The following is a 57,671-nucleotide window of genomic DNA, read 5'->3' on the forward strand; positions in this document are numbered from 1 at the left end:
CTGAGCCTGTTACTGCGGTTACTGGTGCTGATGGTAAGTACCGTTTTGAGCGTGTTGTGCCTGGTGATTACAAGGTGCGTGTTGCTCAGCCTGATGGTTTTGTGCAGTCGTTTGGTCCTGGTGAGGGTGAGCTGTCTTTGACTTCGGGGACTGTGAGCCTTACGCCTGCGGCGATGACTAATTTGGATCAGGATTTTGGTTTCTATCGTCCTGCTTCTATTGGTGATACTGTCTGGCTCGACGGTAACGATAATGGTGTTCGTGATGCTGGGGAGTCTGGTATTGCCGGTGTTGAGGTGCATCTACTTAATGCAGCTGGTGAGCCTGTGACCGATGCTGATGGTGAGCCTGTTGTTGTGACCACTGATGCTGAAGGGAAGTACAGTTTCCCTGGCTTGCGTCCTGGCGACTATCAGGTGAAGCTAGTGCTGCCTTCTAAGAATGCGTATGCCGCGACTGTGACCGGCGCTGATAATAAGCTTGCTGAGCTGAATGCTGGTGAGGGTGTTATTACTCCTGTGACTGTTGTTTCTGGTCAGGAGCGTCTGGACGTTGATGCTGCTGTGAAGAATGCTGGTGTGATTACCGGCAAGCTCTTCAACGATGACAACGGTGACGGTGTGCAGGATGCTGGTGAGGGTCCGTTCAATGGTGTGACTGTTGAGCTGGTTGATCCTGCTACCGGTAATGTCATTGCTACCGCTGTGACGAATGATGCTGGTGGGTATCGTTTTGCTAATCTTGCTCCTGGTGATTACCAGGTGCGGGTTAAGACGGATACTCTGCCTGCCGGTTACTCACAGTCTTCTGGCCCAGCAGCCGGTGGTGTTTACGATGTTGCTTTGAGCGATGAGACTGCTGAAAGCATGGTTGTGAACGATCGTGACTTTGGTTACGCGAAACCGGTTAGGGTTGGTGACCGCGTCTGGCTCGATAAGGACGGTGACGGAATTCAGGATCCGGCTGAGCCTGGTCTTTCGGGTGTAGTTGTGAACCTGCTTGATCGTAATGGTGAGCCTGTGCTGAATGGTGATGGTGAGCCGTTGACTGCGACTACTAATGAGCAGGGTCTGTACAGCTTTGATGAGCTGCCTGCCGGCACCTACACTGTGAAGTTTGATTTGCCTGCTGGGTTTACGGCTTCGCCAGCTGATGCTGGTAACGGCCGTGACGACTCACGCGGCGAGAGCTACACCTTCACTATCAGTGGTAAGGATGTTGCGCGTAGCGATATTGACTTCGGTGTTGTTGGCACCGGCGTTATTACGGGCAGCATTTTCAACGACGGTGATCGCGACGGTGTTTTTGATGGGTCTGAGAAGACTTTCGAGAATGTTGTTGTAGGTCTTTATGATGCTGACGGTAATCCGGTGCTCGACTCTGAGGGTAAGCCGATTACTGCGGTTACTGATAAAGACGGCGGTTATGTAGTTGAGAAGCTGTGGCCGGGAGAGTACACCTTGCGCATTGTTGATGTGCCTGCTGGTTACAAGTTGACCACTGATGAGGTGCTTTCGGTAGAGCTTACGCCTGAGCAGATGACTGCTGAGCAGCAGGACTTTGGTCTTGTTGGCGCTGGCAAGGTGACCGGCACTGTCTGGAATGATGCGGATCGCAGTAATCTGCCTGACCCAAGTAAGGGTTTCTCGAATGTGAAGGTTAACCTTTTCGATGCTCAGGGTGAGCTGATCGGGACTGCTGAGACTGATGAGAATGGTTTCTTTGAGTTCGGTGATCTTGAGCCTGGTAGCTACACGGTGAAGATTGATGCTGATACTGTGCCTGCTGGTTTTGAGTTCAGCTTTGGTGCTGACGGCTGGTCGGTTACCTTGGATGCAGGCAATGAGTGGACTGCTGAGGCTAATTTTGGTCTTGTGAAGTCGCCTGAGCCGATTAAGGCTGCGCCTCGGAAGCCAGGTTTGGCTATCACCGGTTCTAGTGGTGAGTTTGCTGTGATCGGTGTGATCTTGGTTGCGCTTGCTGCTGGTGTGCTGCTGGTGGCCGGTCGCCGCAAGGAGGAGCAGGAAAGCTAGCTAGCTGACTAGGTTAGTTGTTGGGGGTTCGGGTGTTACTCGGACCCCCAAACTATTACCCCCAAGCCACCGCTATTTGTGAACGATTATCATTAAGGGGTATGCTGGAGGGTATGCTAAAAAACGGTTTACGAAAGAGAATCGCCACCCTAATCGGTGCTTTCGCAGTCTGCGGTCTCGCGCTTGCTGGATGCGCCACAGGCGGCACTTCTGACACCGGAGCACCACAGAGTAATGGCAGCGCAGAAGGCAAACTTAAAGTAGTTGCGAGCACCACCCAGGTGCAAGACTTTGTTGCGCAAATTGCCGGTGATCGTGTGCAACTCACCGGGCTTTTAAAACCGGGTGCCAGTGCGCACAATTTTGATCCAACCCCAGCTGATCTAGTTGCACTCGGCGAGGCAGACATTCTCTTTCTAAACGGAGTCGGGCTTGAAGAATTTCTCGACTCGGCAATTAAATCGAGTGGCTTTCACGGCAAAATTGTGGAGGCGGCAGACGCTGTAGATCTAGAGGCCGCTGCAGAGATAACCGCAAAATCAGCCGCGCAGGGTGAGGCTGATCACGACGGTCACGCTACCGAAGCTGAGGATCACGATCACGATCATGATCACGATCACGGTGGTGTCAATCCGCACATTTGGACAGCACCGAAAATGGCCCGGCAGATGCTTGACCCAATTGCAGAGGCGCTGAGTAAAGCAGACCCAGAAAACCGGGAGTACTATCACGAAAACGCGACAGCCTATGGTGAAAAACTAGCTGCGCTTGACAGCTGGATTGCGTCAGAATTCGCGAAGGTGGATCCTGCTAAAAAACGGTTTGTGAGCAGCCATAATGCGCTCCTGTACTACCTTGACAGTTATGGCATAGAGTTTGTTGGCAGCGTGATCCCGAGCTTTGAAGATAACTCCGAGCCGAGTGCTGCGGAAATTAACGAGCTTGTTGCCAACATTAAAAAATCGGGTGTGCAGGCTATCTTCTTTGAGTCAAGCGTTAGTGATCGGCTCAGCAAAACCGTTGCAAACGAGGCAAACGTGGTGCTTGTCACAGATCCGATTTATGCTGATGCTGTCGGTGTAGAACCGCCGGCAAACACCTACATCGGGGCAACGATCGCCAACACAGAAAATATCCTGCAGGCGTGGGGATACGATCCTTCTCCTGTGCCACAAGAAGTCACAAACTAGTGCGGGAGTAAAAGGCGGCATTCGATCTGGCACAACCTGGTTCGATAACTGTCTAACCTCACACCCCAGGCAAGCGATACAGCGAGATGAGTAAAACTTTAACAAGACCGATCCCGCCACGAAAGCCTGCGCAGGCAGCAGCCGTGGTTGATCTGCGAGACGCCAGTTTTGGCTATGCTGGCAGAGCAGCGGCAACAAACATCACCGCCACCCTGCACGCGGGCGAGTCGGTTGCTTTAATCGGGCCAAACGGCAGCGGAAAATCGACGCTGCTGAACGGTCTTGCCGGGCTTACTGAGCATCTTGGCGGCAGCGCGCAGGTGCTCGGGGTGCGGCCCGGATCCGCAAACAAACAACTGGGGCTGCTGCCTCAAGCAGACAGTCGCAACCTGCAGATTCCTGTGTCTGTGCAACAGGTCGTCGCAATGGGCCTCTACAGTCACCGCCGTGCGCTGCAACCGATCGGAAAAAACGGCAAAGCCGCCATCAGTGAAGCCTTGTCGACTGTAGGCCTGACAGAGCACGCGAAAAAACTTTTCTCAGACCTCTCCGGCGGGCAGCAGCAGCGTGCAATTCTTGCTCGCGCTCTCGTCGCAAAACCACGCCTACTGCTGCTAGATGAGCCGTTTAACGGTCTCGACCGGCCCAATCGCGACGCCTTACTGCGCACTATTACAGCTCTTAGAGAGAGCGGATGTGCCGTTGTTGTGAGCACGCACGACCTTGAGATAGCGCGAGATGCCTGCACTCACGTGATGCTCCTCGACCAGCGTATGATCGCGTTCGGCACTATTGCCCAAGCGCTCACCCTTGAAAACGTCGCGGCCACATTCCACGACACAACTGTTGAGATAGACGCGCACAAACTCACTACTCGCCACGAAGACACCGGGCATCAGCACCACGTGCACCACGGCGACCACATTCACGAGATGCACACGCACGCCGCCGCAGATCCTGAAGAGTGCCCGTGACCTTCACAGACTTACTTGCCGCCTTTCAACTGCCGTTCATAATGCGCGGTTTATTAACCATGCTCATGCTCGCAGCTGCAGCCAGTATTATCGGGCTTTTCGTGAGTTTTCGAGACCTCGAGTTTGTCACTGACGGGCTCGTGCACGCGGTGTTTCCCGGTCTAGTAATCGGTTATATTATCGGCGGATCAGCGCTCCTCCTACCTGGCGCCCTTGTTGCCGCAACGATCGCGGTCGTGCTTATCACCCTCCTCACGCAGCGCGGCAAGCTCGGTAATGATGCGGCTGTTGCTGTGATCCTCACCAGCGCGTTCAGCCTCGGCATCGTGCTCGTTTCACGGCAGCAGGACTATGTGAGCGCCTTGAATGCGCTGCTGTTTGGGCATCTGCTGACCGTCACCGCGACGCAGCTGATCGCCCTTAGCTGTGTAGCGCTGCTCTCAGTGCTCATGATTCTCATGACTTGGCGACGACAGATCTTCCGTGCGCACGATGTGAGCGGTTTCCGTGCCGCCGGTTACAGTGTGCTGGCTACCGACCTCATCCTCGGGGTTGCGATTGCGTTTCTGATAGTGGCTGGTGTGCAAGCGCTCGGTAATCTGCTGGTTACAGCGCTGCTTATCGTGCCAACAGCAGCCGCTCGGCAGCTCACTAACAGACTCTGGGGAACGGTGCTCCTGGCGTTTCTGATCACCGCATTCGCTAGTTTCGTAGGCATTGCTTTTGCAATTTGGTCGTCATTCGCGCTGGGCGTAAACACCCCCGCGGGTGCAGCGGTAGTGCTTGCCCTCATCGCAATATACGGGCTGACCCTGCTGCCTTCTCTAGCTCGCAAACTACAGAGCAGAAAGGTTGCGCAGTGATACTAAGCTACCTCGAACGCGCAGCCGTTGAACTTCTGCTGCTCTCCATGCTTGCTGCAATAGTCGGGCCGCTGATTGTGATGCGTGGGCGGGCTTTCTACTCGGTAGCGCTCAGTCACGCAACCTTCCCTGGTGGCGTAATAGCCGCAATGCTGGGGATTAATGTGCTTTTCGGGCAGGCGGTTGCTGCCCTCCTCTTGACAGTGTTGCTTGCTCTGCTCAGTCGTGTTAAGCGGCAGGGGGCGGGCACGGCAACGGGTATCGTGCTGGTTTTCGGTTTTGCGCTCGGATCCCTGCTCGCTTCCCTGCAGGGTGGCAGCTCAATTCCGGTTGAATCGCTGCTTATCGGTTCTCTATTCGGTGTGCAAACAACAGATATTGTGGTTGCCGCAGTAGTGCTCGGCTGCGTTGTCGCAGTGCTCGGTTTCACACATAGAGCACTGTTTTATGACACATTCGATCGCATCGGGTTTCGAGCGGCGGGCGGCAATCCACTGCTGCCTGAGTTGGTTGCAACAGCCATCACCGCCGCAACAATCGTTGTGGCAATGCCGGCTGTGGGTGCAATTCTTGCGGTCTCGCTTGTTGTTGGGCCGGCCGCAACCGCACAGCTTTTAGTGCGAAACATCGCCTGGGTGCCGCCGGTCGCATTCATTTTGGCGGTTACCGCCAGCGCAGTCGGCCTGTGGCTGTCATGGCATTTTGCTGTTGCCGCCGGAGGCGCAATCGGACTTGTTGTCGCGCTGCTGTTTTTGCTGTCACTCGGTGTGCGCGCGATCCGCACCTGACATATTTAAACTAAACACATTACAATCTTGTGCAGAGCCCTAGGAGTGAAAATGGTTGTAAAGCGGAACACCTGGCAGCGTGAGGCTGTGCGGGCGGCCATGGCGGCCGAGACCGGGTTTGTGAGTGCCCAACAGCTGCACGACCGTTTGCGCGCTGAGGGCAGCACCATCGGGCTTGCAACCGTCTACCGTTCGCTCGCCACCCTGGTGGAACTGGGTGAGGCAGACATGCTGAACTCACCCGAGGGTGAAAACCTCTTTCGATTTTGCAGCACAGACCACCATCACCACCACCTCATTTGCCGCAAATGCGGGGCAGCGGTTGAGATTGCGGCCGCCCCAGTTGAACGCTGGGCGCAAGAAGAGGCAAAACGACACGGCTACAGTGACGTAAAGCACGTGATCGACATCTTCGGTATCTGCGCTAAATGTCGTTAATCTAGCGCGGTAATCAAACTTGCGCAGGCTGTGCTAACTAGCGTAAGCTTGATTCTTGGCTGTGTTCTCTCCTAGGAGCGCAGACCGTGACCCGTGCCAACCGGCCGGGACGCAGACAAGAGATCTTGGGAAGAATCACTGCGATTCTTCGGTACTGAGAGGAAACATTTATGGCAGCAGTGTGCCAGGTGACCGGAGCCGTTCCAGGCTTTGGCCACAACGTATCACACTCACACCGCCGCACCAAGCGTCGGTTTGATCCAAACATTCAGAAAAAGACCTACTTCGTGCCTTCACTCGGCCGCAAGGTTACCCTGACCCTGTCAGCAAAGGGAATCAAGGTTATCGATGCGCGCGGTATCGAAGCCGTAGTTGCAGATCTGCAGAAGCGTGGGGTGAAGCTCTAAAATGGCAAAAGCTCAAGACGTTCGCCCAATCATTAAACTGCGCTCTACCGCAGGCACCGGTTACACCTACGTAACCAAGAAGAACCGCCGCAACACTCCAGATCGACTCGTGCTCAAGAAGTACGATCCGGTAGTTCGTAAGCACGTTGAATTCCGAGAGGAGCGCTAATCATGGCGAAGAAAAGCATGATCGCTAAGAACAAACAGCGCCAGGAAGTTGTTGCGCGCTACGCAGAGCGTCGCGCAGAGCTGAAGAAAGCTCTCGTAGACCCAAACGGCACCCCTGAGAGCCGTGAAGCTGCTCGTCGTGGCCTGCAGAAGCTGCCACGCAACGCTTCTCCAGTGCGTGTGCGCAGCCGCGACGTAATCGACGGTCGTCCACGTGGCGTACTTTCAAAATACGGCGTCAGCCGTGTGCGTTTCCGCGATATGGCACACCGCGGTGAGCTGCCAGGCATCACCAAGTCAAGCTGGTAAACGCTTATACATATACTGACGTAAGGGCGGGCACTGTTAAGTGTCCGCCCTTATGCTTTTGCATTCTAGGTGTGCGCATGAAGCGGTATCGTTATGGATGGATTCAAAATCGAGAGCTGGGAGAAGTAAATGCTGCGACACGTTGTGATGTGGAAAATGAACGGCGCCACCGTCGAGGCGCGAGCTGAGCAAGCCGCCGAGTGCGCTGCGGCGCTTAAGGCTATGGACGGTAAAATTCCGACTCTAGAGCATATAGAGGTGCATGCGGAGAGTCTTGGAGCTGAGGGCAACTGGGATTTAGTTTTAATCACTGACTTTGCAGACGCGGCAGCCCTTGCAGAATACAGCGTGCACCCGGAGCATCTGCAGGTTGTCGAGATAGTGAAACCGCGCTCTGCTGCGCGCGCCGCAGTTGACGCTGAATATTAAAGACGATGTAACCCTTGCGCCTATCTCAGCTATGGAAATCGAAGATATTTGCAAGCCTCGAAAACCGCAAAATCGGGTTAAAAACCATAAAAAACTCTGAGAAACCGGAAAATTGCGGGGCAAACACTAAAAAAGTCGCCGCAAAACACCGCTAATAGGCGATTACTGGGGTAAATTAGCGTCAGATCAACTGATCGACTCCGTGGCACCGTCACGGTGGAAACTCCCCTTGTGGGGCTTCCCTTGAGTCTTAAACAATTAGGGTGGATACCCCACTTTGAAAGGATGACAAATGTCACTCAACAAGACTGAACTCGTTGCAAAGGTAGCTGCAGAGACCGGTCAGAGCCAGGCAGCAGTAAACAGCGTAATCGACGGTCTCTTCAGCGCAGTTGCTGAGACCCTCGCTAACGGCGGTAAAGTTTCAATCCCAGGTTGGGTAACCTTCGACACCATCGAGACCGCTGCTCGCACCGGCCGCAACCCACAGACCGGCGAGACCATCAACATTCCAGCTGGTAAGCGTGCAAAGGCTACCATCGGTTCAAAGCTGAAGGCAGCTGTTAAGAAGTAAATCTTTTAAAAGAATTTAGATCCCGGGGTCGCAGCTATCGCGGCCCCGGGATTTTTGTCTCCGGTAGGCTAGACGGGTGAGTAAATCTGTCCGTATCTTTATACCAGCGCTAATACTGCTGCTGGTGACGACAGCGCTCACACTCGCCGCCGGTCTCGATATGGGTGGTGCTAGCGCTGCACGAGCGCTGCTGGATCCCGGTGTTTTTGTGCGTTATGCGGTGCCGGCCTCGCGCACGGTTGTAAACGTGGCTCTGGCGATAACGGTCGGCTCTCTCGTTCTTGCACTCTGGGCGCTCGACCCCAAGAGTAAACTGTGGGGAAAAACGATCGACCTTGCCGCCGGTGCGGCAGCAGTGCTGACAGTTGCCGGGATGCTCGCAACAGTGACAACCTTTATTGATGTCAGCAATCAGAGCTTCAGCGCAGACGCACAGTTTGGCGCGGCGCTGCTTCAGTTCATTACCGAGTTCGAGCTTGGACAGTACTGGTTCTTACTGGTTTTAAGCGCGGCTCTCACAACTGTGCTCTGCTTTGGAATCCGCTCTCGGAAGCTCCTGCTGCTGCCGCTTCTCACAGCTGGGCTGACACTGCTGCCGCTTGCGGCGCAGGGCCATGCCGCTGGCGCAAGCGGGCATAGTCTCGCCGTCAACGCAATTTTTATGCACATAACAGGCGCTGCAGTCTGGCTCGGTGGGCTGGTAGCGGTGTCTTTAATAGCAAGCAGTGCAAAACCACAGCAGCTCGTGAATATCGTGCAGCGCTACTCATTTTTAGCGCTGTGGGCGTCGTTTATCGTCGCTGCATCCGGCGTCGTTAGCGGCGTTATTCGCCTGTCAACTGTAGACGATATTTGGGGCACTGGTTACGGCAGGCTGCTGATCGCCAAAGCTGTCACCTTGGTGTTAGCTATTGCCTTCGGGGCGTGGCAACGGCTGCGCATTATTAACTCACTGGAACGTGCAGCAACCGGGGCGGTTGCCGGAAAGCAGGGGTTTGCCGCGATCCGCAAGACTTTTGTAGCTCTGGTGCTTTTGGAGCTTGCCGTGATGGGAGCAGCCTCTGGTTTTGCTGGTGCCCTCGGCCGCGCTGCAACCCCGCAACCTATCGAAGTAGCGCGTGAATCACAGCGCGAAATCACCCCTGCAGAGTATCTAACGGGGGATCCGCTCCCGCCTGAGTTGACACCTGCAAGCATATTCAACGCGTGGAAATTCGATTTGCTGTGGGCTTCTTTCGCGCTAGGCGGTATTGCGCTCTATCTCTTCGGGGTGTGGCGCTTGCGAAAACGCGGCGATAGATGGCCGATTCTGCGCACTGCATCTTTCATAACCGGAATGCTGCTTTTGGCATACGTCACGAACGGCTTCTTAAATGTTTATGAGGCATATCTGTTTAGCATGCACATGCTCGGGCACATGTTCCTGACTATGTTGATTCCGACCCTCCTGGTGCTTGGCGCGCCGGTAACTCTGCTGCTGCGGGCGGCCGCAAAACGCCGCGACGGTTCTTGGGGTGCGCGTGAGTGGGTGCTGTGGCTGACTGAGACCCCGTGGGCAAAGTTTGTAACGCACCCGATTGTGGCGTGTTTTATTTTCGCAGCCTCACTCTGGGTGTTCTATTTCACGCCGGTGCTGCGCTGGGCGATGGAGTCCCACCTCGGGCACCAGTGGATGATTGTGCACTTTTTGCTCTCCGGCTATTTTTTCACCCTGACGCTGATCGGCATAGATCCGGTGCCGAAACGCTATCCGCACACACTGCGCATGGTTTTATTACTCGTCACTATGGGGGCGCACGCCTTCTTTGGAGTTACGATCATGAGCGGCACCGGCCTGCTTGCGGCTGATTGGTTTGGTGCGATGGGGCGCACATGGGGGGCGGATCCTTTACGCGATCAGCAAAACGGCGGCGGTATCGCTTGGGGCATTGGAGAGCTGCCAACTCTTTTGATTATGCTGGTCTTGGCGTGGCAGTGGGCGCGTTCGGATGAAAAAGAGCAGCGCCGCCGTGACCGCGCCGCTGAGCGCTCCGATGAGGCAGAGTTGCGCGCTTATAACGAGATGCTGCAGCAGCGTGCGGCACGCGACGCTGCAAAGCAAGCGCGCCGCTAACTGGAGCGTAAATAAAAACCGCCACAAGGGGGAGCTGGGAGGCTGCTTGTGGCGGTTTTATAACCTGGGGGGATATTCGCGAATTCACCTATAGAGTGTTGCGTCAAGGCAGAAAGTGACAGCGTTTAAAAAAGTAATCTTCGGCGTGTCGCCTGGTATCGGCCGGATTTTACGCGTTTGCAGATGCGCCGGCTGATCGTGCAATAATGGAAGAGAGCCCATCTCTAGGGCGAAGGGCATTTATGCGAAAGCTTAATTATTTTAATCCGAAGCGGGCAGAGCAAGAGCTGTTAACAGCGGCCCGACAGGGACAGGCTGATGCCTATTCTGCGCTGTGGAAAAAACACAATCGTGCGGTCACCGCCGCGATGCGCACACTGGCCTATGACAACGCTGAAGATGTCACCGCTGAGGCATTTGCTCAGGTTTGGGAGCGGCTCCAGAAAGACGCAGAACCAATAAAGAACTTCCGCGCCTACCTCATGACGGTTGCGCGCAATATCGCTGCGACTTGGTATCGTGACGCAACTAGGGAGCGGGCACGACTATTGCACGAGATCGCGTTGGATGCCGCCGATGTGTCGGTTGAGGAGCGTGAAAACCGCCGTGATATCGCTCTCGCCTTCAAACAGATTCCACCGCACTGGCAGGAGCTGCTGTGGCTGCTCGATGTTGAAAAGTTGCCTCGCACCCTCGTTGCAAATCGGCTTGGGCTCAGCCCGAACACCGTGACCGTAAATGCGCGTCGCGCACGCGAGCGCCTGCGTGAAGAGTGGCTGAGCGTGCAGCTGCCAGTGCAACTGATCGGATCCCACTCTGACACGCTCAAAAATCTACCCAGATATGTGCGCGGATCACTCAGCGCAAAGATGCGTCAGCCTCTCGATGAGCATCTCGAACACTGTGAAAGCTGTGGGCGCATCTACGCCGCGCTCAGCGACTCTGACAACCGCCTGGGTCGGGCGGCTGTATTCGCGCTGTGGACGGGCGGCGTTGGCGTTGCTGTTGCGGCGGCGCAGGGCACTGCTGCGACAACCCCAGCTGCAGCAGCGGTCTTACACATAAAGAATTTTGTCCCCCAACAGTTGTTGAGCTCAACTGCGGTTGCGGCCGGTGTTGCCTTGGTAACAGTCGCCGGTGCGGCTGCGGCAGTCACGCTGCCCACCTCCCCAGCCACGCAGGAAGCTACCAGCTCTGACACCTCTAATTCTGCTGCTAGGGATAGCTCTAGCGACACACGCGCAAGCGGAGAGGAGGGCACACCGCTTGCAGACTTCGACGGTGTTGAGCTCGCAGTTGGCGATCTTGACGGTGACGGCGTTGAAAACACCCCTGCGGATCACGCTATCGCCCACGCTCCAGATAACAGCGAAACTCCGCTTGAGCAATCCGGCGCAGTCGCTGGACCATTTTCATTCACACAGACTGGTGCTGCTAACCCTCGTAACGAACGCGCAGCTGAGGCACCGACTGGTGCGCCCGTAGATGTTTCACAGGTAATGCCGGTTGGCGGGCCCGATCCGAAACCTATTACACAGGTGATCGTGCCAGAGCCTGCCGAAGAGCCCGTTGATGAAGATCCAATAACCGACGATTCTAGCGCCGTGCTTACGGAGCCAGAGTCGACGGAAGCTGAGCCGCCCACCCTAGACGTGGGTGAACCTGATTACTCAGAGACTTCTGACGGCTCGAGCTCACGCGACAGGTCGGCAATCCTTGAGTGCGGTGACAGAGAGTTTCTTGGCGAACTTTCCTGTATTTTCAGTTTTCGCTAGTCGGGTAGGCTAACCAGTTATTTGCGCATCCCCCGAGAGAGGGCGCACGAAATCTAACGCTGGAAAAGGGTGATAGTCTCGAAGTGATGCGTGTGTGGGAACATATCCAGCCCGTGTATTTCTAAGAGATCGTATCCGTCAGCCAGCAGTGTCTGCGTATCACGCGCTAACGCTACCGGATCGCAAGCAACATAAACTATATTTTTCGGCTGCAGCGCTATTAGGCTTCCGGTTACGGCATTACCCGCCCCCGCACGTGGCGGATCAATTATCACGGTGCCCTTTTTTAGACGGTCGCGCACTATCGCCGATCCCTTATATAGGTCACGTAAATAGTGCTCAACCTTGGCGGTTAGCGCCTGCGCGCCCGCAAAATCTGCGAGGTTTTCGGCAGCAAGATCGGTGGCAGACTCAACCGACTCGATAGAAGTAATTTTGGCTCGCTCACCGGCCGCGTCAATAAACGCTGCCGCCAGAAGACCAACCCCGCCATACAGATCAAGATTGTAACCAGTCGGGTCAACGGCATCACCGAGTGCGGTAACGGCCGCAGAGACCTCGCCGTATAACCGTTCTGCTGCGCCGCGGTGCACCTGCCAGAAGCCGCCAGCACGCACCTGAAAGTCACGGTTGTTAACGGCCTCATAAACCACGTCTGCCGCGCCAACGGGCGCCTTTTCACATCGGTAGGTCAGCAGCATACGCGGATCGTCGGCGCTTGGTGCCACCAAATCGACTCGTGTAACGTCAGGCATCCGTTCATCAAGCGGAGCAATTAAGCTGAGCTGATCAGAGGCGAGAGGCAGCGACTTGACAGGAATTACCCTGTGGCTGCGCGCGGCGTATGGGCCGACGATCCCGGTTTCAGGGTCGGTGTGCAAACTCACTCGGGTGCGCCACCCCAAACCGTTCTCGTAGTCGTCACCCAGCAGCGGGTCGATGCTGACATTGGGGACGGCGTCGGCCGCGATCCGCCCCTGCCTGATCAGCGCGTCTCGCAACACCTGCGCTTTCAAATCACGCTGGTGACCGAGTGCGATATGGCCGAATTCTGCGCCGCCCACACGGTCTTGCGGATCGCGGCTAATGTCGGCTTCAGCCCACACATGCGCTGTGCGGAAGGGCGACGGCTGCAAAACCTGCACAGTGACTGCGCGAGCAAAATTCTTTTTAAGTTCAATAATGCGTGCGCGCACCTGCTCGCCCGGCAGAGTGTCTGAGACGAAAACAACGCGCCCGCTGCTGTGGCGCGCGACGCTGACGCCACCGTGGGCGATGCCTGTGATATCAAGGACGACATCATCTCCGACGTGCAGTTCTGCTGAAGTAGTCATTTAATTAGTGTATCTAGGGTGTTAGCGCAGCGGCTTAGGATTGAAATATGCGTTTAGTTCTTGCCTCGACTTCTCCGGCGCGGCGCGCGGTGCTCACCGCCGCCGGCATTACCCCAGTTTGTTTTGCGCCCACTGTTGATGAGGCCGCCGCAGTTGCAGCTGCTGAGAATGAACAGGGCACGCCACTCACCGCAGCGGAAACAGTTGACCTTCTGGCAAAGCTGAAGGCGCGCGATGTTGCTGCCCGCTACGGCAGCACAGCTGACGGTCTGGTGCTCGGGGGAGACAGCGTTTTTCTGCTCGACGGCGAGGTGCTCGGGAAGCCGCATTATCCTGATGTTGCCCTGGAACGTGCGAAAAAACATCGCGGGCGCACCGGCACTCTGCACTCCGGTCACTGCCTGCTTGAGGTTAAAAACGGTGAGATTGTTGGGGAGGCCACGCTCACCGACACGGCTCTTGTAACGCTTGCTCCCGATGTTACTGATGCGGAGCTTGCTGCCTATGTTGCAAGCGGTGAACCCCTAAAGCTCGCTGGTGGATTCGCGATTGACGGTCGTGCTGGCGCGTTTATTAGCGGTATTCAGGGCAGCCCGAGCTGTGTTATGGGGTTATCGCTGCCCGCCCTGCGTCAGCTGGTGCGTCGCTTAGGTTACGAATACACCGCCCTGTGGACTGCGTCTGCATAACTTCCGTTTGAGTATTACAAAGCAGCGTTAAGACAGAGATAGTTTGCGCAGTAGAATTGCGAATGAACCGCAAATTTGCGGCGCAATAATTGAAGGGACCGATAACTGGTGGCAGATTTTGTTGACATCCGAGGTGCAGAGCAAAACTTCGGCGACAATGCCGCACAGCGCGAAGTGCGCGCGAACGATCGTGGCTTTGTCTTTCACTCATGGAGTGCACAGGGTAAGATCGATCCGCTGCCCGTAGCCAAGGGCGAGGGTGTGCGTTTCTGGGACTACGACGGAAAAGAGTATCTCGACTTTTCTTCACAGCTTGTAAACCTGAACCTGGGTCACCAGCACCCTGATTTGGTGCAGGCTATCCAAGAGCAGGCGGGGCGGCTTGCAACCATTCAGCCAGCATTCGCTAACGATGCGCGCGGCGAATTAGCGCGTTTGATCGTTGAAAGCAGTTTTGAGGGTGCGCGTTCAGTGTTCTTTACCAACGGTGGTGCAGACGCGAACGAGTATGCGATTCGGCTGGCTCGGCACCATACCGGCAGGCAAAAAGTGCTGTCACGTTTCCGCAGCTATCACGGCTCAACAGGCACTGCGATCACGCTCACCGGTGAGCCCAGGCGGTGGGCAAACGGTGTGCTCGATATCAACGTTGTGCACTTCTTCGGGCCGTATGAGTATCGGTCAGAGTTTTATGCTGAGTCGCCAGAGCAGGAGGCTGAGCGCGCTTTACGGCACCTTGAGCACACTATTGAGCTTGAGGGCCCGGACACAATCGCCGCGGTCATCCTCGAGACAGCAACCGGCACAAACGGTGTTTTGGTGCCGCCGCCAGGCTATTTAGAGGGTGTGCGTGAGCTGACTAAAAAGCACGGCATCATGCTGATCTGCGATGAGGTGATGGTGGGCTTTGGCCGCTTGGGCAGCATGTTTGCTTTCCAGCAGTTTGGGATCACTCCGGATCTCGTGACCTTCGCGAAGGGTGTGAATTCAGGCTACGTTCCACTCGGCGGCGTAGTGATCAGCGAGGAGATCCACAACACCTTCTCAGAGCAAACCTTCTTCGGCGGCCTCACCTACTCAGGACACCCGCTTGCCTGCGCAGCTGGTGTGGCCACCTTTAATGTTTTCGAACGTGATGGCATTGTTGAGCGAGTGCGCGATTTGGGCGAGCGTGTTGTGCGCCCGGCACTTGAGCGGTTGGTCGAAAAGCATGAGTCGATTGGCGAAGTGCGCGGTCGTGGGCTGTTCTGGGCGTTGGAGCTGGTTGTTTCACGTGAAACACGTGAGCCGCTTGTGCCGTTCAATGCGGCAGGTGACGCAGCTGCGCCTATGAACGCTGTTGCGGCAGCGTGTAAGAAAGCTGGTTTGTGGCCGTTCGTAGCCGGTAACCGTTTGCAGATTGCGCCGCCGTTGATCATCTCGGAGGAAGATCTCGTGCGTGGCTTAGAGATTATTGACGGTGCGCTTGACGTTGCAGATGCTGAAGCGGCAAAGCTGCGTGGTTAAACCAGTTAGTTACTCAAAAATTTATTATCACCATTAGATAACGTTTTTGCCTGAGCTTAGGTAAAAGTGATTCAGCCTGATACTCCTAGTAGGCTTTTGGTGAAAGATATTTGCGTGCGCAACGAAGCGATACTGTTGCAGGATGCGTTCGCAACAGCACGGAGGATATATGAAGAAAAAATTTTATGGCTCAATAGCTTTAGCTAGCACAGCTGCGCTGCTGCTTGCTGGCTGCGCTGGGGGCGGCGACAACAGCGGTGGCTCAAGCAATGGAATTACCGTCGGCACAACCGAGGTGGTTACATCACTCGATCCCGCTGGTTCTTACGACAATGGTTCATTTGCCATCGCGACAAATGTTTACCCATTCCTGCTGAACAACCCAGTGGGTGAGGCAACTGTAGAGCCAGACATCGCAGAGACGGCTGAGTTCACCGGCCCAACCGAATACACTGTCACCCTCAAGAAGGATCTGACTTTCGCGAACGGTCACGACCTCACAGCATCTGATGTTGTGCACACATTTGAGCGTATGCTCAACATCGACGACGCAAACGGGCCGCAGAGCCTGCTAGAGGGTATGGAGTCTGTAAAAGCAACTGACGATCTCACTGTTGTTTTCACCCTAAAAGCTGAGCACGATCAGACTTTCCCACAGATTCTGTCAAGCCCAGTGGCTCCGATCCTCGATGAGGAAGTATTCCCGGCTGATAAGTTGCTTGACGATGCAGCCGTTATCGAAGCCAAGCCGTTTGCTGGTCAGTACACACTCGAGCGCTTCGACAAAGGCAACCTTGCCGTGTTTAAGGCTAACGACGCATACAAGGGCATTTGGGGTGCACCAAAGACTGAGCAGATTAACGTTCGCTACTTTGCAAACGAGTCAAACCTGAGCCAGGCTATCGAAACTAAAGCTGTTGATGTTGCATTCCGTTCACTCTCGGCAACCGATGTTGCAAAGTTTGAGAAGACTGACGGTCTGAACGTTGTGCACGGCCCCGGTGGCGAGATTCGCTACATCGTGTTCAACTTCGACACCATGCCCTACGGAGCAGCAACTGCTGAAGCAGACGCTAACAAAGCTCTTGCTGTGCGCCAGGCGGTTGCAGATTTGATCGACCGTGAAAAGATTGCGCACGAGGTGTTTAAGGACACCTACACCCCGCTCTACGGACATGTTCCTGCCGGGCTCGAGGGTGCTGCTGAACCGTTGAAGTCTCTGTACGGTGACGGTAACGGTGGCGCTGACGCTGCGAAAGCAGCTTCCCGCTTGGAAGCTGCCGGTGTTGAGACTCCGGTTACCCTTGACCTGCAGTATGTTGCTGAGCGCTACGGCGCTGCGGCCACCGAAGAGTATGCGCAGATTAAAGCAATGCTCGAAGCTGATGGTCTCTTCAACGTAAACCTGCAGACCACTGAATGGGGTGTCTACTCAAAGGAGTACAGCTCTGGTGCGTACCCAGCCTTCCAGCTCGGCTGGTTCCCTGACTACTCAGACGCTGATAACTATCTCACGCCGTTCTTCCTTGAGGGTGGCTTCTTGAAGAACCACTACAACAACGAAGCGGTAAATACCCTGCTGCGTGAACAGGTGGCGACAGACGACGCCGCGAAACGCGCCTCACTCATTGAAGAGGTGCAGAACCTCACCGCTAACGATCTGCCAACCGTCCCACTGCTGCAGGGCGCACAGGTTGCAGTAGCGGTTGATGGCATCAGCGGCGTTACCCTTGATCCATCATTTAAGTTCCGTTTTGGAACCCTCGCACGCTAGGTTAGTTAGCTGAGACAAGCGGGCGGGTCTCTCGATACTCTCGAGGACCCGCCCACATTGGCTTTAACAGGAAAGCAAAAATATGGCTGCAGTAGCTGAGACGCAGGCAGTGTCTGCGACGAAAAAGAAGAAGTCGGGCGGTGGGCTCGGGCGCTACATTCTGTGGCGCGCTGTGCTGATCATTCCGACTGTGTTTATTTTGGTGACGATGGTGTTCCTTCTGATGCGCACCATCGGAGACCCAATCACCGCGTCTATTGGCGGAAAACTGCCACCCGATCAGCTCGCTGCCCGCATTGCGGCGGCCGGCTATGATCGGCCAGTTTTGGTGCAGTACTTCGAGTACCTCGGGCAGGTTTTTACCGGTAATTTCGGCACCACAATCACAGACAACCGCCCGGTTACTGAAGTGCTGCTAACCTTCGGTTCGGCAACTTTGGAGCTTGCGTTTTACACGCTGATTGTTGCGTTTATTGTCGGTATCCCGCTCGGTATGGCCGCAGCCTACTACCGCGACAAGGGGCCGGATGCGGCGCTGCGCATGTTTGCGATCTTTACCTATGCAACCCCGGTCTTCTTCTCCGGTTTGATAATGAAGCTGATCTTTGGGGTCTGGCTTGGTTGGCTTCCTGTGTCGGGCCGCGCCTCGGTGAACACTGAGATCGACATCCAGCTGAATGTCGCAAACCCAACCGGTATTTACCTCATCGACGCCATCCAGACCGGGAATCCGGCAAACATTATCGATGTGCTGCGTCACGCGGTGCTGCCGGCGCTGACACTTGGCATGATGACAGCTGGTGTCTTCCTGCGTCTTGTGCGCACCAATATGATTGGCACTATCGGCCGTGAATACGTTGAGTCTGGCCGATCACGTGGTGTGTCTGAGTTCAGACTTATCACTAAACACGCATACCGGCCGGCCCTGATCCCAGTGATCACTGTGATTGGCCTGCAGATAGCGCTGCTACTCGGTGGCGCTGTGCTCACCGAAACCACATTTGAGTGGAAAGGTCTCGGCTTTCAGCTCGCCTATTATCTTTCAGGCCGCGACTTTGTTGCTGTGCAGGGTATTGTGGCGATGCTGGCGGTCATCGTTGCGCTTTCCAACTTCATCGTGGATATACTTGCGGCGCTCATCGACCCACGAGTGAGGTACTAACTATGACTGTAAAGAAATGGCACAACCTGCCACTGATTAAGCAGTATCGGATGTCTGTTGGCTGGCAGCGTTTTATGCTCACGGTGGGTCTCGCGCTCGTCGGCCTGTTTGTGGTTGTTGCGGTGTTTGCCCCGCTGTTGGCGCCGTACTCACACAATCAGCTGTCAAACGAAAACGGATCTTTTGGATCTCTGTCAGCGCCGAGCATAGCCCACCCGTTGGGCACAACTATCGCTGGATACGACGTGTTATCCCGTGTTATCTGGGGTAGCCGGACAGCGCTGTTCGTTATTGTAATCGCCGTGCTCGCATCTATCTTTATCGGCTCACTGCTCGGTCTTATTTCGGGTTACATTGGCGGTGTTATTGACCGTGTGCTCGTGATGATCTCTGATGCGGTGTATGCGTTCCCGTCACTGCTGCTTGCGATTGTGCTGTCGATTATGATCTCCGGCGGTCAATCGAGCATGTGGGGCGGTATATTGGCCGCGGGATTCTCGATCACAGTTGTGTTTATTCCGCAGTATTTCCGCGTCGTGCGGTCAGAAGTTGTGCGCATCAAAGCAGAAGCATTTGTGGAGTCTGCGCGCGTTGTTGGCGCAAGCCACATGCGGATCATGTTCCGCCACGTGTTCCGCAACTCGACCCGCTCGCTGCCGCTGGTGTTTACGCTGAACGCATCTGAGGCGATCCTGACTTTGGCAGGTCTTGGATTCTTGGGTTTCGGTATCGAGCCAAACTCTGCCTCTGAGTGGGGTTACGATCTGAACAAATCACTCAGCGATGTAACAAACGGTGTCTGGTGGACGGCGCTGTGGCCTGGACTTGCAATTGTGCTCGTCGTGGTCGGACTCACCCTCACAGGTGAGTCACTCAACGATCTGGCAGACCCACGTCTGCGCAGCCGCCGACGTGCTGTTGCAGGATCGGGCACCGTCGCGAACACCTCTGTTGTGACAATACCTGATGTAGCGGCGGGCTCTGCTGCAGCCGGGGAGGTCGCGGCTGATCCGAAAGAAGCAGGCACGAGTGAAGGAGGTGCCCGATGAATCAGGTGCTAGATATTCAAAACCTTGAGGTTACTTTTTCGACCGACCGGGGGCCGGTAAAAGCGGTTGATGGCGTGTCACTGCAGGTTGCTCCGGGTCGAGTGCTTGCGGTGGTTGGCGAGTCTGGCTCGGGTAAAACCGTGTCGGCACGCACGGTTTTGGGCTTGCTGCCGGAGACCGCGGCTACAAACGGCGCTGTTTTGCTTGCGAACACCACTGAGCGCGGCGGCGTCAGCGATGTAATTACGCTGAGCAAAGATGAACTGCGAAAAGCGCGCGGGCGTGACGTGGCGATGGTCTTCCAAGAGCCGTCAACTGCGATGAACCCGGTGTTTCCAATCTGGTGGCAGATTGCAGAGGGGTTGCGGGCGCACGGCAAATACACGAAAAAAGAGCTGCGCGCCAAGGTGCTTGAGATGCTGAAGCTGGTGGGTCTGCCAGACCCTGAAGCGCGTCTCGACTACTACCCACACCAGCTGTCTGGCGGGCAAAAACAGCGCGTCATGATTGCGATGGCGCTGGCCTTGCGCCCGGGTTTGATTGTTGCTGATGAGCCAACGACCGCGCTTGATGTGACGGTGCAGGCGGAAATTCTCGACCTCTTGCGCAGGCTGCGCGATGAGCTGGGAACAGCAATTCTGCTGATCACCCACAATATGGGTGTGGTAGCCGATCTGGCCGATGATGTTGCTGTGATGTATCAAGGCAAGGTTGTTGAGACCGGCTCGGTTGAGCAGATTTTTAAACACCCGCAGGAGGACTACACAAAGACTCTGCTCGGCGCTGTGCTGAAGCTCGGCGATGGGCGGATCCGTGCGGCCAGTGTGCATGAGGCTGAAGCTGCTGCGCATGCCGCAGGTATTGCACATGAGCCGAAGCCGAAGGGCGAAGTTTTAGTTGCAGCCCGCGGTCTAGAGATCCAGTATCCGGGCCGCTTGGGGCGCCCCGGTTTTAAAGCTGTGCGCGGTGTTGACTTCGAAATTCGGGGCGGTGAGGTTTATGGCCTCGTCGGTGAGTCCGGCTCAGGTAAGTCAACAATTGGGCGCGCGATTGCGGGTCTCACCGAAGCTACTGGCGGGTCGTTGCAGGTTTTCGGCCACGAGATGGTCGGATTTAAAGAGAAGGCTTTTAAACCGCTGCGCAAAGACATTGGATTTGTTTTCCAGGATCCCGCATCAAGCTTTAATCCGCTGCTAACGATTGCTGAGAACGTTGCTGAACCGTTGATTGTGCACGGTAAAGCGAAAGACGCTTCTGCTGCTCGCGCGCGAGTCGATGAGCTGTTGGAGGCGGTGCAGCTGCCGCGGAGCTATGGTGACCGCTTCCCGCACGAGCTTTCCGGCGGGCAGCGCCAGCGTGCCTCATTAGCGCGAGGTTTGGCGCTTGATCCGAAACTGTTGATTGCTGATGAACCGACAAGTGCCTTAGACGTAAGCGTGCAGGCGCGTGTGCTTGAGCTGTTTGCGGAGTTGCAGCACGAACTGGGTTTCGCGTCTCTCTTCATCACCCACGATTTGGCTGTTGTTGATGCTTTGGCTGACACGGTGGGTGTGCTTTTCCACGGCGAGCTTGTTGAAGCAGGGCCGGCGCAGCAGGTGTTGAGCGATCCGCAGGAGCTTTACACGCAGCGTCTCTTAGCTTCACTGCCAGTGCCAGATCCTGCCGAGCAGGCAGAGCGTCGCGAGCTGGCACGGAAGCTGCGCGCCGCAGCTGGGATTAACTAACCGTTACATCTAAAAAGCCGGTCTGCTTTACCATCCAGACCGGCTTTTTAGATGTCAGAGACTATTTTGTGCCAAACAGTTTTTGCAGGCGCTGGATGCCCTCAACCAGCGCCTCATCGCCCAGGGCGTAACTGAAACGCAGATAGCCGCTCGGGCCGAACGCCTCGCCCGGCACCGCCGCGACCTCGGCCTCTTCAAGAATGATGTCGGCGAGCTCAAGTGATGTCTGCGGGGTCTTGCCGGCAACCTCAGTGCCGAGCACCTCAGAAACATCGACGTAAGCGTAGAAAGCGCCCTCAGGCATTGGGCAGTTGAAACCACGCACTTTATTTAGCTCAGCAACGATGAGCGCACGACGACGCTCAAAGGCCTGACGCATTTCTTCAATCGGCGCAGTGTCGCCCGTCAAAGCCTCAATCGTTGCGCGCTGCGCAATGTTGTTGACGTTGCTGCAGAGGTGTGACTGGAGATTCGCGGCAACCTTAATTGCGTCAGCAGGGCCGACCATCCACCCCAAACGCCAACCGGTCATAGCGTAGGTTTTAGCGACACCGTTCACAAGCAGTGTTTGCTCAGCGAGCTCTGGCACAGCTTCAACAATTGAGACAGCCTTTACGCCACCGTAGGTGAGATTTTGGTAGATCTCATCGGTAATCACCCACACGCCGTTTGCGAGCGCCCATTCACCGATAGCCTTTGTCTCTTCAAAGTTGTAGACAGCCCCGGTTGGGTTTGATGGTGACACGAACACAACAGCTTTAGTGCGCTCTGTACGGGCAGCCTCAAGCTGCTCGACAGTGACCTTATAGTTTTGATCTGCCCCTGCATAAATCGGCACGGCAACCCCGTCAGCCAGTGCAATCGCCTCAGGGTAGCTGGTCCAGTACGGGCCAGGCAAAATAACCTCATCGCCGGGGTTAATAATTGCTTGGAAAGCCATATAAACCGCCTGCTTACCGCCGTTGGTGACGATAATCTGTGCAGGATCCACCTCAATGCCACTGTCGCGCTTAGTCTTCTCGGCAATTGCCTTGCGCAATTCTGGGAGACCCGTTGCCGCGGTGTAGCGGAAGTTTGCCGGATCATCGAGCGCAGCGCGTGCTGCATCTACGATGTGGGGTGGGGTTGGGAAATCAGGCTCACCCGCAGCGTAACTAATTACCGGGCGACCCTCGGCTTTGAGGGCTTTCGCTTTTGCGTCAACCTTGAGCGTTGCTGACTCGGCGATTGCCGCCATCTTCTTTGAAACACGTTCCCTTGTCATGTCTTTATCATAGTGCAGTTAGACAATCGGAGCGTTATACCGTATGCTTGACAGGTGCTAGTAAATAGCATTAATTTTTATGTCCGCAACACATAAAAATCACCCAAAGGGCGGTGGCTCAATTGGTAGAGCAGCGGTCTCCAAAACCGCAGGTTGCAGGTTCGAGTCCTGTCCGCCCTGCAAATAACTCACACAGTGGGTTGGTTAAGAGAGGAAAATGCGTGAGCAGCACTGAGATCCAGGCATCTGCGGCGGGTCGGGCAGCAGGCAAAAAGCCAAATATTTTTGCGCGCATCATTCTCTTCATCAAGCAGGTTTTTGTTGAGCTGAAGAAGGTAACCACTCCAACTCGTAAAGAGCTTTGGAAGTATTTCCTTGTGGTGCTCGGGTTTGTTGTGCTGATGATGCTGTTTGTGACAGTCATCGACCAGTTGTTTGGTTTGGCGACCTCATTCCTGTTCGACGGCTCAAGCTACTAAGAGCTTGCTCAATAGCTATTAAGGAGCGATTGTATGACTTCTGAAAATAACGTGGAGGAAACCCTCGAAAACGCGCTTGACAAAGCTGCTGTGGAGGCGAATGGCGAGGCCACTGCTGCCGCTGTTGATGCAGATAGCGCAGAGGGTGAGGATCGCGCAGTTGATCCTTACAAAGAATTTAAGCGCGAGCTGCGCCGCAAGCCCGGTAAATGGTACGTCATTCACAGCTACGCGGGCTATGAGCGCAAGGTAAAGCAGAATCTGTGGCACCGTCGCGAGATCATGAAGGCGACCGAAGACATCTACGAAGTAGAAGTGCCTATGGAAGAAGTCATGGAGGTGCGCAACGGCCAGCGAAAGATGGTTTCGCGTGTGCGCATTCCCGGCTATGTGATGGTGCGCATGAACCTGAATGAGACAACCTGGTCTGTTGTGCGCCACACACCTGGTGTTACCGGATTCGTTGGTAACGCACAGGATCCAATTCCGCTGCGCTTCAACGAAGCTTTCGAGATGCTGAAGTCAACGGTTGAGATTGATGGCGAAGGCAAGGGCGAGGCGGCTGCGCGTGCTGCCGCTGCTGGCAATGTTGACATTGATTTCGAGCGCGGCGAGACCATCACCATCACCGGTGGCCCATTCGCTGGCTACCCAGCAACGATCAACGAGATCAATGCGGCAGCCGGCAAGGTTGTTGTGCTTGTTGCGATGTTTGACCGTGAAACCGCGGTTGAGCTCGGGTTCGACCAGATTGAAAAGATGGTCTAAAATTAGAGACTTGTGCATCGATTTTCGGTGCACTTACTTGCCAGCTTGGTAAGTAACCTTCACCGCATCGGTGAAGTGCCCCAAAACTCACGTGTTTCGGGGCGCGCCACAACGGCGCAACTACCGCCGACAGAAATACTGTCGCGTGGGAGAGGCCCACGGGCTTCGATGAAAGGAAAACTCATGGCGAAGAAAGTTGTGGGTCTGATTAAACTTCAGATCCCTGCTGGCGCCGCTAACCCAGCACCTCCTGTAGGTCCTGCGCTCGGTCAGCACAGCGTCAACATCATGGAATTCTGCAAGGCATACAACGCAGCGACTGAATCACAGCGCGGCAACATTATTCCTGTAGAGATTTCTGTTTACGATGATCGTTCATTCGATTTCGTGCTTAAAACTCCACCAGCAGCTGAGCTCTTGAAGAAGGCTGCAGGCGTGCAGAAGGGTTCAGGCACCCCGCACACCGTGAAGGTCGCAAAGGTTACTCGCGACCAGGTACGTCAGATCGCAGAGCAGAAGATGGCTGATCTAAACGCTAACGATCTTGACGCAGCAGAACTTATCATCGCGGGCACCGCTCGCTCAATGGGCATTACGGTCGAATAGGAGGGGCGTAGAAAATGGCTCAGAAGTCAAAGGCATACCGCGCCGCTGCCGAAAAGATCGAGGCAGGCAAACTTTACACTCCAGCAGAGGCAGTAACCCTCGCTAAGGAGACCGGCTCAGCAAAGACTGACAGCACCGTTGAGGTTGCTGTGAAGCTCGGCGTTGATCCACGCAAGGCTGATCAGATGGTGCGCGGCACCGTTTCTCTGCCACACGGCACCGGTAAGACCGCACGTGTGATCGTTTTCGCTATTGGCCCTGCTGCTGAGGCAGCTATCGCTGCTGGCGCAGACGAGGTGGGCGGCGATGAGCTTATCGAAAAGGTTGCTGCAGGCTGGACCGACTTCGATTCAGCAGTTGCAACTCCCGACATGATGGGTAAGGTTGGTCGTCTTGGTAAGGTGCTCGGTCCACGTGGCCTGATGCCAAACCCAAAGACCGGCACTGTTACCCCAAATGCTGCACAGGCTGTGACAGACATTAAGGGCGGTAAGATCGAGTTCCGCGTTGACAAGCACGCTAACGTGCACTTCATCGTTGGTAAAGCATCATTCAGCCCAGAGCAGCTGACTGACAACATCAATGCTGCGCTGGAAGAGATTGCACGTCTTAAGCCAGCATCATCGAAGGGTAAATACTTTATCAAGGGTGCGGTTTCAACCACCTTTGGTCCTGGTATCCCGCTCGATGTAACCGGTCTCTAAACACTGGTTGATTGTTTTTGGGGCTCCGCCGCACGGTGGGGCCCCAATTTTTTTATGAAAGTTCTTTGTATCGGGCGGCTCAGCCTTAACCAAACTCTTACGGGTCGGCAATGTTTGTAACAAACTGTGGGTAATCGTAAAACATGTGAGGATTTCCACAGATCCACCTGCAGTTAAACACCTGCACAATAACTATGTTTGGCTGGTGGTATGAGTTTAGACACAACCGCAGTTATGCAGATCGTTTTTGGTGCGACTGTGCTGCTTGTGTGCGCTGCGATTGTGACGCTCATAATCTGCCAACAGCGACGACGTAAATTCTGTCGCGACTATGGAGTGCCGAAAAATGTTAGCTGGCAACTAATCTGGCTGTTTCCGCTGGGGCGTGAATATATAGCGCAGTTGCGAGCGGCGCATGTCACTAATATTGCGGATATCTCTGAGACGGTTGGTGAGATGCCGAGAGATGCCTGGGCAGAGATAAAACTGCCGGAGACAGCTGTCGCGCAGCTTAGGGGGCTAAGCAGCAGCGACCGCAGCGAGCAGACAACAAGCTACAGTTCAGGCAAATCGTTGCCGCAGCAGCGAAAACTTAAAGTCTGCTACACAGACGAAGATCTCACTGCGAAATACGAAACAATATTTGAGACGGCCAGAGACGATGTGCGGGCGCATTACAATTAACTAGGAGGTAAACGTTGACGACACCACTGAATGCAGATGCTCCCGGTAAAATACGTGTTGGCGTAATCGGAGCGGGGCAGTTAGCGCGCATGATGGTGCCCCCAGCAATTCATCTGGGGCTCGATATTAGTGTTCTCGCAGAGGGGCCGAATATGAGCGCCGCTCGTGCAGCTGATGCAGAGGGCGACTATCGCGACCTTGAAACGGTGCGTGAGTTTGCTAAGACAGTTGATGTTGTCACCTTCGACCACGAGCATGTGCCACCAGCCATTCTTGAAGCGCTTGAATCCGACGGTGTGCGGGTGCATCCAACCCCCGCCGCGCTGCAGTACGCGCAAGACAAAATTTTGATGCGCCAAAAGCTCACAGAAATTGGTGCGCCGGTGCCTGAGTGGGCATCAGTTTCTGATCCTGATGAACTGACTGCGTTTATAGCTGAGCACGGCGGGTGTGCGGTCGTGAAAACAGCTCGCGGTGGCTACGACGGTAAGGGAGTTAGAGTCGTTAGTTCCGCTGCTGAGGTGGCTGATTGGTTCGCCGCACTAGCAAACACCGATACGGAAAAAGCAGAAAATGAGCCAGGCCAGGCTGCACAAGCGCTTCTGGTTGAAGAGCTTGTTGACTTTACGCGTGAACTGTCGCAGCTTGTCGCACGGCGCCCAAGCGGCGAGATCGCAGCTTGGGAGGTTGTTGAAACTGTGCAGCGCGACGGTGTGTGCGCTGAGGTTGTTTCCCCCGCGGTAGAGCGAACCGCAAACGAACAAACCGCTGCCGCACAGACAGCAAAACCGTCGGCAGGCGACAGCCAAAACACTGCGCTGGCAAACACTGCTCGCAGCATTGGTGAACAGATTGCTACAGGGCTTGGTGTGACGGGTGTTATGGCGGTTGAAATGTTTGAAACAGCAGACGGTCGCTTACTGGTTAATGAGCTGGCGATGCGCCCGCACAATTCCGGACACTTCTCAATCGAGGGAAGTGTCACCAGCCAGTTTGAGCAGCACCTGCGTGCGGTTACAGACCTACCGCTTGGTAGCACAGCAGCCACAGCAAAAGTTGCGGTTATGATCAATGTGCTCGGCGGGCCGGCTGAAGGCCCGATGCCGGTGCGCTACCATGAGGCGCTCGCAGCATTCCCGCGCGCTAAATTTCACTCATACGGTAAAGATCCACGCCCCGGTCGCAAAGTTGGTCACGTCACTGTGACTGGGAGTGATCTGGCAGAGACTCTTGATTATGCGCGGGCAGCTGCCGCCGTTTTCAACAACTAACTTCTAACCCCAATAAGCTGCAGGAGAAAAGATGTCGCAAACGCCACTGGTCGGAGTAATTATGGGATCCGACTCTGACTACCGAGTTATGGCAGATGCTGTGGCGATACTGCGAGAGTTTGGTATCGCACACGAAGTGTCGGTTGTGAGCGCCCATCGCACGCCAGAGAAAATGGTCGATTATGCCCGGTCAGCAGCTGCACGTGGTTTGCAAGTAATTATTGCTGGCGCCGGTGGGGCTGCCCACCTGCCGGGAATGGTTGCCTCAATGACCACACTGCCGGTTATCGGTGTGCCAGTGCCGCTAGATAAGCTTGACGGCCTAGATTCACTGCTTTCGATAGTGCAGATGCCCGGCGGAATACCGGTAGCAACTGTCTCGATCGGCGGTGCGAAAAATGCTGGAATTCTTGCCGCACGTATTATTGGTGCAAACGACCAGGCGGTGAGCCAGAAACTCGCGCAGTATGCGAGCAGTTTGGAGCAGCAGGTGGCCGCTAAAGATCAAGCGCTGCAAGAGCGGGTTGCGGCTGAGGCCTAGGAGCGCTTAAATCTCAGCGTGAATCTGCCAGATTTCACGGGCGACTCGATCCCATGAGTAGACGCCACTACGATCTGCGGCTAGCACCTGAAGCGTTTGCAACTGCGCGCTAGCCTGGGAGTCGCTATCGAAAAGATCTTGTAGCAGGCGCTCAAGTGTCTCCTGATTGCTGAATACGACACTGCCTTCCTGCGCAAATTCAGTGACCTCATCGTGCTCAGCGTGCGCAATTGGGATGCCAGCCTCAAGCGCAGCATACACCTCATAGCCAGCCTCTAAGTGCTGCTGCGGCAGCACTAAGAGCTCTGCTCCAGCAAGCACAGCACCAATATCTGTCGCTGCTTCAAGTGCTGGGTAGCAGACCCGATTATCTGCGGCAGCTGGTGTAGCGCTGTCGGCAGTAGCCGATTGATCCGAAAGAAAATTAAAACTTGTGTCGAGCACCACCAATTGCGGTGCCCCGCGCACAGCGGTAACCGCTTTCACCAATGATTCCAATTCTGCGCTGCCGGCCGCCGCAGTGGTGACAATATAGTGTTTCGGCAGACTAAGTTCTTGACGACGCTTTTTCGCGTTATCGCCGGGCAGAAACTCGGTAGGGGCCGCCAACGGAACAACATTGACACGCGTGGCACCGTGCTGCGCCTGCAATTTTTCTGCAAGCGTGTGGGAGGTTGCGAGAATTCTGTTCGCATTTTTTATTGCACGTTTCAAAAGCGCCCGCGGTGCACGGGTAACAGGATTGAGCGGTGAACCGACGCTCGCCTCTGGCAGATGCGTCACGGACACGGTGACTTGGGTGCCATCCGCATTCGAAAGCGGGCTCGTTGGAGCCAGGGGTGTTAGGGCGTGCACAAACTCACCGCTCAAAGGATTCGCTGCTGCGCTAGCACGCCACACTACTGGCAGAGTTTTTGCCGCTAACGGAATTTCAGAAATAGTCAGATTCGGATCGGAAATCTGAGGCAGCTGCGAGCCGCGCGGGAGCAGATACTCAATTTTGCAACCGCGGGGTGCTGTTGCAAGCAGAGCCGCTGTGAGATCTTGCAACGCAAAGCGATTTGCTTCGTGATCGTGATCAAAAAACGTCTCACCTATGACGTTTAGAACAGTCATCGGAATCCTCCCGAAAGCAAATCAATACAGTGTTAATTTTAGAGCGCAGATGCTAGAGAATTGCTGGTGACGCACCACCGCAACAGACATCTAAGAGTGGCTAGCACACACAGCGCAATAAAATCACAGGTACCCTTATAGTTATGCGCGTTTTACTGACCGGCGGCGCCGGCTACATTGGCTCACACACGGCTGTTGTTCTCGCCGAACGCGGGCACGAAGTCGTGATTGTTGATGACTACTCAAATGCTCACCCAGAGGCGGTGCGGCGCGTTGCTGAAATTGTGGGCAAAGCTGTGCCGATGGTGGAGGCGGATCTTGCGAACCAAAAGGCCGCCGCACAAGCGTTTACAGATGCCGCTGCGGCTCTTGGCGGTGAATTAGACGCGGTGATCCACTTCGCGGGTTTAAAAGCTGTTGGTGAGTCCGTTGCGCAGCCAACCCGCTACTACCGCACAAACATTAACTCAACACTAAACGTGCTCGATCAGATGCGTGCGCACAGCATCAATCGCTTGGTTTTCTCAAGCTCAGCAACGGTCTACGGAGACCCTGAGACGAACCCGATCGCTGAGACACAGCAGGTTGGGGTCGGTCTCACAAACCCCTACGGCTGGTCCAAGGCAATGAATGAGCAGATTATTCGTGATGCGGCGGTTGTGCAAAAGGGGTTCAGAGCGGTGCTGTTGCGCTACTTCAACCCGGTGGGTGCCCATGAATCTGGACGCATCGGCGAAGACCCGAGCGGTATTCCAAACAATCTCATGCCGTTTGTCGCGCAGGTTGCTGTGGGTAAAAGAGAGCAGCTGTCTGTTTTCGGCAGCTCATACCCAACACCTGATGGAACGGGCGTGCGTGACTACATCCACGTTATGGATCTTGCTGAGGGGCACGCCGCAGCGCTAGAGGCTGCGGGCGAGGGGGTTGCTGAATACAATCTCGGGAGCGGCAAAGGATCGAGCGTGCTTGAGGTTGTTGCAGCTTTTGAACAGGCAAGCGGCAGGCCTGTGCCGTATCAGATTGTGGACGCCCGGCCCGGTGATGTGGCAGAGTGTGTGGCGGATCCGCGGAAAGCTAACTCCGAACTAAACTGGCAGACTACCCGCTCACTAGCTGACGCCTGTGCTGACTCATGGCGTTGGCAGTCGCAAAACCCGAACGGCTATGCAAAAGACGGGGAGGTGACTGCATAATGGCCACAAGCCAGCTCGCAGCGCAGTTGGAACAACCGTTAAGGTATCCAGATACCAATTCAGAACCGTTTATGACCAAGCGCGCTCGCTGGTTGGTTGTGCTCGGCTTCCTGCTGCCGGGCACCGCGCAGATTACCGCGGGTAAAAAGAAACTAGGCCGCTTCGGGCTGGCAGCTTCAATTTTTATGTGGTCTTTACTGGCGCTTGCCGCGCTGGGTTTCTTTCTCTCGCGCAGTTTTCTTATAAACCTACTCACGAACACTTGGGTGCTGCTGGTAATCCAGATACTGCTGATCGGTTATGCGGTGCTGTGGCTGGTGTTGGGTCTTGACACGCTGCGAATGGTGCGCGTGCGCAAGGTGAAGAGCGCGTGGCGACTCCCCGTTGTGCTGCTCTCACTCGTGCTGACAGTTGTGCCAGCGCTGGGAGCCGGGTGGGCGGCCAACACTATTAACGCCGGGCGCGGGCTTATCAATGATCTCTTCCAAAACCACCAAGCCGCGGTGGAACCGGTGGACGGGCGCTACAACATTCTGCTGCTCGGCACCGACGCTGGCGCAGATCGTGAGGGTATTCGTCCTGACAGTATTTCGTTAGTCAGCGTTGATGCTGAAACTGGGCAGGCGCTAATTATCGGTCTGCCGCGCAATCTTGAACACGCGCCGTTCCCAGAATCCAGCCCGATGCACACCCTGCACCCGGACGGCTTTGGTATCGGCACCTACTGCTACACCGGTGAGTGCTATCTGAACCACATCTACACCGAGGTGCAGGAGTTCACTCCAGAGCTCTACCCGAAAGCAACTAAACGAAGCTCGACTCCGGGCATTGAGGGCACAAAAGATGCCGTTGAGGGCGCCACAGGTTTGCATGTGCAGTTCTATGTGCTTATCAACATGGACAGTTTTGAACGTTTGATTGATGCTCTCGGCGGAGTGGATATTAATGTGAAAGAGCCTCTGCCGATCGGTGGTGATGCTTACGGGAACGGTGTTGAAGGATACGTTGAAGCGGGGCAGCGCCGACTGAGCGGCTTTGAAGCAATCTGGTATGCGCGCAGCCGCTATGGCTCAGACCGTGGTGACTATGACCGCATGGAGCGCCAGCGCGAACTGCAGGCGGCTATTGTGGCGCAGATGACACCGGAGAATGTGCTGCTGCGTTTCCAGGAGATTGCTGCCTCTGGCAGCTACATTGCAGACACCGATATTCCAAAATCGATGCTCGGCACATTTTCTGAACTTGTTATGAAGACAAAAGAATATCCAGTGCAGCGTCTGGAACTGGTGCCGCCAGCAGTAGACACCGCTGATCCAGACTATGCGACTGTGCAGCAGCTTGTGCGAGACGCGGTTGCAACTGCCTCAGCACCAGAAGAAACAGAGTAGCTACAGTGAATCCAGTTGAAATGCATGTCACCGCGGTGCTGGTGTCATACAACCGCAAGGAACTTTTGCGCGAAGCGCTCGCCGCGCTGGGTGCCCAAACCCGACGCCCAGACAGACTGATAGTCGTCGATAACGCCAGTGATGACGGCGCTACTGAGCTGGCAGCCGATTTTATTGCCGTTTGGGGCAACCGCGGCAGGCTGATTCAGCTCACACAGAATACTGGCGGCGCCGGTGGTTTTACGGTGGGTATCGCAGCCGCGCTGCTGCCGGATAGTGACGGTCGGATGAGCGACTGGGTCTGGGTTATGGATGATGACACGGTGCCACACCCTGATGCCCTTGAAAACGCGCTGCAGGCGCATGCTCGTTTCGCTGCAGCCGGTCAAGATTCGCTCGCTGTTATGGGGTCGCGGGTCGTTTGGACGGACGGCAATAACCACCCGATGAACACCCCTAAGCCAAAGATTCTCGCCGCTGACCGTGAGAAAAAGCGTGCGGCCGCTGCCGGCGGCACTGAGATCCGCTCTATTTCTTTCGTATCCGCATTTCTTAGAGTGCCGCGAATTCTTGCAGAAGGGCTTCCCGTTGCAGACTACTTTCTCTGGAACGATGATTTTGAATACTCCGCCCGGCTGTTGCGTGGCGCGCGAGGTCTTTTCGTGCCAGACTCGGTTGTCACACATAAAACTAAACTTCGTGGCTCTAGCGACACAGACCCGGGTGAGCGCTTCTACTTTGAAGTGCGCAACAAGACCTGGGTGTTTAATCAGTCGCGCGCGTTAAAGCTCTGGGAGCGTAACGCCTATCGGGCAGCAACAGTTAGGCGCTGGCTGCGCACAGTAAAAAATTCCACGAATCGCAAACAGCTCGCGAACTGTCTGCGCAGGGGTTTACGTGACGGGATCGGCACAAAACCACGCTACAACAGTGAGGTGCTACTGGGTGCTGGGGTGCCGGATGATGTGGCGGCGGTCATCGCGCACCTAGAAGAGCCCACCTTCAAGAGAAAGACCGCAGCCGGCTGGAGCAGCAAAGCATGAGTGACGCTAAGCAGACAGAGAACACACTGAAAACTGCTCCTTTTACTCTGCTGATGAGTGTTTATGCCGGTGATACCGCCCACGATTTGAAACGCGCCTTCGAAAGCTCCGTGCAGGAACAAACCTTAGCCCCCGCAGAAGCGGTGATCGTGCAAGACGGGCCGGTGAGCCCGGAGCTTGCGGCAATGCTTGAAACAATCGCGGCAGCAGCGCCGATCCGCACAAAAATCATAAAACTTGCGCGCAATCAGGGGCTTGGCGCCGCGCTCAATAACGGCCTTGCAGCCTGCAGTTACGAGTATGTTGCGCGCATGGACGCCGACGATGTGAGCCTGCCTGAGCGATTCGCCACCCAATGGGCGCGGGTGCAGCGTGACAACCTTGACCTGCTCGGCACCGGCATGTATGAGTTCAGCAGCAACCATACAACGCCCGGGATGCGTCGAGTGCCGCCCACCGGCGCCGCTATCCGGACACACATCCGGACGCACAATCCCGTAAACCACCCAACCATGCTGTACCGCAAAAGCGCGGTTGAAGCGGTTGGCGGTTATGACGAGATGGGATCGATGGAAGATTACTACCTCGTTATCCGGATGCTCGCAAACGGGGCCAAAGTCGATAATCTTGCTGAACCGCTGCTGGCATACAACGTTGGCGACACGACAGCGAGCGGAGTTTATAAGCGCCGTGGCGGTATCGAACCATTGATAACCGAGGTGCGCATTCAATGGCAGTTGCTGCGGGCGGGGTTTATCGGCCCTGTGCGTTTCATTGTGAACAGCGCTGTTAAGGGCACCTATCGCTTGCTTCCGGCAGGTTTGAAGCGTAGGCTTTTTAGTCGTTTTGTGGCAAACGGTCTGCCGGGCGAAAGGGGAACAAAATGATCGCTGACCCGCTCGATACAACAGTAACTTTGCTGCAAGATCTGATTCGTGCAGCGTGTGTAAACGACGGCGCAGACCAAGCCGGACAGGAAATTCGGGCAGTCCGGGTGCTGCAAGACTTCCTTGCCGGGTCTGACGCCGAGATTGAGGTCTATGAAGCACTGCCGGGCCGTGGCTCGCTGGTAGCGCGCGTGAAAGGCACCGATCCTAACGCACCAAAGGTTGGCATGCTCGGCCACCTTGACGTTGTTCCAGTTGAGCGTGAGGCCTGGGAGCGCGACCCCTTCGGCGGCGATCTCATCGACGGTGAAGTTTGGGGTCGGGGCGCGGTCGATATGCTCTTTCTGACCGCCTCATTTGCGACTGTTCTGCGTGAAGTCGCGCTCGCGGCTAAAGACGGTCGCCCACCACGCGGGGATCTGCTGCTGATCGCTGTAGCCGACGAAGAAGCAGGCGGTGAGCGCGGCATTAAATGGCTTTTGCAAAACGCCCCAATCATGCGTGAGGTAACAGAGATTATCGGTGAATCCGGCGGCATGCGGTTCGGTAATCACCTGGCTATCGAAGTGGGGGAAAAGGGCAGCGCCGGCCGCAAAATTAAGGTTAAAGGTGTGCCCGCCCACGCTTCTATTCCTTTCGGATCAAATGGCGCGGTTTCGGTTTTGGCAGAAGCAGAACGACTTTTGCGCGAAGCTAAAGCCCCTGTAGTTTTGGGTGAAACATGGCAGGCGTTTGTGACCGCTCGCGTCAGTGATGAAACCGTAGCTGAAAAGCTGCGGCACCCGAGCACCGTTGCAGAAGGGATCGCACAGCTCGGTGTCATTGCTGGCTATGCGCATGCAATTTCGCGCACGACGTTTGCGCCAACCAAGGTAAGCGCGGGATCCGCACACAATGTGATTCCCGCAAGCGGCACACTAACCCTAGATATTCGCACTCTGCCCGGTGTTAACGACGCAGCGGTTGATGAGATTTTGCGTGACACACTCGCGCCTTTGGGTGCAGATTTTGAGATTAAACACCTGCTCGGGTGGGCGGCCACACAGTCGCCAACCGACTCCGATCTTTTTCAGGTGCTGAGTGAGGTTGCAACTGAGGTTTCAGGCGCCCCCACGATCCCGCTCCTCGCCGCTGGCGGCAGCGACTGCCGCTTTTACAGAGAGCTTGGCATTCCGGCTTATGGGTTTGCCGTGCTCAGCCCGCAGTGGACGTATGAACAGTACCGTGAACGCATTCACGCGCACAATGAGCGTATCGACGTTGAATCGATCAACCTCACCCTAACCGCACTGCGCGCCGCAGTGGGACGCAGAATCGGATAGCGCGAGTTTCACACTTTACGCTACCTATCTGCGGTTGTGCTCCCGCATGAACTCGACAGCCTCGTCAATCGGGCCGTCAAACGCTTTGCGGCCGTGATCTAGCACGATCCCGCGCTCGCAGAGACGCTTCACCTGCTTTGCATTGTGGCTCACAATAAACATGGTGGTGTTGCGTTCCTTCAGCTCTTCCAGCCGATCCATACACTTATTAGCGAAATTTGCGTCACCGACAGCAAGCACCTCGTCAACAAGCAGCGTGTCTACCTGTGTGTGGATCGCTACTGCGAAACCGAGTCTTGCGTACATGCCGGAAGAATAGAATTTTACTTCAGTGTCGATGTATTCACCGATCTCAGCGAACTCTTGGATCGCATCGAATTTCGCATCAACCTCTTCGCGGCTCATACCCAAAATTGCGGCGTTGAGATACACATTTTTGCGCCCGGAAAGATCCGGGTGAAAGCCCGCGCCAACCTCAAGCAGGCCGCCCAGTGTGCCGCGGGTGCGCACCCATCCGCCGTCGGGTTGCATAACACCCGAGAGCAGCTTTAGGGTGGTTGATTTGCCTGAACCGTTGTGCCCCATAACCGCGACGGACTGCCCTTCGGGAACGGAAAATGTGAGGTCTTTTAATGCCTCGAATTTGCTGGATGTTTGCTTGCCACGAATCTTTGCAACAAAGGTTTCCTTCATTGACTGAGTGTGTTTAATTGCAAAGGTTTTGGTGACTCCGTTGAGCACAATTCTCGGGGGAGAAGTGTCGCCGGGCCGCGGTGCCTCCATCGGATTTGGGAGGTTTGGATCAACAACCGGGAAGTTAGAGTCGCTGTGCAAAGATACCCTCCATCTTACGGAATGACAGCTGCCCAAAGAACAGGCTCAGAATCGAAATACCAACTGCTGCGAGAATATAGATCGACATATGCCCTGGACGTTCAGCGCCTGGTGATATTGGTAACCAAATACCATCGTGTATCAGCTCGATCGCAACGGTTACCGGATTTGACATATAGATGTGGTAGAACCAACTCGGTGCAATGTCGCGAATCATTTGGAAGCTGTAGAGCACCGGGCTGGCCCAGGTGGAATACATAAGAATTAGGTCAACAATATTCTTTGCATCGCGGTAAATAGCGTTGATACCGCCGAAGAACATGCCGACACCCAGCCCAAAGACGAGCAGTAGCAGCACGCCGCCGAGAAGCGATAAGAGGGCGGTGAAGCTGAACTTCCAGCCAAAGATAATTGCGATTATGAGCAGCAGCGAGGCTTGTGGCAGAAAGTGCACCATTGCCACCAGGGTTGACGAAACAGGGAAGAGCTCGCGCGGCAGAAAAATTTTGCGCACAAGGCCTCTGTTGTCGACGATACTCGAGGTGGCGTTTCTGAGAATTTCAGAAAATAGGCCGACCCCAACGATGCCGCAGAACAGGTAGATGGGATAGAAGTCGATGCCGCGAGTTGCGCCGAACACCAGCCCCACTACGAGGTAGTACATCAAAAACTGTGCTGCTGGTCGAATATACGACCACACCCAGCCGAGCACGGAACCGTAATACCGTGTCGCGATTCCTTTATTGGTCAGGAGGGAGAGCAGATAGCGGTTTTTGAAGACGTCTATGAGGCCGCGGCTGTGACCGGGGCGGCGAAACTCAGGGTGGTTTTTATACTGCGCATAGTGTGCAGACATTGCCTGCTCACGCTGCTCAGCAATTTCTGGTCGCAGCGAGGGAATGGTTGCCTCGTATGAGTATGATTCAGTGGAGTCGCTCATCGTGCCTACCCAACCTGCATAACCTTATCGCTGGCACGCTCAGCCCACCAGTCAACGAGTTCTTGCAGTGATTCGAGTTTTTGTTGCAGCTCTGCTGCTGTTAGGGGTGTCTGGTTTTGATAGGCGAGCGCGAGAGTCTCACTCAGTTCTGGTGCGAACCCCGCACGCTGAAGACCAACAGTGTTAATGCCTTTGATGCGTGGTGGGGTGCCGAAGACTTTCGCGAACGGCGGCACATCCGCGGTTACCGGTGTGCCCATGCCGACCATTGCGCCGCCGCCGATCACCCTGCGCTGATGCACGACCGCATTCATGCCAATGTTGACCCGCTCGCCAATTTCGCAGTGCCCGCCAATCGAGACACCCGCGGAAACGGTGGTGCCATCACCGATCTGTACGTCGTGCGCCAGATAGGCACGATTTAGGATCCAAGCATCTTTGCCCACATATGTTGGGCGGTGGCTCCCCTGATGAATAACCGCAAGTTCGCGCACCACCGCACCGGCTGCGATAACCACGCCAGCTCCACCGGTCTGGCCGGCCCAAGCGGCGTTTTGCGGCAGAGAGGAAATTTCTGCGGGCGCACCAATCTGCGCCCCCGATCCAATAAAGACGTTGTCGCCGATGGTTGCAGGGCCGAGTATCACCGCGCCGGGGCCGATTTTCACATTCTGACCGAGCGTGACGTTTTCGCCGATATATGCGCTTTCAGCTATATGGGACATAGTTACATCAATTCTATGGTTTTACCAGACTTGCCTGACTCTAAAGCGGCTTCTACGATGCGCAGAGTCTCAAGACCTTCACGCAGGGTGACATGATCCTGACGAACGCCCAGAATCGCATCACGGAAAGCTTCATGCTCGTTCTTTAGCGGTTCTGTCTTATTCAAAGCAAAACGGGTTACGGTGCCTTCGCTGACGCCGCGGAAACTGGTAACGGCGTGCCAGTCTCCCTCGCCAACACCGTTTTCGTAGTATGTGAGGTCAGCGGTGAGGGTGTCGGCCACCATAGCGCCACGCTCACCTGTCACAACGACGGTGCGCTCCTTAAACGGAGTGAGCCAGTTAACGATGTGGTTGACCATAATGCCGTTTTCAAGCTTGCCGGTGATTGCGACCATATCCTCATGTTCGCGCCCCGAGCGATGGGTTGTTTCTGCCGCAACATGTTGGTAAGCAGACTGAGCAAGCCACGCGGTGAGATCAATATCGTGACTGCCAATATCTTTCACAACACCAACGTCTGCAATGCGGACTGGGAAAGGCCCCTGACGGCGGGTTTGGATCTGATACACCTCGCCAAGCTCACCGTCTGCTATCCGCTTACGCAGCTCAATTAGCGCCGGGTTGAAGCGTTCAATATGGCCGACAGCTGCGGTGAGATTAGCCTCTTCAAACGCAGTCACCAGCCGCTCTGCCGCTTCTAAGTTGTGCGCGACCGGCTTTTCAATCAAAGAGTGCACCCCGGCAGCGGCGAGCTTCAGCCCAACGGCTTCGTGGAATCCGGTCGGCACGGCAACAACCGCTACTTCGATACCGGCGCTGATCAGGCCGTCAACAGAGTCGAAGAGTGGCGTGCTACCAGCGACATTGTGCGGATCGCCCATCGCGTCGGCAACAGCAACTAGCTCGGCACCTTCGAGTTCGCGGATGACGCGGGCGTGGTGACGTCCCATCATACCTAAGCCGATGAGGCCGTATTTTAATGCCATGTTATTCCTCTTTTCTTCGTGCCTTAATGCTAGCGCTACGATCAGTTGCAACCGGTAATTTCGTAGAGTTTAGCGTCTCCTTCTGCATCAATTTGCGTCAGGATCGGAGACCTATCCAAATAGTTGAGACCTGGGAAGTCTTCCGGATTAATGGGTTTTTGCCTTGGAATCATTTCACCGTCAAACTCGGTTGCGGTAGTTTCGACAGGAAGGGTGAGGGTGATAGGTTTTACAACTTCACCATTCTCATCAACCTCTGTTTTAATAGCGTGCAGAATTCCCTGGTGGATGAGATCCTCTACCTCATCTTGATCTCGAACCTCATAGATCACAGGACCGAAGTCGAGCATATGGGTAATTCCGAGTTGGCTGGTGAGAGTGCAAGCTTCTGCGGCTGGCAGAGTAGCAAATTCGTGTGCGAGCTTAACATTCTCAGGTGTGGTTTGGAAGCGCAGGTGTTTGAACAGAGTGTCACGGTTGCTAATTGCCTGCGCGAAGCTCGTTCCCGTCCAAGGGTTACCCGCGATCAGAGCATCCTCAGGAAGCTCATCAGGCAGCCGCTTAAGGAGCTGCAGCTCATCATCCGATACAAAAGCGATATTTTCCGGATCAGCGAAGGTCGAGTATATGTCGTGCAGCTGATTGTATATTGAGGCGCCTTTGCCAGCGCTAAACAGCAACCCAAACACAACTGCAATAGCGATAGCGGGCTGCATTGATTCTCGCCAGCCCGCTACAGGCTTAAGGTCCGCTGCACTGCTGAGCTTACCAATTATCCACCCGACAGTGATTGCCGCAAGCGGGATAGCGAAAATTGGAATATAAGCCGCTAGGCGATGCGCATCGTTGTACCAAATTCCTGTAATGAATGTGCGCAGAGGGTCTGGGAAGCTGACCGCCACAATATAAAGGGCGCCTGAGATAGCCCAAGAGACAATGAGCCAGATATGTTTGCGCATCAGGATTAGCAACAGTAGGCCGCTCACCGTCAGTAATGAAATGGGGACAGCAACCGCATTGTTATTTAGAACGGTGTTAAAAAGGAACTGCGCAAGCGCTATGAATGGTGTTCTATTAAACTGCCTGTCGTTGTCTCCAGTTCTGAGCACCACGAATGCGACTGTGAGAGCTGACACAACCGCAATAGTTAACGCACCGACAGCGTATTTCTCTCGAGCATCAGCGTATTTGAAGCTGCGGATTAGTGCCGTAACCAGCAGTGGCAGCATAAATATGAGCGCAGCGATAGCAGAGCTAGGGTGAGCGAAAGCAGACGCCCCCAAGGCACCGGCGGCAAAAACTAGATACCCGATTTTAGTGTTTGATGTGCGGTTTGGATAGATGTTTAGCGCTCGCAGCACAGCACCGAGCGCAATGGGGATAAGAGCGGTCCCGAGCAGAGAAGGGTAGAGGATCCCCCAGGAGAGGAGATGGTAGGGGAAGTTCGGAAATAAGCCAGCGAGCAGAGCGGTTGCGAACTGGTATCGTTTTCCGTTTGGCAAAATCGGTGAGACAAAGAACAGAATTGCTACCGGCCAGACAATGCCTGCCACAGCAAAAGTTAGCCCGTTGGTGGCGGCAGCAACGCTTGCGCCGCTCAACTGGCTTATCAACGCCACAGTCGCGTGCCAGAGAGTTGGATAGAAGGATCCAGTCGTGCCGTCAGTGCTGGTCAGTGAGAAATTAAGGGGGGAGGGGCTAGCGCCCTCCAAAATATGGTTGACAGCGTTTAGATGGAAGAGGTTGTCGAAGCTGCGTGAGAAATTTTCTGGATCTCCAATGTTGTTAATAACGCTTTGTGAGAAAACCGCCAGGGTGACAAGCGGCGGAACAACAGCTAGCAGAGTGACAGATACGGGACGGGGATCCTGCGACGCATAATCTGAGTGTGTCAGCCAGCGCCTAAACGGCAGCAGAGCTATTCCGACTATGACTCCCACGATGAGAGGGAGCAAAATATTCCATTTGACGGCAAATGCACCTGCAGCTAGTGTGCTTATTCCAATTACTGCGAATGATGCTGCAATGCTGCACGCCCAAAACGCAATGCCTGTCAGGCGCAGTGAGATTGCTGTGAGCAAACCGGGGATAGTGATAACAGCAATACTTACTATGAAAATTAGTCCGAAAGCGAGCCAGCTCACAATATCACCCTTAAAGTCTGCTGCGACTACTTAGATTGGTAGCGCTTGTTTGCCTCGGACAGTGCCATGGCACGCGCGAGCTTGGTAACCCGCGCGTCACTTCTAGCTTTTGCGCGAATTACAGCGCCTCCGAATAGCACTGCGGCAATAATAAAAAGATACAGTAGCAAATCAGTGCCGCGACCGACACCTAGAAAATTGGCTATTTTCGAGATTAAGCCTGGAAAGAGAATCGAGACGATTGCGAGCAGCGCGAAAGCTAATGCTGCAAGTCTTTTGATGGCGAGCTGTTTCTCGCCACGGAGTGCTCTGAGAGTGAATACTACGCCGAGTATCACCGCAACGATCAGAAGAATCTGAATTGCCATTAACGCACCACCAAGTCAATCAAGATATTTACTGAGTTTAAGAGTGACTGACCCTTAGCTTTTGAATAGCTGGTGTAGAGCACCTCGACAGGTTCTTCAGCCCAGGGTAGATCGCACTTTCCGAGCTGAATAATAATTTCAGTGCCGTGCGCCATGCGATCCTGTTTGAGCTCGATTTTTTTAAGCGCGTCGCGGCGAATTAGTCGTAACCCGTTGTGCGCATCGGTGAGTTTCATGCTGGTGGCAAGATTCGTAACGAAAGCAGCGGTTTTCAAAACGAGTTTTTTAAGTGCTCCGGGTTGGGTGCGCGTATCCAGGAATCTAGATCCGACTACAATCGCTAAATTTTCACGTCGCGCCCGTTCGAGCATGCGCAGCGCGTCCTCAACCCGGTGTTGACCGTCAGCATCAAAGGTAATGACGTAGTCTGCGTTTTGCTGCAGCGCAAATTCAAACCCGGTTTGCAGGGCGGCGCCCTGGCCGAGGTTAATTGGGTGATTGATCACGAAAGCGCCCGCCTGTTTTGCGAGCGTTGCTGACGCATCCGTGCTGCCGTCGTCGACACAAATAACGTGTTTAAAATGCTGTTTTAACTCTCCAATAACTTCAGCTATGACCGTGGCTTCGTTGTAGAGCGGGATCACCACGAAGGTGTCGTGATTGAGTGCACTCTGGGTCATCGGCATGTGTCTATTCTCTCAGAGAGCGATTCAAAACGTTGTAAATTCGCAATATAGGGGTAATCTCGCTAGTGAATACTCATTATTTATGAAAGGTTGGGCGTTATGACCGACTTTATTCCAGCGGCAAAACCGCTTATCGGTGATGAAGAGCGTGCGGCGGTAGATCGTGTGCTGCGCAGCGGCATGATTGCGCAGGGGCCAGAGGTTGCGGCCTTCGAGGAAGAGTTCGCTGAGCACTTTGTGCGCGGTCGTGCAACAGTAGCGGTCAACAGTGGCACAAGCGGCCAGCACCTTGGTCTGCTCGCCAGTGGGATCGGCCCCGGTGATGAAGTGATCGTGCCATCATTCACTTTTGCGGCTACGGGTAACTCTGTCGCACTTACGGGCGCAACCCCTGTTTTTGCTGATATTGAGCCGGATACATTTACGCTCGATCCGGCAAGTGTGCGCGCTGCGGTGACCGAACACACTAAGGGGATCATGCCGGTGCACCTCTACGGTCACCCATTCATGGTCGATGAGATTCAGGCAATCGCAGACGAGTTTGACCTACAGATTTTTGAAGATGCGGCGCAGGCGCACGGTGCTTCCCTAAACGGCCGCCCGGTTGGCACCTTCGGTTCTTTTGCAATGTTCAGCCTCTACCCAACTAAGAACATGACCAGCGGTGAAGGCGGCATGGTGAGCTGTGCGACTGAAACAATCGCGCGTAATGTGCGTTTGCTGCGTAATCAGGGAATGGAAACACAGTACGCGAACGAGGTTGTCGGCTTCAACGCTCGCATGACAGATATTCACGCGGCAATAGGCCGTGTGCAACTGACAAAGGTTGATGGGTGGACCGAGCAGCGACAGCGCAACGCACGCTTTTTGAGCGATGCGCTCGCAAACGTGCCGGGTGTGACCGTGCCGGTTGTGCGCGAGGGAGCTGTGCATGTGTACCATCAGTACACAATCCGTGTTGATGCGGCCGAACGCGATCGCTTGCAGCGTGCGCTGCGTGAAGAGCACAATGTTGGCACAGGTGTTTACTACCCGATCCCGAATCACCGTCTGCCATCGCTTGAGAAGTTTGCACCCGGTTTAGAGCTGCCAGAAACCGAGAAGGCGGCTGCAGAGGTGCTCTCACTGCCTGTGCACCCATCTCTATCGCAGGCGGATTTGGATCGGATCGTATCCGGAGTAAGCGCCGTGCTCGGGGCTGGCGCTTAAGACGCCGCCGCTTTTTCAAGCACGTTAACAACTGTTCTTCCCGCCGCCTTAAGAGAGAAATTCTCAGCAGTCCAATCTGCTACCGCGCGGCGGGAAGAATCGTGCAGAGGTGCGTTTGCGAACTGGAGCATTGCCTCATATATTTCGTCAACTGCATAGTTGGTGTGAAGGCTAAACAGCTCGGGGTTTTCATCGAGAAAATCTTTGGTCGGGCCGACACCTGAAAATATGACGGGGCAGCCCGCGGCAAGCGACGAATAAATTTTTGTCGTGAATGCAAACTCGTAGCCACCTTGCGGATCTAAGGTCGCTAGGCTCGCTGTTGCAGATTGCAGCAACGGGAGTAGCTCACTGACCGGACGCGGATCAAGTATTTCAACACGATCTGCGATATTTAACTCGTGCGCGGCGGCCATAATTTCGTCTTTAACTGTGGAGTTGCCAACAAAAATGAGACGAAACTCTGGCTTTTGGTGCAGCAGTTTCGCAAATGCTGGGATCAGAATTTGTGCCCCGTGCAGTTCAGTGAATGTTCCGGCATAAATAAAATAGGGTGAGATTGGGGCCTGTGAATAGTGGAAAGAGTCAGTATCAGCTCCTGTGCCAGCCACGATCACCTCTGCCGCCGGTGCCAGCTCTAAAATACGATTGCGCGCGTTAGATGAAACGGTCGTCAACGCTTTAGCGCCGTTCAGCGCAAACTTCTCGATCCGACGTAAAATACTAAGCACCGTCTGTGACTTAGTGGCGTGCGCTGCCGCCTCCGACCACAGGTCTGCAGCTCGATAGACGTAGGGGATCCCACGCATTTTGCAGATCACCCGTGCCACCGCTCCCGTAGTTGGCGGCGGCTCAACAAAAACAACATCCGGTTTTTTAGAAAATAGCAGTCTGCACGCAAGCGGAATATCGAAGCTCATGTATTGGATGTAGCCGCGGACGTATCCCTCACGGTCACGCAGGACCGGGAATGACTTTATTTTTTCCAAGGTTGGCAGTCGTTTGCGACGCTTGGGCAGGTTCACTGTGAGCACGCGAACACTGTGACCACGGGAGGTTGCTTCATCAACCACGGCGCCTAAATAGATGGGGGCGGCCCCTGGCTCGGGTCTATAAATTCGGCTGGCAATAACAATATCCATGGCTGTTAGCTATTCTACGGCGGTCTGCGAGCTTAACCCAGTACGATTCAACATATGAGTGTTAAGTATGCGGCTGTTGATTTCCGGAAAATTCTGACGTACCTTCCGGCCGGTACTAAACGCTATATGATCGTTTACTCTCTCGTTGCCTCGTTGCTTTCGCTGTTAGACGTGGCGGCGCTGATGGCTCTGGCCTTTTCTGTTTCTGCGGTGCTTGCCGGAAAACCAATTGTGGTGCCGGTTTTAGAGTGGTCGTTTGGGTCAGAGTATTACCTGCATGTAATTGCCACCATTTCTTTTGTGATTCTTTTAAAGACTGTTCTCTCGCTTTTGCAGCAGTGGTTTGCGACGCGAAAATTTGCCGCGTTTGAGATGAGTCTTGGTAAAAGACTGTTTGACGCCTATTTGGGGGCGCCGTGGGTAGAGCGGTTGAGCAGAAGCACCTCACAGCTTGTAAGAATGGCAGACGTCGGTGTGGCAACGATTAACGCCGGTATGATCTTGCCGATTTTGGGTCTGCCCTCAATGATTGTTTCGGCTGTTGTCGTGGTTGTGATTTTATTCGTTGTGCAACCGGTAACAGCTATTGCGACGCTAACCTATCTGGGTCTAATTGCCCTTTGTATATATCTGTTGCTCTCGCGACGCACACAGGAAGCTGGTCGAGTTAATCGTGATTATTCCTTTAAAGCCGCAGGTTTAATGACAGATATGGTGGGGGCGCTTAAAGAAGTGACCCTGCGCAATAAGTTTGGCGAGGTTTCTGAGGTAGTTCAAGACAGTCGTTTTCACGCGACAAGAGCACGAGCAAACCTGCAGTTTTTGGGATCGATTCCCAAATTTATAATGGACTTCGCTCTCATCGGTGGGTTTTTAATTATCGGCGGAGTTACTTTCTTCGTTGAGGGAACCTATGAATCTGCAATAAATGCGGTAGTGCTTTTCGCTGTTTCTGCAATTCGCTTGATTCCTGCGTTGACGGGTTTCCAAGGGACGATCAACGTTCTGAATGCGAACGGCCCGCAGGTGCGAGCTGTGATTAGAGATATTGAGGAAGCAGAACGCTATATAGAGCTGCGTGAAACAGTGGGCCGTGAAAAGCTGAATTCTGACCCTAAAATGCTCTCTATTCAGAACATAAGTTTCACCTATCCGAACCGTGAAACACCAGCTATTGACCGCGTTTCTGTGGATATAAAAATGGGCTCCTCTGTGGCTTTTGTTGGTGAATCTGGCTCTGGTAAAAGCACCCTTGTTGACATACTGCTTGGGCTGTTCGTGCCGCAAGAGGGGAGCATTTTAGTTAACGAACAAAACCTCTCAGATGTTTTGGCAGACTGGCGTTCTCGTGTGGGCTATGTGCCGCAGGAGGTATCACTGTTTGATGGAACAATTGAGCAAAATGTCGCACTGACCTGGAAAGGTGAAATTGACCGAGATCGGGTTATCGAGTCTCTGAAAAAAGCTCAGTTGTGGGAGGCCACGCAAGCACGGCCGGGTGGGCTGAAAGCGACTATCGGTGAACGCGGCATTGGTCTTTCAGGCGGTCAACGGCAGCGTCTTGGTATTGCCCGCGCACTGTACGCTGATCCGTCTGTGCTTATTCTGGATGAAGCAACCAGCGCCTTAGACACCGAAACAGAAGCAGAAATTTCAAAAGCTATTCGTGAGTTGCGTGGTGAAGTAACAGTAATCGCGATTGCGCACCGACTTTCTACGGTGCGTGACTTTGATTGCCTGCACTATATGGAGCATGGAAAAGTGCTTGCCAGCGGTCGCTTCGATGAAGTTGTTGCACAAGTGCCAGCTTTTGCGCGCCAGGCGACACTTTCGGGGCTGCTTTAAGGAGGGCAAATGGAGCAGCAGATAGATATTGTGATTGCCGCTCACGATCCCGCTAGGCCGGTGCAGCGCGCAGTTGACTCGGTTTTAGCCTGCCCGGCTGCCCGTGTGATTTTGGTTGCCCACAACACAGACCCAACTGCGTTTGGGTTAAAAGAGCACCCTCGCTTAATTTTTATGCGGCTAGACGGTAGCCCGGGTATTCCTGGCGCACCAAAAAACGCCGGTCTTGCGCGCGCAAACCTGCCCTGGGTGGGGTTGCTAGATTCGGATGACTATTTTGAAGAGGGCGCATTGGAGGCGATGCTGCAGCATGCTATTGCAGAGAATGCAGATGCGGTGCTAGCGCCACTTCTGATAGTTGGAAACCGTCACAGAAGCAGGCTTCCCTCTTTGCGCAGCAGCGGCTTAACAGCGGTGCGAGACGAACTTTTTTATAGGACGGGCCCGCTCGGTATTTTCAAACAACAGCTGATGAATGACGCGCCTGACTTTAACACCTGCTACAAGACTGGTGAAGATCTGCGTGTTACCGCTTACCTCTGGTCAAACGCACGCAATATAGTTTTTCACTGGAATGACCCAGCCTATGTCGTAACTAATGACGCACACACCAGGGCCAGCACAACAAAACGTTCGATCGCAGAGACCGGTGCGCCGTGGCTTGCTGTTTGGGATGAACCATTTATTGCAAACTGGCCAAAACGCCTGAAGGTTGCGTTGGCAACAAAGCTTCTTCGTGCGAATTATCTGCAATTCGATCGTTCAAACTTAAGCGCAGATGAAGAAACTTGGGCTGAGAATTTTCTAAAACGTCTGCGTGAGGTTGCGCCGTTAGCTTTTAAACACATTGCGGAATATGAGTGGAACGGTCAGCCGCATAAATTCTCACTTCGCGACCTACTTTTCTACAGACATTCAATATCGCGGTGGGAATTCATTAAAAAAATACAGTGGATGCAAGATGCTGCCGCAGAACTTAAAGGTAAATTGTTGCGGGGACGGGTTAATCCTAGGAGGAAACTAAACTAATGCAACGGCCAGACATTACTATTGTTGTTCCAGTTCACGATAAGGAGCGACCAATTCGCCGCGCTGTGGAATCGATCCTCCTTGATGAGCGCGCGATACCACTGGTTATTGCGCACAATTTACAGCCAGCAGAATTAGATTTGCCCGCTGATCCGAGAGTTCGAGTGGTCGAACTTGCAGGCAGTAAAGGAATGCCCGGTGCCTGCTTTGACCTCGGAATAGCCGAAGCTGAAACAGAGTGGGTTGGCATTATGGGGTCAGACGACTGGTTTGAACAAGGGGCCTTGGCTGCGATGCGGAAACGTGCAGCCACAGACGGTGCAGATGCCGTGATTGCGCCATTAAAAAATCAGGGGACTCCTTCTAACGTTATTCGCCCACTCACCTTAAGGAAGAAGAATCTTCGCGCAGCCAGGGATCGCGTCTTTTATCGCACAGCCCCGTTGGGAATTTATAAGACAGCTGTAATGCGAAAACCTGAATATCGTTTCGGTGCGGTGTTTCCGGCTGGCTCTGATATGCGTGTTACCGCGGCACTTTGGACGAGCGGGCACAAGGTTTCTTACTACTGGAACGATCCTGCGTATGTGGTTGGGGCTGACGCCAAAACACGTGTCACTTTTACTCCGCGGCCACTAGATTTTACGGGCGCACCCTACCTCGGGCTGTTTGAAGAAGATGCGGTTAAAAGATTCTCAGCTGCAGAAAAACACGCCTTAGCGGTGAAGATGGTTAATGTGCATGTTATGAGCGCGGTGATGCTGCGACCAAATAAGTCTGACTGGCAGGGCAACGATTTTGTTTGGTTGTGCGACTACGTAGAGAAGTTGAAACAGTTTGATCCGCGCCTGCACCGCGCAATTTCACGGCGTGACCGCTGGATTTTGCAGGCTCTCTACGAACGCAATATCGACATGCTAGTAGAGGCGAACCAGCGCAGACTGCATGCTCGCATGTGGAACAAACTTTTGCCGATGAACGTATTTTGGGCTCTTGCAGACCGTCAGGCTGCGTTGCGGTTGGCAATAGTTGGTGTGCTTGCGGCCCGCAGCACGCGATTCTAGCTCGCTGGGTTTCTTGAAACTCTCTCATAGATGCTGAGCAGCTGCTGCAGCACTGTATCAGGGCTGTGGGTGGCTTTGACCCACGCCTTAGCGGCGGTGGCATCTGTTCCTAAAGCAGCCTTTACGATCTCTGCAAGCTCTGCAACCTGATCTGTAATAGTGCTCGGGTCAGCAGGACGAGCGTCGAATGTAAAGACCGGGGCGCTCTCTTCGTTCGCCATGGCAATTAGAGGTCGCCCGACAGCCATGGTTTGATAATCGGTCATTGAAAAGGCCGGGAACTTAAGCTGCCCCACAACCGCTTCTGCGCTGGCGAGAAATTTTTGAAATTCTTCAGCCGACATTAACGGGTGCAATACAACACCAGCTGATCCCGCTGCGGCGGCATCTGAGCCCCAGTCGAGCCCGTGCACCTCGAAACCGTCTGAAATTAACCTCTTCGCCAGGGGGATCAATAGTTCGACACCTTTTGTGCTGTCCCATCTAGAAGAAAAAACTATCCTTCCAGGGGCGGGTGTAACCGCAGTGGTGAGCGGAGTTAAAAATGTTTGTGGGACTGGATTCGGTAGCCACACTGCGTCCGGGCGAATTTCACGCACCCAGCCTAATAAATCAGGTGTGGCGCAGATAACCGTCTGCGCGTCACGGAGGGTTTTGTTGATTATCTGGCGGAGGCCGGGTTTTTGCCAATCTCGGCGAATGTCGGATCCGTGCAGATGCACGATAAATGGGCGCTTCCCCCAAACCATATAGCCGTTTGTTGCAAAGTGTAGGTGCAATAGATCGTACTTATGAGACTCTTTGCGCCACGCTATTAAATCACAGAGGCGACTCCACAGCACTCTAACTGGATTTCCACGCCCAGGTGGGATTCTGCGCAGATCCCAAGAGAGATTCTGAGCTCTAGCTGCAGCTACAAGAGTACTCGGAACACCAGCAACCTCATTGATATGAGCTACGCTGAAGCCGTCGGTCTGCATTAAGCCGCAAACTTTCTATAGAGGCTTTGCAACATAGGAATGTAAGGATCGGGTAGATGATGATCAAGCACCCACTGCCTGCCATTTAGGTTGTTTGCTGCGGCGACAGGATCGTGCAGCGCTGGCCCTATTTGCTCAACCACATCTGCAACCGAGCCTTCAAATACGGGAGGGGTTGAGCCGTCATCGGGGCGGGGTAGCCGTGATCCGAGAACCGCTACGGGCAACCCCATAGCCATAGCCTCAAACTCTGACACTCCGAGCATCGGGTTTGCCTGCCCGATCGCGACTGTGGCGCCGCCTATCCACTGCATGTAGCTAGTGTGATCCATTTTAGGCACCAAACGCACCCCGAGTTTTGCGGCTGCAGCGGCGTCAGCACCCCAGTCTAAGCCTTCAATAGTGGCCTCTGGATAAGCCTTCGTTAAGGCCTTAATGAGCGGCCACTGCCGGCTCGCGCCCTTAATCTCTTCCCAGCGTGACAGGAAGATAATTTTCGGAGCTTGGTTGCTGTCAGGTTGCCAGGTGGTGAGCCTATCGGGATCAATAAATGCCGGCATAAACTGTGCATCGGGGCGGGCTTCTTCAGCGTTTTCCTGTGTGTCCAGATTCGTGTAAAACACAGCTTCGGCCTGGTCTATATACCCCTGCATTCGTGATTTGCGCCGGCCTCTTGCCCAGTGGGTGCGGATATCGGTTCCGTGCAAATGAAGCAGAAGAGGCCTTTTCGGCATCGGCTTCCGCCGCGCCTCAGACACCGCTGTGCCATAGTGCACATGCAGCACATCAGATTCTCTAATTGCGCGCATGTGCCCCAGACGTAGTTTTGCTTGAAAAAGCATATTCGCTACACGATTTTTTGGACGATTTGTTGGGCGCACTGCTTCAGCACCTAGATAGCCCCAGTCGTAACCCACTCTGCCGGCGGCCTTCACTAGCGCCGCGCCGACATCGGCGCAGTCGTGGAAGTGGAGCACTCGCGGTTCTGACATGGATATCCATTCTCTCGTATTGTCTCCATCATATCTAGCGAGAAGCGGCTAAAATGAGCCTATGAAAATTGCTGTTGTTGCTACCGGAAAAATCGGTCTCCCGCTTGCCACTCAGTATGCCTCGATGGGGCATGAGGTGGTTGGTGTTGATGTTAACCAGGCGCTGGTTGATTGCATTAATCGGGGGGAAGAACCGTTTCCTGGTGAGGCTGGTTTGGCAGAGAAACTTGCCGAGCAGGTGCCTGCCGGTAAGTTGCGCGCAACAACAGATTACGCTGCCGCAATTCCGGGCGCTGACGCCGTTGTTATCGTGGTGCCGCTGTTAGTGGATGAGGAGACCTGGCAGCCGGACTTTGGCTGGATGGACGCTGCAACGCGCTCTCTTGCAGAAAACCTCACTCCCGGCACACTTATTTCCTATGAAACAACGCTGCCGGTGGGCACCACACGCGGTCGCTGGATGCCAATGATTGAAGAGATTTCAGGTCTGAAAGAGGGCGAAGACTTCTTCCTGGTTTTCTCTCCTGAGCGTGTGCTGACCGGCCGAGTCTATGCTGATCTGAAGAAATACCCGAAGCTTGTTGGCGGTCTGAGCGAGGCCGGCACCAAAAAAGCGATCGAGTTTTACGAGTCGGTGCTGACATTTGACGAGCGGCCAGATCTCGCACAGTCAAACGGCGTGTGGGATATGGGCACCGCCGAGGCGGCCGAGATGGCGAAACTTGCAGAAACCACATACCGCGACGTGAATATCGGTCTGGCGAATCAGTTCGCGCGCTATGCAGACACTGTTGGGGTTGATGTTTACAAGGTGATCGAGGCATGCAATTCGCAACCGTTCAGCCACATTCACCGCCCGGGTATTGCTGTTGGTGGGCACTGCATCCCTGTTTATCCGCGACTGTATCTATCAACAGACCCGGCTGCAGATATTGTGCGCACCGCCCGTAACTACAACGCTACGATGCCAAGTTATGTGGTTGATCGGGTGCAGCAGATAGTTGGGGATCTGACGGGTCAGACGGTTGTTGTGCTCGGCGCTTCCTACCGCGGTGGGGTGAAAGAAACCGCTGTTTCGGGCGTTTTTCCAACAGTTGCAGAGCTAAAGGCGCGAGGCGCAAATGTGCTTGTGCACGATCCGCTGTTTAATGCGGCAGAGCTTGCTGCGCACGGCTTTGATGCATACGAGCTCGGTAATCCGGTTGATGTTGCAATTTTGCAGGCGGATCACGCTGAATACCTCGACCTGACCGCTGCGGATCTGCCGGGCATCAAACTCTTCGCTGACGGCCGCAACTTCACCAAACCTGAAGCGTGGGTCGGCACCCCACGTATCGTTATTGGCGGTTAAACGCTCTACGGCTATTTTTTAGGAACCTCACCGTTACTGCAACGGAAATGATTTTTGGGCGGATAAAATGTGCCCATGGATCTTGTTGTAGTTGGTTCGGGACTGTTTGGTCTTACTATTGCTGAGCGCGTTGCCTCAGAACTGAATAAAAAAGTCGTAATTATTGAACGACGCAGCCATATCGGCGGCAATGCGTACTCAGAAAACGAAGCTGAGACCGGTATTGAGGTGCACCGCTACGGCGCGCACCTCTTCCACACCTCCAACGAAACAGTGTGGGAGTACGTTAATAAGTTCACTAGTTTCACAAACTACCAACACCGTGTTTACAGCAACCACAAAGGTGAGGTGTATCCGCTGCCGATCAACCTTGGCACGATCAACCAGTTTTTCCGGGCTGCGCACTCACCAGAGTCTGCGAAGGCTTTGATAGCTGAGCAGGCTGCAGAGTTTGACTCAAAAGAAGCGCAAAATCTTGAAGAAAAGGGCATCTCGCTGATTGGGCGCCCGCTGTTCGAGGCCTTTATTCGTGACTACACCGCGAAACAGTGGCAGACCCCAACCACCGAGCTGCCGGGGTCAATCATCAGCCGCCTACCGGTGCGTTACAACTACGACAACCGTTATTTCAACGACACCTATGAGGGCCTTCCGGTAGACGGCTACACGGCGTGGCTTGAGCGCATGGCGGCGCATCCAAATATTGAGGTGAAGCTAAACACCGACTTTTTTGATGAGTCACAACCGCTGAACAAAAAAGCGCTGGTTGGTAAGGTGCCGATTGTCTACACCGGTCCGGTTGACCGCTATTTCGATTATGCGGAGGGTGAACTGCAGTGGCGCACTCTTGATTTTGAAGAAGAAGTTGTCAACGTTGGCGATTATCAGGGAACGAGCGTAATGAATTACGCAGACGCTGACGTTCCCTACACTCGCATACACGAGTTCCGTCACTTCCATCCGGAGCGCGACTATCCAAAAGATAAAACCGTGATCATGCGTGAGTATTCGCGTTTCGCGACAAAGGATGACGAGCCGTACTACCCGGTTAACACCCCTGAAGACCGTGAGATGCTGCTGAAATACCGTGACCGGGCAGCAGCCGAGCCGCAGGTGTTCTTTGGTGGCCGTTTGGGCACCTACCAGTACCTAGACATGCACATGGCTATTGGCGCTGCGCTATCAATGTTCCGCAACGAAATTACTGAAATTTTTTAGCAGACACAGATAGCTGAGATGCTTGGCTGCGCTGCTGCTAGTTATCGCTAAGCGGTTGTTTTGTGCGCGATTGGAACCTGACTCCATGGCACACGTACGGGCTCCTCGAAACGGCTCGGCAGCTCATAATCTAGGCGACACTTAACCGCGAGCAGCACGAGCAGCACCCAGCCGCCTTCCACCAGTAGCCTGCTCTCTGCGAGAGATTGGGTGAGCAGCGCGACAAAAACGAGCAGGGGGAACAGCGCGCTAGTTGCGTAAGGCAGCGGTGCTCCAACCCCGCGCCGTGGCTGATCAATTGCGCGGCACCACACACGCTGCAGGGTTATGAGCACGAGCACCGTGAACACCGCAAGCCCGACATAGCCAAGCTGCAGCCACACATCCAGCCAGGCGTTGTGAGCGTGCATAACCGGCAGGCCTGCCTTTTGATCGAGAGATTTAAAAGGCTCCACCCATGGAGTCCAATAGCTGACCCAGCCCCAACCAAACCAGGGGTGCTCAGCAGCAAGTGCCGTAACTTTCGACCAGATTTCAAGCCGTCCAGTTAAATCGGGGCTCTTCCCGAGGAGCGGTAGCCAAACTGCACGCCCGAAGATTCCAAAGGCAATTACCCCCGCAAGGAGTATGCCGCCGACGGAATATACAGGTGCGCGGCGCACACCAGCGCGGCGTGCCCACAGCGCAAAAAGAAGAGTGCATGAAACCACTAGCAGCGCGATCCAAACGGTTGCAGAGCGGGTGAGTGCCAGCACCCCAAGCGAAACAAACACCCAGAACCAACCGTTAGCCGGTCGCACCAGGCCGCCACGCAATTGGATTGCGAAAACTATTAAGCCGAGCAGCGCGAGAAAACCGAGCAGGGCAGAGTTTGCCACCACACCCTGAATAGGGCCGCCCTCAAACAGCAGTGAGCGACTCCAATACAGGAGTTTTGAGACTTTTCCGGAGTCGGGCACGTCTACGAAACCCATAAAAATAGGCTCACCAAAGACCATCTCAACGAACAGCTCAAATAGCAGAGAGAGCCCGAGCAGGTAGCGCAGCGCTGTGCCGAGTGTGCGCAGCACCTCGTGCCACGTCAGGATAGAGGCCAATATCACCGCAATCACAGTGGTCGCGAGCTGCGCGAGAAACCCGAGCACCGTTTCAAAACGGTAAGCAGACCAAGTCACCGACAGCAGTGCGAGCAGCAGGAAGGTGAACAGCGGCTTGGGCACCCTGTACCACTTGAAATTAGCCGGTTTCAAACGCACAAAGAGAACAACACCGACTGCAATAAGCACAACAGCTGAGCCTAAATAGAGCGGCCAGCCGCCGATACTGCGCAGCGCGTTAGAGCCGAGCTGGTGCAAAAACACAAACACCGCGAAAGCGCTGATCCCTATCCGAGTGCGAGTGTCTGACATATTTTTATCGTACCGGGCGGAGTTAGCTTATAGGCCGGAGTATGCGTGCAAACCGTTAAACATGGTGTTTACAATTGCGAAATTGAATATCACCGTCGCATAAGCGATGATCGACAGCCAGGCAGAGCGGGTGCCGCGCCAACCGCGTGTGGCACGGGCGTGGATAAAACCGGCGTAGAGCACCCAGATGACGAAGCTCCACACTTCTTTAACATCCCAGCCCCAGTAGCGGCTCCACGCGTTTTCAGCCCAGATAGCGCCTGCAACCAGTGTGAAAGACCAGAACACGAAGCCGATAATCGCCACTCGATAACTTAGATCTTCGAGGCGCACCGCATCAGGAATTCCGCGCAAGAAGGGGAGGATCTGCTTTCCTTCTTTTTCCTTGTTCGCGCGTCTTGTTTGCAGCAACTGCAGCACTGACATACCAAACGAGAGCGTCAAGAACCCGACAGCGAGAACCGCCACCAGGATGTGGATTACGAGCCAGTAGGAGTCAAGCGCTGCCTGCAGCGGCACAATTTCGACGTAGTAGTTAACTTTTGTGATGCCTAAGAACAGCGTCACAAGACCTGTGATAAGGGTGCCGAGATAGCGTACCTCAACCACGAACTGCGCAAACAGATAGACGCCCACCATCACAAAAGTTCCGGTCAGCGCAAATTCATACATATTCGCCCAGGGCACGCGCTCGGCTCCGATGCCGCGTAAAACGGTTGCTGTGCCGTGCAATAAGAAAGCAACAATCGTCAGGGCAAACCCCGTGCGTGCCCACCGGGTTGGCTTGATTGTAGCCTCTGCGGTCTCTGCAGCCTGTGCGCGCCCCGCCAGATCAAAGGCATAGAAGATGAAGGCGAGAGCGTAAACCGCCATCGCAGAATACAGTGCGGTTACTGAATAGCTTTCAAGAGTCTCGAGCACAACTACTAATCTTACTTGCGAAGCCTGAAATTAAACAGTGTCAGACCACTCCGCCACGATGCCGCCGGCTGCCTCAAGTTGTGCGGCCAGAGCGAGCAGCATTCCTTCGGCGCCACGTTTTGCAACGAACTGGATCCCGATTGGTACGCCCGCAGCGCTGAACCCTGCGTGGATGCTCATCGCCGGATGCCCGGTCACGTTAAAGAGAGCAGCATTCGCAATATCCTTACGCGCAAGGGTTAGTGATGCACGCCAACTGAGATTCGCGTAGGCGTGCGCCTTCTCCGGGAGATCGACCTGGGTGGGCAGAGCGATGAGATCGGCTCCTTGAAACAGCTCATCTACAGCGTGCGCAAGTTTTTCTGCACGCAGCTGCGCCTGCCGCACAGCAAATGGGGGCACTAGCATGCCAACGCGTGCGGTTTTCTTTGTGCGGGAGGTGAGGTTGCGCCTAAACTGCACCTGCTTTGTTTCGACGTGCATGCCGGACAGATGCAGCGGCACAAATGCGTTGGATGGATCCGGCCAGCGAAACTGTGTCTGCTTCACCTCATGGCCGAGTGCGGTCAGGCGGGGCAGGAATGCCTGCATCGCCATCCCAACTTCGGTATTAATGCGTATTCCCCTAAGGATCGGCGCTAACGCAAAACGAACTCGAAGATTTCTATTATTCACGCCATAGAACTTGCCGGTTGCGCCGGCGCTTACTGCTTCGGTGAATGACTGTGTGGGGGAGTCGAGACGCCACACGTCGTGTGGCTCGTTGCCGCTTATGGTGTCGAGTGTTGTGGCCATGTCTTGGGCGGTGCGTGTTATTGCGCCGAAAGTGGCTAGACCGTGCCAATGTTCGGTGAGCGGTGCGCTTGAGATGCGGCCGCGAGTGGGTTTGAGGCCAAATACTCCGCACGCTGCGGCTGGGATGCGCAGCGATCCGCCGCCGTCAGCGCCGAGGGCGACAGGAACCATTCCTGTGGCAACCGCAACTGCCGACCCCGCGCTGGAACCGCCAGGCGAATAATTCGGGTTCCATGGGTTGAGAGTGGCGCCATGGTATTCACTTTCACCCGCGGGGAACTGCCCAAACTCGGGCATATTAGTGCGAGCAACTACTACCGCGCCGGCATCACGCAGCTTCGTTATGACGGGGGCTGTAAACGCTGTGGGGTTGAGGTTACCGCACCCGCCAAGGGTGGTTACATCTCCGGCAATGTCATATTCTTCTTTAACCACGACGGGCACACCAGCCAGTGGGTGGGTGGGCTGTGCAGCTTCATGTAGATTTTTGTCGACTGCGGCGGCCTCTGCTGTAGCACTATCACGCACAACTGTAATCGCATTAAAACGGTGGTCGAGTGTGGCGATCCGCTGCTTGGCAGCCTGCACCTGCGATACCGCAGTGCTCTCGCCAGCGCGCACCTGGGCGGTTATTTGCGTGGCGGAGTGAAAGCTTGTCATAGCTGTAGTTTAGCTGCGGTCTGTTTTAGAAGAAGCGCATTTGGTGTTTTAATCTACTTTGGCCAAGCAAGCCAAATAGCTAAAGCGAGGCTCAAAACCCCAGGCAGCAAAGCAAAAAGCCAGAGTTTGTTTTCTTTAGCCTTTAATGCACCTAAAAGAATCAAAGCCAGTCTGATGATGGCAGAAAGCACCATGACTCAAAAATGGAGCCGCCTATCGGACTCGAACCGATGACCTTCGCTTTACAAGAGCACTGCGCTACCAACTGCGCCAAGGCGGCATGCGCTAAAAACAAGCGCGGTTAAAATTATAGCCGGTCGAAACCCGTTTTGCACAAGTTGCGACCGGCTAAAAATTATCCGTTTGCTGCTTTAGCGTCTTGGATTGTTTTCAACAGGAACTGTTCGAGGTCACCATCGCGCTGTGGCACCCACTGTTCGCCATTGACAAGCACGGTCGGAGTTGACACAAGAATCTGTGGTTTCCCCTCTTCCTGCAGCTCGCCAGTGGTTGGGTTGCCAACCAAACGTGAGCCTTCGTTTAGGCCGATAATGCCCTCGCTGGTTACCTGGTTGGTAACCCGTGAAGTGAAAGAACCGAAGGGGCGACTGTTTACACAGCTGGTTAGCTCTGCAGTCTTCTCAGCGCCGGCAGAGACCGCAAGATCCAAAAGCTCCTGGTCTTTAAGACCCGGGGTGCCCTCTGCTGGTTGTTTTTCAAACAGAGCCCTTTGCACTTTAAATGCGTGTTCTGGCTGCTTATCGACGACGCATGAGAAGAGGTTAGCGGCGCGGGTTGAGTAGCGGGTTCCTGCGCTGGATGCATCCAAGAAGTTGAGTGGTGTCACCTCGAAGGTGAGATCACCAGCAGCGGCCTGCTTTTCTAACAGCTCCCCGTAACGCTGTTCAAACGCCCCACAAGCAGGGCAAATAAAGTCGAGGTAGAGCTGCACATGCACAGGACGTTCCGCAGTGTTAATAGCGGTCGGCACGAAGCTCTCGTCGGCAGCTAAGGCCGGAGTTTTTTCAACCTGCAGATCTTTCCCGAACACAACCCCGCCAGACTGCATGTTTGCCGCGCTGACAGCAGGGCCTTCAGGGCGCACCTGCTGCGCGATTGCAAGACCGGCAAGCACTAACACGCCAACAACAACCAGAGCAACGAGCGCTTGAATAGTGATACGGTTGCGTTTAGCTTTCTTCGCCTCCTGTTCGCGCGCCAGTCGAGCCTGTTCGCGCGCCAGATTACGGCGTTCCTGCTTACTGAGATTCTGGTTCATCGTTAGATTTGTTTCCCCTTCTGAAGTCTTAGCGCTGTTCCCCGGTTGTGTGTGCTGTGCCGTCCTCGTCAGGAGCGGTGTAGCTCAACTCAGATTCATCCGGAGTGGTTTCTTCCTCAAGGCCTGCGCCTGCGAGTTCAACATGGTCGGCTTCCTTGCGCACCTGCACCTGCAGGTTGTGAATCATACCCAAAGATTCTTCTTTGATCTGATCCGTCATTGCCTGGAAGAGCTCATATCCCTCGCGCTGGTATTCAACGAGCGGATCGCGCTGTGCCATAGCGCGCAACCCGATGCCCTCTTTGAGATATTCCATCTCGTAAAGATGATCACGCCAGTGACGGTCGATAGTGGCGAGCACAACACGACGTTCTAGCTCACGCATACCGATTTCGCCGAGTTCTTCCTCGCGCGCCTTATAGGCGTGTTCGGCATCTGAAATTAGTTCACGACTGATGTAGTCAGCGCCGTTTTTACCGAACTTTCCGCCCGCTGCCGCAAGCAGTTCATCAGCGGTAATTCCCAT

Annotated in this window: 55 protein-coding genes and 2 tRNA genes (1 of these 57 running past the window's edge); 38 read left to right on the plus strand and 19 right to left on the minus strand. The window is 54.7% G+C overall.

Features of this window, described 5'->3' with window-relative positions:
- From HCQ99_RS04635 to HCQ99_RS04695, 13 genes are all read left to right on the plus strand, one after another.
- The coding region (locus tag HCQ99_RS04635; protein WP_208317171.1) for an SdrD B-like domain-containing protein at positions 1-2,033 on the plus strand (2,033 nt) is incomplete at its 5' end.
- A 101-nt stretch (positions 2,034-2,134) separates the two neighbouring features.
- Positions 2,135-3,223 (plus strand): metal ABC transporter substrate-binding protein, encoded by a 1,089-nt coding sequence (locus HCQ99_RS04640; RefSeq protein WP_166986637.1) that lies wholly within the window; start codon positions 2,135-2,137, stop codon positions 3,221-3,223.
- An 86-nt stretch (positions 3,224-3,309) separates the two neighbouring features.
- The gene (locus HCQ99_RS04645; protein ID WP_166986641.1) at positions 3,310-4,197 is read left to right on the plus strand and encodes a metal ABC transporter ATP-binding protein; all 888 of its coding nucleotides are present in this window, start codon (positions 3,310-3,312) and stop codon (positions 4,195-4,197) included.
- Entirely contained in the window at positions 4,194-5,060 is an 867-nt protein-coding gene (locus HCQ99_RS04650; protein WP_243854795.1) for a metal ABC transporter permease, read from the plus strand. Before HCQ99_RS04645 ends, HCQ99_RS04650 begins: the two co-directional genes overlap by 4 nt.
- The gene (locus HCQ99_RS04655) at positions 5,057-5,848 is read left to right on the plus strand and encodes a metal ABC transporter permease (RefSeq protein ID WP_166986644.1); all 792 of its coding nucleotides are present in this window, start codon (positions 5,057-5,059) and stop codon (positions 5,846-5,848) included. Before HCQ99_RS04650 ends, HCQ99_RS04655 begins: the two co-directional genes overlap by 4 nt.
- Before the next feature lie 51 nt (positions 5,849-5,899).
- Positions 5,900-6,286: a Fur family transcriptional regulator gene (locus HCQ99_RS04660; RefSeq protein WP_166986647.1), complete on the plus strand. Its 387-nt coding sequence runs from the start codon at positions 5,900-5,902 to the stop codon at positions 6,284-6,286.
- A gap of 170 nt (positions 6,287-6,456) precedes the next feature.
- A complete protein-coding gene (gene rpmB / locus HCQ99_RS04665) occupies positions 6,457-6,693 on the plus strand; it encodes a 50S ribosomal protein L28 (RefSeq protein WP_166986650.1) in 237 nt (78 codons plus the stop codon).
- A 1-nt stretch (position 6,694) separates the two neighbouring features.
- Complete coding sequence (gene rpmG, locus HCQ99_RS04670; protein WP_166986653.1) at positions 6,695-6,862, plus strand: 50S ribosomal protein L33; 168 nt, start codon at positions 6,695-6,697, stop codon at positions 6,860-6,862.
- 2 nt (positions 6,863-6,864) lie between these two features.
- Complete coding sequence (rpsN, locus tag HCQ99_RS04675) at positions 6,865-7,170, plus strand: 30S ribosomal protein S14 (protein ID WP_166986656.1); 306 nt, start codon at positions 6,865-6,867, stop codon at positions 7,168-7,170.
- A 129-nt stretch (positions 7,171-7,299) separates the two neighbouring features.
- Complete coding sequence (locus HCQ99_RS04680) at positions 7,300-7,599, plus strand: Dabb family protein (RefSeq protein ID WP_166986660.1); 300 nt, start codon at positions 7,300-7,302, stop codon at positions 7,597-7,599.
- Between the two features lie 292 nt (positions 7,600-7,891).
- Positions 7,892-8,173: an HU family DNA-binding protein gene (locus tag HCQ99_RS04685; RefSeq protein WP_166986663.1), complete on the plus strand. Its 282-nt coding sequence runs from the start codon at positions 7,892-7,894 to the stop codon at positions 8,171-8,173.
- A 76-nt stretch (positions 8,174-8,249) separates the two neighbouring features.
- The gene (locus HCQ99_RS04690; RefSeq protein WP_208317172.1) at positions 8,250-10,286 is read left to right on the plus strand and encodes a bifunctional copper resistance protein CopD/cytochrome c oxidase assembly protein; all 2,037 of its coding nucleotides are present in this window, start codon (positions 8,250-8,252) and stop codon (positions 10,284-10,286) included.
- A 242-nt stretch (positions 10,287-10,528) separates the two neighbouring features.
- The gene (locus HCQ99_RS04695) at positions 10,529-12,061 is read left to right on the plus strand and encodes a sigma-70 family RNA polymerase sigma factor (RefSeq protein ID WP_166986666.1); all 1,533 of its coding nucleotides are present in this window, start codon (positions 10,529-10,531) and stop codon (positions 12,059-12,061) included.
- Positions 12,062-12,114: 53 nt separating this feature from the next.
- Here HCQ99_RS04695 and HCQ99_RS04700 read toward each other — a convergent pair whose 3' ends face one another.
- The gene (locus HCQ99_RS04700) at positions 12,115-13,395 is read right to left on the minus strand and encodes a class I SAM-dependent RNA methyltransferase (RefSeq protein ID WP_208317173.1); all 1,281 of its coding nucleotides are present in this window, start codon (positions 13,393-13,395) and stop codon (positions 12,115-12,117) included.
- A gap of 47 nt (positions 13,396-13,442) precedes the next feature.
- On the opposite strand from HCQ99_RS04700, the gene HCQ99_RS04705 reads away from it, so the two are divergent.
- The 6 genes from HCQ99_RS04705 to HCQ99_RS04730 all read left to right on the plus strand — a co-directional run bounded on the left by HCQ99_RS04705 (position 13,443) and on the right by HCQ99_RS04730 (position 21,299).
- On the plus strand, positions 13,443-14,084 hold the full coding sequence (locus HCQ99_RS04705; RefSeq protein ID WP_166986669.1) for a Maf family protein: 642 nt from the start codon (positions 13,443-13,445) through the stop codon (positions 14,082-14,084).
- Positions 14,085-14,192: 108 nt separating this feature from the next.
- Complete coding sequence (locus HCQ99_RS04710; RefSeq protein ID WP_166986672.1) at positions 14,193-15,590, plus strand: aspartate aminotransferase family protein; 1,398 nt, start codon at positions 14,193-14,195, stop codon at positions 15,588-15,590.
- Between the two features lie 169 nt (positions 15,591-15,759).
- Positions 15,760-17,364 (plus strand): ABC transporter substrate-binding protein, encoded by a 1,605-nt coding sequence (locus tag HCQ99_RS04715; RefSeq protein WP_243854796.1) that lies wholly within the window; start codon positions 15,760-15,762, stop codon positions 17,362-17,364.
- Positions 17,365-17,446: 82 nt separating this feature from the next.
- Entirely contained in the window at positions 17,447-18,526 is a 1,080-nt protein-coding gene (locus HCQ99_RS04720; RefSeq protein WP_166986679.1) for an ABC transporter permease, read from the plus strand.
- Between the two features lie 2 nt (positions 18,527-18,528).
- Entirely contained in the window at positions 18,529-19,575 is a 1,047-nt protein-coding gene (locus tag HCQ99_RS04725; protein WP_243854797.1) for an ABC transporter permease, read from the plus strand.
- Positions 19,572-21,299: a dipeptide ABC transporter ATP-binding protein gene (locus tag HCQ99_RS04730; RefSeq protein ID WP_166986682.1), complete on the plus strand. Its 1,728-nt coding sequence runs from the start codon at positions 19,572-19,574 to the stop codon at positions 21,297-21,299. The genes HCQ99_RS04725 and HCQ99_RS04730 overlap by 4 nt, the downstream gene beginning before the upstream one ends.
- A 61-nt stretch (positions 21,300-21,360) precedes the next feature.
- Here HCQ99_RS04730 and HCQ99_RS04735 read toward each other — a convergent pair whose 3' ends face one another.
- On the minus strand, positions 21,361-22,563 hold the full coding sequence (locus HCQ99_RS04735; RefSeq protein WP_166986685.1) for a pyridoxal phosphate-dependent aminotransferase: 1,203 nt from the start codon (positions 22,561-22,563) through the stop codon (positions 21,361-21,363).
- Between the two features lie 107 nt (positions 22,564-22,670).
- Between HCQ99_RS04735 and HCQ99_RS04740 the strand changes: the two genes are divergently transcribed.
- The 8 genes from HCQ99_RS04740 to purE all read left to right on the plus strand — a co-directional run bounded on the left by HCQ99_RS04740 (position 22,671) and on the right by purE (position 27,616).
- Positions 22,671-22,743: transfer RNA gene (locus HCQ99_RS04740), tRNA-Trp, on the plus strand.
- Between the two features lie 41 nt (positions 22,744-22,784).
- On the plus strand, positions 22,785-23,042 hold the full coding sequence (gene secE / locus HCQ99_RS04745) for a preprotein translocase subunit SecE (RefSeq protein ID WP_166986688.1): 258 nt from the start codon (positions 22,785-22,787) through the stop codon (positions 23,040-23,042).
- 33 nt (positions 23,043-23,075) lie between these two features.
- Positions 23,076-23,810, plus strand: a complete 735-nt coding sequence (nusG, locus tag HCQ99_RS04750; protein ID WP_166986692.1) for a transcription termination/antitermination protein NusG — start codon at positions 23,076-23,078, stop codon at positions 23,808-23,810.
- A gap of 183 nt (positions 23,811-23,993) precedes the next feature.
- Positions 23,994-24,416 carry a 50S ribosomal protein L11 gene (rplK, locus tag HCQ99_RS04755; RefSeq protein ID WP_166986697.1) on the plus strand — a complete coding sequence of 141 codons (423 nt, stop codon included), beginning with the start codon at positions 23,994-23,996 and terminating at the stop codon, positions 24,414-24,416.
- Positions 24,417-24,430: 14 nt separating this feature from the next.
- Entirely contained in the window at positions 24,431-25,120 is a 690-nt protein-coding gene (rplA, locus tag HCQ99_RS04760; RefSeq protein ID WP_166986701.1) for a 50S ribosomal protein L1, read from the plus strand.
- 210 nt (positions 25,121-25,330) lie between these two features.
- Positions 25,331-25,804 (plus strand): hypothetical protein, encoded by a 474-nt coding sequence (locus tag HCQ99_RS04765; protein ID WP_166986704.1) that lies wholly within the window; start codon positions 25,331-25,333, stop codon positions 25,802-25,804.
- A gap of 14 nt (positions 25,805-25,818) precedes the next feature.
- A complete protein-coding gene (locus tag HCQ99_RS04770; protein ID WP_279586872.1) occupies positions 25,819-27,075 on the plus strand; it encodes a 5-(carboxyamino)imidazole ribonucleotide synthase in 1,257 nt (418 codons plus the stop codon).
- 31 nt (positions 27,076-27,106) lie between these two features.
- Complete coding sequence (gene purE, locus HCQ99_RS04775) at positions 27,107-27,616, plus strand: 5-(carboxyamino)imidazole ribonucleotide mutase (RefSeq protein WP_166986708.1); 510 nt, start codon at positions 27,107-27,109, stop codon at positions 27,614-27,616.
- A gap of 6 nt (positions 27,617-27,622) precedes the next feature.
- Here the strand turns inward: purE and HCQ99_RS04780 are convergent, their stop codons facing one another.
- Positions 27,623-28,732, minus strand: a complete 1,110-nt coding sequence (locus tag HCQ99_RS04780) for a glycosyltransferase family protein (RefSeq protein WP_166986712.1) — start codon at positions 28,730-28,732, stop codon at positions 27,623-27,625.
- A 143-nt stretch (positions 28,733-28,875) separates the two neighbouring features.
- Between HCQ99_RS04780 and galE the strand changes: the two genes are divergently transcribed.
- The 5 genes from galE to HCQ99_RS04805 are packed head-to-tail and all read left to right on the plus strand — an operon-like array spanning position 28,876 to position 34,565.
- Positions 28,876-29,925, plus strand: coding sequence for a UDP-glucose 4-epimerase GalE (gene galE, locus HCQ99_RS04785; protein WP_166986716.1), 1,050 nt, complete (start codon positions 28,876-28,878; stop codon positions 29,923-29,925).
- On the plus strand, positions 29,925-31,313 hold the full coding sequence (locus HCQ99_RS04790; RefSeq protein WP_166986719.1) for an LCP family protein: 1,389 nt from the start codon (positions 29,925-29,927) through the stop codon (positions 31,311-31,313). Before galE ends, HCQ99_RS04790 begins: the two co-directional genes overlap by 1 nt.
- Before the next feature lie 5 nt (positions 31,314-31,318).
- Entirely contained in the window at positions 31,319-32,356 is a 1,038-nt protein-coding gene (locus HCQ99_RS04795; RefSeq protein ID WP_243854798.1) for a glycosyltransferase, read from the plus strand.
- Positions 32,353-33,243, plus strand: coding sequence for a glycosyltransferase (locus HCQ99_RS04800; protein WP_243854799.1), 891 nt, complete (start codon positions 32,353-32,355; stop codon positions 33,241-33,243). The genes HCQ99_RS04795 and HCQ99_RS04800 overlap by 4 nt, the downstream gene beginning before the upstream one ends.
- The gene (locus HCQ99_RS04805; RefSeq protein WP_166986722.1) at positions 33,240-34,565 is read left to right on the plus strand and encodes a M20/M25/M40 family metallo-hydrolase; all 1,326 of its coding nucleotides are present in this window, start codon (positions 33,240-33,242) and stop codon (positions 34,563-34,565) included. The genes HCQ99_RS04800 and HCQ99_RS04805 overlap by 4 nt, the downstream gene beginning before the upstream one ends.
- Positions 34,566-34,589: 24 nt before the next feature.
- Here the strand turns inward: HCQ99_RS04805 and HCQ99_RS04810 are convergent, their stop codons facing one another.
- The 7 genes from HCQ99_RS04810 to HCQ99_RS04840 are packed head-to-tail and all read right to left on the minus strand — an operon-like array spanning position 34,590 to position 41,245.
- Positions 34,590-35,399: an ABC transporter ATP-binding protein gene (locus HCQ99_RS04810; protein WP_341747200.1), complete on the minus strand. Its 810-nt coding sequence runs from the start codon at positions 35,397-35,399 to the stop codon at positions 34,590-34,592.
- Positions 35,383-36,339, minus strand: a complete 957-nt coding sequence (locus HCQ99_RS04815; protein WP_243854571.1) for an ABC transporter permease — start codon at positions 36,337-36,339, stop codon at positions 35,383-35,385. Before HCQ99_RS04815 ends, HCQ99_RS04810 begins: the two co-directional genes overlap by 17 nt.
- A 5-nt stretch (positions 36,340-36,344) precedes the next feature.
- A complete protein-coding gene (locus HCQ99_RS04820; RefSeq protein WP_166986726.1) occupies positions 36,345-37,064 on the minus strand; it encodes a DapH/DapD/GlmU-related protein in 720 nt (239 codons plus the stop codon).
- A gap of 2 nt (positions 37,065-37,066) precedes the next feature.
- Positions 37,067-38,053 carry a Gfo/Idh/MocA family protein gene (locus HCQ99_RS04825; RefSeq protein WP_166986729.1) on the minus strand — a complete coding sequence of 329 codons (987 nt, stop codon included), beginning with the start codon at positions 38,051-38,053 and terminating at the stop codon, positions 37,067-37,069.
- A gap of 41 nt (positions 38,054-38,094) precedes the next feature.
- A complete protein-coding gene (locus tag HCQ99_RS04830) occupies positions 38,095-40,197 on the minus strand; it encodes a DUF6541 family protein (RefSeq protein ID WP_166986734.1) in 2,103 nt (700 codons plus the stop codon).
- Positions 40,198-40,223: 26 nt separating this feature from the next.
- Positions 40,224-40,565, minus strand: coding sequence for a DUF2304 domain-containing protein (locus HCQ99_RS04835; protein WP_166986737.1), 342 nt, complete (start codon positions 40,563-40,565; stop codon positions 40,224-40,226).
- A complete protein-coding gene (locus HCQ99_RS04840) occupies positions 40,565-41,245 on the minus strand; it encodes a glycosyltransferase family 2 protein (RefSeq protein WP_208317174.1) in 681 nt (226 codons plus the stop codon). The genes HCQ99_RS04835 and HCQ99_RS04840 overlap by 1 nt, the downstream gene beginning before the upstream one ends.
- A 105-nt stretch (positions 41,246-41,350) precedes the next feature.
- On the opposite strand from HCQ99_RS04840, the gene HCQ99_RS04845 reads away from it, so the two are divergent.
- A complete protein-coding gene (locus HCQ99_RS04845) occupies positions 41,351-42,460 on the plus strand; it encodes a DegT/DnrJ/EryC1/StrS family aminotransferase (RefSeq protein ID WP_166986744.1) in 1,110 nt (369 codons plus the stop codon).
- On the opposite strand, the gene HCQ99_RS04850 is transcribed toward HCQ99_RS04845, so the two are convergent.
- The gene (locus HCQ99_RS04850) at positions 42,457-43,602 is read right to left on the minus strand and encodes a glycosyltransferase (protein ID WP_166986747.1); all 1,146 of its coding nucleotides are present in this window, start codon (positions 43,600-43,602) and stop codon (positions 42,457-42,459) included. The genes HCQ99_RS04845 and HCQ99_RS04850 overlap by 4 nt on opposite strands.
- Before the next feature lie 54 nt (positions 43,603-43,656).
- Here HCQ99_RS04850 and HCQ99_RS04855 point away from each other — a divergent pair, with 54 nt between their 5' ends.
- Genes HCQ99_RS04855 through HCQ99_RS04865 form a run of 3 tightly spaced genes read left to right on the plus strand, consistent with a single transcriptional unit; the run spans position 43,657 to position 47,540 of the window.
- Entirely contained in the window at positions 43,657-45,447 is a 1,791-nt protein-coding gene (locus tag HCQ99_RS04855; RefSeq protein WP_166986750.1) for an ABC transporter ATP-binding protein, read from the plus strand.
- 9 nt (positions 45,448-45,456) lie between these two features.
- A complete protein-coding gene (locus HCQ99_RS04860) occupies positions 45,457-46,476 on the plus strand; it encodes a glycosyltransferase family 2 protein (protein WP_166986753.1) in 1,020 nt (339 codons plus the stop codon).
- On the plus strand, positions 46,476-47,540 hold the full coding sequence (locus HCQ99_RS04865) for a glycosyltransferase family 2 protein (RefSeq protein WP_166986756.1): 1,065 nt from the start codon (positions 46,476-46,478) through the stop codon (positions 47,538-47,540). Before HCQ99_RS04860 ends, HCQ99_RS04865 begins: the two co-directional genes overlap by 1 nt.
- Here the strand turns inward: HCQ99_RS04865 and HCQ99_RS04870 are convergent.
- Together HCQ99_RS04870 and HCQ99_RS04875 are read right to left on the minus strand one after the other, a co-directional pair.
- Positions 47,537-48,520, minus strand: coding sequence for a glycosyltransferase (locus HCQ99_RS04870; RefSeq protein WP_166986758.1), 984 nt, complete (start codon positions 48,518-48,520; stop codon positions 47,537-47,539). The genes HCQ99_RS04865 and HCQ99_RS04870 overlap by 4 nt on opposite strands.
- Positions 48,520-49,512 carry a glycosyltransferase family 4 protein gene (locus tag HCQ99_RS04875; RefSeq protein WP_166986761.1) on the minus strand — a complete coding sequence of 331 codons (993 nt, stop codon included), beginning with the start codon at positions 49,510-49,512 and terminating at the stop codon, positions 48,520-48,522. Before HCQ99_RS04875 ends, HCQ99_RS04870 begins: the two co-directional genes overlap by 1 nt.
- Before the next feature lie 61 nt (positions 49,513-49,573).
- On the opposite strand from HCQ99_RS04875, the gene HCQ99_RS04880 reads away from it, so the two are divergent.
- Together HCQ99_RS04880 and glf are read left to right on the plus strand one after the other, a co-directional pair.
- On the plus strand, positions 49,574-50,863 hold the full coding sequence (locus HCQ99_RS04880; protein WP_166986764.1) for a nucleotide sugar dehydrogenase: 1,290 nt from the start codon (positions 49,574-49,576) through the stop codon (positions 50,861-50,863).
- A gap of 69 nt (positions 50,864-50,932) precedes the next feature.
- A complete protein-coding gene (gene glf, locus HCQ99_RS04885; protein ID WP_166986767.1) occupies positions 50,933-52,081 on the plus strand; it encodes a UDP-galactopyranose mutase in 1,149 nt (382 codons plus the stop codon).
- A gap of 47 nt (positions 52,082-52,128) precedes the next feature.
- Here glf and HCQ99_RS04890 read toward each other — a convergent pair whose 3' ends face one another.
- The 6 genes from HCQ99_RS04890 to secA all read right to left on the minus strand — a co-directional run.
- Positions 52,129-53,490: an O-antigen ligase family protein gene (locus HCQ99_RS04890; protein ID WP_166986770.1), complete on the minus strand. Its 1,362-nt coding sequence runs from the start codon at positions 53,488-53,490 to the stop codon at positions 52,129-52,131.
- 27 nt (positions 53,491-53,517) lie between these two features.
- Positions 53,518-54,411 (minus strand): c-type cytochrome biogenesis protein CcsB, encoded by an 894-nt coding sequence (ccsB, locus tag HCQ99_RS04895; protein WP_424945201.1) that lies wholly within the window; start codon positions 54,409-54,411, stop codon positions 53,518-53,520.
- A 30-nt stretch (positions 54,412-54,441) separates the two neighbouring features.
- Complete coding sequence (locus HCQ99_RS04900; protein WP_166986773.1) at positions 54,442-55,866, minus strand: amidase; 1,425 nt, start codon at positions 55,864-55,866, stop codon at positions 54,442-54,444.
- Between the two features lie 204 nt (positions 55,867-56,070).
- A tRNA-Thr gene (locus tag HCQ99_RS04905) sits at positions 56,071-56,146 on the minus strand.
- A gap of 75 nt (positions 56,147-56,221) precedes the next feature.
- Positions 56,222-57,145, minus strand: coding sequence for a DsbA family protein (locus HCQ99_RS04910; RefSeq protein WP_166986776.1), 924 nt, complete (start codon positions 57,143-57,145; stop codon positions 56,222-56,224).
- Between the two features lie 28 nt (positions 57,146-57,173).
- A protein-coding gene (secA, locus tag HCQ99_RS04915; RefSeq protein WP_166987600.1) for a preprotein translocase subunit SecA crosses the window boundary here: on the minus strand, positions 57,174-57,671 show its 3' portion. Its footprint extends 2,127 nt past the window's final position; only the last 498 of its 2,625 coding nucleotides appear in the window; the start codon falls outside the window, past its right edge; it ends in the stop codon at positions 57,174-57,176.

The sequence above is a fragment of the Canibacter zhoujuaniae genome (genome assembly GCF_011752015.1).
GTDB lineage: Bacteria > Actinomycetota > Actinomycetes > Actinomycetales > Microbacteriaceae > Canibacter > Canibacter zhoujuaniae.

Coding starts and splice junctions, on each gene's coding strand:
- HCQ99_RS04645 (WP_166986641.1), top strand. CDS start 3,310: ATGAGTAAAACTTTAACAAGACCGATCCCGCCACGAAAGCCTGCGCAG.
- HCQ99_RS04800 (WP_243854799.1), top strand. CDS start 32,353: ATGAGTGACGCTAAGCAGACAGAGAACACACTGAAAACTGCTCCTTTT.
- HCQ99_RS04730 (WP_166986682.1), top strand. CDS start 19,572: ATGAATCAGGTGCTAGATATTCAAAACCTTGAGGTTACTTTTTCGACC.
- HCQ99_RS04680 (WP_166986660.1), top strand. CDS start 7,300: ATGCTGCGACACGTTGTGATGTGGAAAATGAACGGCGCCACCGTCGAG.
- rpmG (WP_166986653.1), top strand. CDS start 6,695: ATGGCAAAAGCTCAAGACGTTCGCCCAATCATTAAACTGCGCTCTACC.
- HCQ99_RS04875 (WP_166986761.1), bottom strand. CDS start 49,512: ATGTCAGAACCGCGAGTGCTCCACTTCCACGACTGCGCCGATGTCGGC.
- HCQ99_RS04845 (WP_166986744.1), top strand. CDS start 41,351: ATGACCGACTTTATTCCAGCGGCAAAACCGCTTATCGGTGATGAAGAG.
- HCQ99_RS04825 (WP_166986729.1), bottom strand. CDS start 38,053: ATGGCATTAAAATACGGCCTCATCGGCTTAGGTATGATGGGACGTCAC.
- HCQ99_RS04900 (WP_166986773.1), bottom strand. CDS start 55,866: ATGACAAGCTTTCACTCCGCCACGCAAATAACCGCCCAGGTGCGCGCT.
- HCQ99_RS04735 (WP_166986685.1), bottom strand. CDS start 22,563: ATGACAAGGGAACGTGTTTCAAAGAAGATGGCGGCAATCGCCGAGTCA.
- HCQ99_RS04910 (WP_166986776.1), bottom strand. CDS start 57,145: ATGAACCAGAATCTCAGTAAGCAGGAACGCCGTAATCTGGCGCGCGAA.
- HCQ99_RS04695 (WP_166986666.1), top strand. CDS start 10,529: ATGCGAAAGCTTAATTATTTTAATCCGAAGCGGGCAGAGCAAGAGCTG.
- purE (WP_166986708.1), top strand. CDS start 27,107: ATGTCGCAAACGCCACTGGTCGGAGTAATTATGGGATCCGACTCTGAC.
- HCQ99_RS04720 (WP_166986679.1), top strand. CDS start 17,447: ATGGCTGCAGTAGCTGAGACGCAGGCAGTGTCTGCGACGAAAAAGAAG.
- galE (WP_166986716.1), top strand. CDS start 28,876: ATGCGCGTTTTACTGACCGGCGGCGCCGGCTACATTGGCTCACACACG.
- HCQ99_RS04640 (WP_166986637.1), top strand. CDS start 2,135: ATGCTGGAGGGTATGCTAAAAAACGGTTTACGAAAGAGAATCGCCACC.
- HCQ99_RS04860 (WP_166986753.1), top strand. CDS start 45,457: ATGGAGCAGCAGATAGATATTGTGATTGCCGCTCACGATCCCGCTAGG.
- rpmB (WP_166986650.1), top strand. CDS start 6,457: ATGGCAGCAGTGTGCCAGGTGACCGGAGCCGTTCCAGGCTTTGGCCAC.
- rpsN (WP_166986656.1), top strand. CDS start 6,865: ATGGCGAAGAAAAGCATGATCGCTAAGAACAAACAGCGCCAGGAAGTT.
- HCQ99_RS04890 (WP_166986770.1), bottom strand. CDS start 53,490: ATGTCAGACACTCGCACTCGGATAGGGATCAGCGCTTTCGCGGTGTTT.
- HCQ99_RS04805 (WP_166986722.1), top strand. CDS start 33,240: ATGATCGCTGACCCGCTCGATACAACAGTAACTTTGCTGCAAGATCTG.
- HCQ99_RS04840 (WP_208317174.1), bottom strand. CDS start 41,245: ATGACCCAGAGTGCACTCAATCACGACACCTTCGTGGTGATCCCGCTC.
- HCQ99_RS04780 (WP_166986712.1), bottom strand. CDS start 28,732: ATGACTGTTCTAAACGTCATAGGTGAGACGTTTTTTGATCACGATCAC.
- HCQ99_RS04850 (WP_166986747.1), bottom strand. CDS start 43,602: ATGGATATTGTTATTGCCAGCCGAATTTATAGACCCGAGCCAGGGGCC.
- HCQ99_RS04815 (WP_243854571.1), bottom strand. CDS start 36,339: ATGAGCGACTCCACTGAATCATACTCATACGAGGCAACCATTCCCTCG.
- HCQ99_RS04685 (WP_166986663.1), top strand. CDS start 7,892: ATGTCACTCAACAAGACTGAACTCGTTGCAAAGGTAGCTGCAGAGACC.
- HCQ99_RS04835 (WP_166986737.1), bottom strand. CDS start 40,565: ATGGCAATTCAGATTCTTCTGATCGTTGCGGTGATACTCGGCGTAGTA.
- nusG (WP_166986692.1), top strand. CDS start 23,076: ATGACTTCTGAAAATAACGTGGAGGAAACCCTCGAAAACGCGCTTGAC.
- rplA (WP_166986701.1), top strand. CDS start 24,431: ATGGCTCAGAAGTCAAAGGCATACCGCGCCGCTGCCGAAAAGATCGAG.
- HCQ99_RS04715 (WP_243854796.1), top strand. CDS start 15,760: ATGAAGAAAAAATTTTATGGCTCAATAGCTTTAGCTAGCACAGCTGCG.
- HCQ99_RS04790 (WP_166986719.1), top strand. CDS start 29,925: ATGGCCACAAGCCAGCTCGCAGCGCAGTTGGAACAACCGTTAAGGTAT.
- HCQ99_RS04705 (WP_166986669.1), top strand. CDS start 13,443: ATGCGTTTAGTTCTTGCCTCGACTTCTCCGGCGCGGCGCGCGGTGCTC.
- rplK (WP_166986697.1), top strand. CDS start 23,994: ATGGCGAAGAAAGTTGTGGGTCTGATTAAACTTCAGATCCCTGCTGGC.
- HCQ99_RS04880 (WP_166986764.1), top strand. CDS start 49,574: ATGAAAATTGCTGTTGTTGCTACCGGAAAAATCGGTCTCCCGCTTGCC.
- HCQ99_RS04660 (WP_166986647.1), top strand. CDS start 5,900: ATGGTTGTAAAGCGGAACACCTGGCAGCGTGAGGCTGTGCGGGCGGCC.
- HCQ99_RS04765 (WP_166986704.1), top strand. CDS start 25,331: ATGAGTTTAGACACAACCGCAGTTATGCAGATCGTTTTTGGTGCGACT.
- HCQ99_RS04865 (WP_166986756.1), top strand. CDS start 46,476: ATGCAACGGCCAGACATTACTATTGTTGTTCCAGTTCACGATAAGGAG.
- HCQ99_RS04855 (WP_166986750.1), top strand. CDS start 43,657: ATGAGTGTTAAGTATGCGGCTGTTGATTTCCGGAAAATTCTGACGTAC.
- HCQ99_RS04700 (WP_208317173.1), bottom strand. CDS start 13,395: ATGACTACTTCAGCAGAACTGCACGTCGGAGATGATGTCGTCCTTGAT.
- HCQ99_RS04820 (WP_166986726.1), bottom strand. CDS start 37,064: ATGTCCCATATAGCTGAAAGCGCATATATCGGCGAAAACGTCACGCTC.
- HCQ99_RS04725 (WP_243854797.1), top strand. CDS start 18,529: ATGACTGTAAAGAAATGGCACAACCTGCCACTGATTAAGCAGTATCGG.
- HCQ99_RS04870 (WP_166986758.1), bottom strand. CDS start 48,520: ATGCAGACCGACGGCTTCAGCGTAGCTCATATCAATGAGGTTGCTGGT.